This is a genomic window from Micromonospora sp. NPDC050695 (assembly GCF_040654415.1).
Lineage (GTDB): Bacteria > Actinomycetota > Actinomycetes > Mycobacteriales > Micromonosporaceae > Micromonospora.
On sequence record NZ_JBFAHZ010000033.1, the window covers coordinates 18,522 to 64,757 of the forward strand.

General features: G+C 72.7%; 47 protein-coding genes and 1 pseudogene. 16 read left to right on the forward strand and 32 right to left on the reverse strand.

Annotated features, from left to right (window positions below; genetic code table 11):
- Positions 1-227: hypothetical protein (locus AB0H52_RS22135; RefSeq protein ID WP_357949659.1), on the reverse strand; the 227-nt coding region annotated here is incomplete at its 3' end.
- Positions 228-383: 156 nt separating this feature from the next.
- Between AB0H52_RS22135 and AB0H52_RS22140 the strand changes: the two genes are divergently transcribed.
- The gene (locus tag AB0H52_RS22140) at positions 384-1,163 is read left to right on the forward strand and encodes a DUF72 domain-containing protein (RefSeq protein WP_151490366.1); all 780 of its coding nucleotides are present in this window, start codon (positions 384-386) and stop codon (positions 1,161-1,163) included.
- Positions 1,164-1,206: 43 nt separating this feature from the next.
- Here AB0H52_RS22140 and AB0H52_RS22145 read toward each other — a convergent pair whose 3' ends face one another.
- The 10 genes from AB0H52_RS22145 to AB0H52_RS22190 all read right to left on the reverse strand — a co-directional run bounded on the left by AB0H52_RS22145 (position 1,207) and on the right by AB0H52_RS22190 (position 7,038).
- Positions 1,207-1,635 carry a DUF2267 domain-containing protein gene (locus AB0H52_RS22145; protein WP_151490365.1) on the reverse strand — a complete coding sequence of 143 codons (429 nt, stop codon included), beginning with the start codon at positions 1,633-1,635 and terminating at the stop codon, positions 1,207-1,209.
- The gene (locus tag AB0H52_RS22150) at positions 1,628-1,813 is read right to left on the reverse strand and encodes a hypothetical protein (RefSeq protein WP_151490364.1); all 186 of its coding nucleotides are present in this window, start codon (positions 1,811-1,813) and stop codon (positions 1,628-1,630) included. Before AB0H52_RS22150 ends, AB0H52_RS22145 begins: the two co-directional genes overlap by 8 nt.
- A 124-nt stretch (positions 1,814-1,937) precedes the next feature.
- The gene (locus AB0H52_RS22155; RefSeq protein ID WP_151490363.1) at positions 1,938-2,807 is read right to left on the reverse strand and encodes a DUF72 domain-containing protein; all 870 of its coding nucleotides are present in this window, start codon (positions 2,805-2,807) and stop codon (positions 1,938-1,940) included.
- A 48-nt stretch (positions 2,808-2,855) separates the two neighbouring features.
- Entirely contained in the window at positions 2,856-3,254 is a 399-nt protein-coding gene (locus AB0H52_RS22160) for a TraR/DksA C4-type zinc finger protein (RefSeq protein ID WP_151490362.1), read from the reverse strand.
- 164 nt (positions 3,255-3,418) lie between these two features.
- The gene (locus AB0H52_RS22165; protein ID WP_357949663.1) at positions 3,419-4,066 is read right to left on the reverse strand and encodes a uridine kinase; all 648 of its coding nucleotides are present in this window, start codon (positions 4,064-4,066) and stop codon (positions 3,419-3,421) included.
- A gap of 41 nt (positions 4,067-4,107) precedes the next feature.
- Complete coding sequence (locus AB0H52_RS22170) at positions 4,108-4,713, reverse strand: winged helix-turn-helix domain-containing protein (protein ID WP_151490360.1); 606 nt, start codon at positions 4,711-4,713, stop codon at positions 4,108-4,110.
- A 260-nt stretch (positions 4,714-4,973) separates the two neighbouring features.
- The gene (locus tag AB0H52_RS22175; RefSeq protein ID WP_151490359.1) at positions 4,974-5,528 is read right to left on the reverse strand and encodes a winged helix-turn-helix domain-containing protein; all 555 of its coding nucleotides are present in this window, start codon (positions 5,526-5,528) and stop codon (positions 4,974-4,976) included.
- Between the two features lie 51 nt (positions 5,529-5,579).
- The gene (locus AB0H52_RS22180; protein WP_192580292.1) at positions 5,580-6,062 is read right to left on the reverse strand and encodes a rhodanese-like domain-containing protein; all 483 of its coding nucleotides are present in this window, start codon (positions 6,060-6,062) and stop codon (positions 5,580-5,582) included.
- Between the two features lie 52 nt (positions 6,063-6,114).
- Positions 6,115-6,570, reverse strand: coding sequence for a cysteine dioxygenase family protein (locus AB0H52_RS22185; RefSeq protein WP_151490357.1), 456 nt, complete (start codon positions 6,568-6,570; stop codon positions 6,115-6,117).
- A gap of 81 nt (positions 6,571-6,651) precedes the next feature.
- A complete protein-coding gene (locus tag AB0H52_RS22190) occupies positions 6,652-7,038 on the reverse strand; it encodes a signal peptidase I (protein ID WP_151490356.1) in 387 nt (128 codons plus the stop codon).
- Between the two features lie 64 nt (positions 7,039-7,102).
- On the opposite strand from AB0H52_RS22190, the gene AB0H52_RS22195 reads away from it, so the two are divergent.
- Both AB0H52_RS22195 and AB0H52_RS22200 read left to right on the forward strand, forming a co-directional pair.
- Positions 7,103-7,495 (forward strand): ankyrin repeat domain-containing protein, encoded by a 393-nt coding sequence (locus AB0H52_RS22195; RefSeq protein WP_151490355.1) that lies wholly within the window; start codon positions 7,103-7,105, stop codon positions 7,493-7,495.
- 32 nt (positions 7,496-7,527) lie between these two features.
- Positions 7,528-8,478, forward strand: coding sequence for a DUF3500 domain-containing protein (locus AB0H52_RS22200; protein WP_357949668.1), 951 nt, complete (start codon positions 7,528-7,530; stop codon positions 8,476-8,478).
- 437 nt (positions 8,479-8,915) lie between these two features.
- On the opposite strand, the gene AB0H52_RS22205 is transcribed toward AB0H52_RS22200, so the two are convergent.
- The 7 genes from AB0H52_RS22205 to AB0H52_RS22235 form a co-directional block, all read right to left on the reverse strand.
- Positions 8,916-9,680 (reverse strand): class I SAM-dependent methyltransferase, encoded by a 765-nt coding sequence (locus AB0H52_RS22205; protein ID WP_357949671.1) that lies wholly within the window; start codon positions 9,678-9,680, stop codon positions 8,916-8,918.
- Between the two features lie 156 nt (positions 9,681-9,836).
- Entirely contained in the window at positions 9,837-10,328 is a 492-nt protein-coding gene (locus AB0H52_RS22210; RefSeq protein ID WP_151489163.1) for a DUF2231 domain-containing protein, read from the reverse strand.
- A gap of 116 nt (positions 10,329-10,444) precedes the next feature.
- On the reverse strand, positions 10,445-11,185 hold the full coding sequence (locus AB0H52_RS22215; protein WP_151489162.1) for a GAF and ANTAR domain-containing protein: 741 nt from the start codon (positions 11,183-11,185) through the stop codon (positions 10,445-10,447).
- A gap of 177 nt (positions 11,186-11,362) precedes the next feature.
- Positions 11,363-13,654: an accessory Sec system translocase SecA2 gene (secA2, locus tag AB0H52_RS22220; RefSeq protein WP_151489161.1), complete on the reverse strand. Its 2,292-nt coding sequence runs from the start codon at positions 13,652-13,654 to the stop codon at positions 11,363-11,365.
- 73 nt (positions 13,655-13,727) lie between these two features.
- Positions 13,728-15,476, reverse strand: a complete 1,749-nt coding sequence (locus AB0H52_RS22225) for an ABC transporter ATP-binding protein (protein ID WP_357949675.1) — start codon at positions 15,474-15,476, stop codon at positions 13,728-13,730.
- A gap of 41 nt (positions 15,477-15,517) precedes the next feature.
- Positions 15,518-16,606 carry a zinc-binding dehydrogenase gene (locus AB0H52_RS22230; RefSeq protein WP_357949678.1) on the reverse strand — a complete coding sequence of 363 codons (1,089 nt, stop codon included), beginning with the start codon at positions 16,604-16,606 and terminating at the stop codon, positions 15,518-15,520.
- Complete coding sequence (locus AB0H52_RS22235; RefSeq protein WP_357949681.1) at positions 16,599-17,609, reverse strand: Gfo/Idh/MocA family oxidoreductase; 1,011 nt, start codon at positions 17,607-17,609, stop codon at positions 16,599-16,601. Before AB0H52_RS22235 ends, AB0H52_RS22230 begins: the two co-directional genes overlap by 8 nt.
- Positions 17,610-17,839: 230 nt before the next feature.
- On the opposite strand from AB0H52_RS22235, the gene AB0H52_RS22240 reads away from it, so the two are divergent.
- The 5 genes from AB0H52_RS22240 to ctaD all read left to right on the forward strand — a co-directional run bounded on the left by AB0H52_RS22240 (position 17,840) and on the right by ctaD (position 23,486).
- Positions 17,840-18,823 carry a glucosyl-3-phosphoglycerate synthase gene (locus AB0H52_RS22240; RefSeq protein ID WP_225854282.1) on the forward strand — a complete coding sequence of 328 codons (984 nt, stop codon included), beginning with the start codon at positions 17,840-17,842 and terminating at the stop codon, positions 18,821-18,823.
- Between the two features lie 22 nt (positions 18,824-18,845).
- Positions 18,846-20,003 carry a glycosyltransferase gene (locus AB0H52_RS22245; RefSeq protein ID WP_151489156.1) on the forward strand — a complete coding sequence of 386 codons (1,158 nt, stop codon included), beginning with the start codon at positions 18,846-18,848 and terminating at the stop codon, positions 20,001-20,003.
- A 98-nt stretch (positions 20,004-20,101) separates the two neighbouring features.
- Positions 20,102-20,548, forward strand: a complete 447-nt coding sequence (locus AB0H52_RS22250) for a DUF4383 domain-containing protein (RefSeq protein ID WP_225854280.1) — start codon at positions 20,102-20,104, stop codon at positions 20,546-20,548.
- A gap of 93 nt (positions 20,549-20,641) precedes the next feature.
- On the forward strand, positions 20,642-21,370 hold the full coding sequence (locus AB0H52_RS22255) for an STAS domain-containing protein (protein WP_151489154.1): 729 nt from the start codon (positions 20,642-20,644) through the stop codon (positions 21,368-21,370).
- Between the two features lie 124 nt (positions 21,371-21,494).
- On the forward strand, positions 21,495-23,486 hold the full coding sequence (ctaD, locus tag AB0H52_RS22260; RefSeq protein ID WP_151489153.1) for a cytochrome c oxidase subunit I: 1,992 nt from the start codon (positions 21,495-21,497) through the stop codon (positions 23,484-23,486).
- 66 nt (positions 23,487-23,552) lie between these two features.
- Here ctaD and AB0H52_RS22265 read toward each other — a convergent pair whose 3' ends face one another.
- Together AB0H52_RS22265 and AB0H52_RS22270 are read right to left on the reverse strand one after the other, a co-directional pair.
- Complete coding sequence (locus tag AB0H52_RS22265; protein WP_278122780.1) at positions 23,553-24,695, reverse strand: SigB/SigF/SigG family RNA polymerase sigma factor; 1,143 nt, start codon at positions 24,693-24,695, stop codon at positions 23,553-23,555.
- 223 nt (positions 24,696-24,918) lie between these two features.
- Positions 24,919-26,307: a hypothetical protein gene (locus AB0H52_RS22270; RefSeq protein WP_151489167.1), complete on the reverse strand. Its 1,389-nt coding sequence runs from the start codon at positions 26,305-26,307 to the stop codon at positions 24,919-24,921.
- A gap of 199 nt (positions 26,308-26,506) precedes the next feature.
- Here AB0H52_RS22270 and AB0H52_RS22275 point away from each other — a divergent pair, with 199 nt between their 5' ends.
- Positions 26,507-26,737, forward strand: a complete 231-nt coding sequence (locus tag AB0H52_RS22275) for a CDGSH iron-sulfur domain-containing protein (protein WP_151489166.1) — start codon at positions 26,507-26,509, stop codon at positions 26,735-26,737.
- A 52-nt stretch (positions 26,738-26,789) separates the two neighbouring features.
- Here AB0H52_RS22275 and AB0H52_RS22280 read toward each other — a convergent pair whose 3' ends face one another.
- The 3 genes from AB0H52_RS22280 to AB0H52_RS22290 are packed head-to-tail and all read right to left on the reverse strand — an operon-like array spanning position 26,790 to position 30,834.
- Positions 26,790-27,914 carry an iron-containing redox enzyme family protein gene (locus AB0H52_RS22280; RefSeq protein WP_151489151.1) on the reverse strand — a complete coding sequence of 375 codons (1,125 nt, stop codon included), beginning with the start codon at positions 27,912-27,914 and terminating at the stop codon, positions 26,790-26,792.
- A gap of 48 nt (positions 27,915-27,962) precedes the next feature.
- On the reverse strand, positions 27,963-29,717 hold the full coding sequence (locus AB0H52_RS22285; protein ID WP_151489150.1) for a thiamine pyrophosphate-binding protein: 1,755 nt from the start codon (positions 29,715-29,717) through the stop codon (positions 27,963-27,965).
- Positions 29,710-30,834: a Vms1/Ankzf1 family peptidyl-tRNA hydrolase gene (locus AB0H52_RS22290; RefSeq protein WP_357949686.1), complete on the reverse strand. Its 1,125-nt coding sequence runs from the start codon at positions 30,832-30,834 to the stop codon at positions 29,710-29,712. The genes AB0H52_RS22285 and AB0H52_RS22290 overlap by 8 nt, the downstream gene beginning before the upstream one ends.
- Before the next feature lie 142 nt (positions 30,835-30,976).
- Here AB0H52_RS22290 and AB0H52_RS22295 point away from each other — a divergent pair, with 142 nt between their 5' ends.
- Positions 30,977-31,525 (forward strand): hypothetical protein, encoded by a 549-nt coding sequence (locus AB0H52_RS22295; RefSeq protein WP_357949708.1) that lies wholly within the window; start codon positions 30,977-30,979, stop codon positions 31,523-31,525.
- A gap of 38 nt (positions 31,526-31,563) precedes the next feature.
- Here the strand turns inward: AB0H52_RS22295 and AB0H52_RS22300 are convergent, their stop codons facing one another.
- Complete coding sequence (locus tag AB0H52_RS22300; RefSeq protein WP_151489165.1) at positions 31,564-31,902, reverse strand: DUF3817 domain-containing protein; 339 nt, start codon at positions 31,900-31,902, stop codon at positions 31,564-31,566.
- Between the two features lie 132 nt (positions 31,903-32,034).
- On the opposite strand from AB0H52_RS22300, the gene AB0H52_RS22305 reads away from it, so the two are divergent.
- On the forward strand, positions 32,035-33,513 hold the full coding sequence (locus AB0H52_RS22305) for a glutamate--cysteine ligase (RefSeq protein WP_357949689.1): 1,479 nt from the start codon (positions 32,035-32,037) through the stop codon (positions 33,511-33,513).
- Between the two features lie 7 nt (positions 33,514-33,520).
- On the opposite strand, the gene AB0H52_RS22310 is transcribed toward AB0H52_RS22305, so the two are convergent.
- The 5 genes from AB0H52_RS22310 to AB0H52_RS22330 all read right to left on the reverse strand — a co-directional run bounded on the left by AB0H52_RS22310 (position 33,521) and on the right by AB0H52_RS22330 (position 37,724).
- Positions 33,521-34,090 (reverse strand): GNAT family protein, encoded by a 570-nt coding sequence (locus tag AB0H52_RS22310; RefSeq protein ID WP_151489147.1) that lies wholly within the window; start codon positions 34,088-34,090, stop codon positions 33,521-33,523.
- Between the two features lie 117 nt (positions 34,091-34,207).
- Complete coding sequence (locus AB0H52_RS22315; RefSeq protein WP_278122786.1) at positions 34,208-34,594, reverse strand: DUF2267 domain-containing protein; 387 nt, start codon at positions 34,592-34,594, stop codon at positions 34,208-34,210.
- 129 nt (positions 34,595-34,723) lie between these two features.
- Positions 34,724-35,368, reverse strand: coding sequence for a hypothetical protein (locus AB0H52_RS22320; protein ID WP_357949693.1), 645 nt, complete (start codon positions 35,366-35,368; stop codon positions 34,724-34,726).
- A gap of 206 nt (positions 35,369-35,574) precedes the next feature.
- A complete protein-coding gene (locus AB0H52_RS22325; protein WP_151489145.1) occupies positions 35,575-36,747 on the reverse strand; it encodes a zinc-dependent alcohol dehydrogenase in 1,173 nt (390 codons plus the stop codon).
- Positions 36,748-36,773: 26 nt separating this feature from the next.
- Positions 36,774-37,724: an SRPBCC family protein gene (locus tag AB0H52_RS22330; protein ID WP_151489144.1), complete on the reverse strand. Its 951-nt coding sequence runs from the start codon at positions 37,722-37,724 to the stop codon at positions 36,774-36,776.
- Positions 37,725-37,965: 241 nt separating this feature from the next.
- On the opposite strand from AB0H52_RS22330, the gene AB0H52_RS22335 reads away from it, so the two are divergent.
- From AB0H52_RS22335 to AB0H52_RS22355, 5 genes and pseudogenes are all read left to right on the forward strand, one after another.
- Positions 37,966-38,331, forward strand: coding sequence for an SCP2 sterol-binding domain-containing protein (locus AB0H52_RS22335; protein WP_151489143.1), 366 nt, complete (start codon positions 37,966-37,968; stop codon positions 38,329-38,331).
- A gap of 8 nt (positions 38,332-38,339) precedes the next feature.
- Positions 38,340-40,249: pseudogene (locus AB0H52_RS22340) on the forward strand (glycogen debranching N-terminal domain-containing protein); the annotation flags it as partial.
- 307 nt (positions 40,250-40,556) lie between these two features.
- Positions 40,557-42,041 (forward strand): DUF1996 domain-containing protein, encoded by a 1,485-nt coding sequence (locus tag AB0H52_RS22345; RefSeq protein ID WP_357949697.1) that lies wholly within the window; start codon positions 40,557-40,559, stop codon positions 42,039-42,041.
- A 208-nt stretch (positions 42,042-42,249) separates the two neighbouring features.
- Complete coding sequence (locus tag AB0H52_RS22350) at positions 42,250-42,807, forward strand: hypothetical protein (protein WP_151489141.1); 558 nt, start codon at positions 42,250-42,252, stop codon at positions 42,805-42,807.
- Positions 42,808-42,909: 102 nt separating this feature from the next.
- Positions 42,910-43,617 carry a carbonic anhydrase gene (locus AB0H52_RS22355; RefSeq protein ID WP_357949700.1) on the forward strand — a complete coding sequence of 236 codons (708 nt, stop codon included), beginning with the start codon at positions 42,910-42,912 and terminating at the stop codon, positions 43,615-43,617.
- Between the two features lie 42 nt (positions 43,618-43,659).
- Here AB0H52_RS22355 and AB0H52_RS22360 read toward each other — a convergent pair whose 3' ends face one another.
- Genes AB0H52_RS22360 through AB0H52_RS22370 form a run of 3 tightly spaced genes read right to left on the reverse strand, consistent with a single transcriptional unit; the run spans position 43,660 to position 45,924 of the window.
- Complete coding sequence (locus AB0H52_RS22360) at positions 43,660-44,103, reverse strand: DUF5990 family protein (protein WP_151489139.1); 444 nt, start codon at positions 44,101-44,103, stop codon at positions 43,660-43,662.
- A gap of 55 nt (positions 44,104-44,158) precedes the next feature.
- Positions 44,159-45,529 (reverse strand): hypothetical protein, encoded by a 1,371-nt coding sequence (locus AB0H52_RS22365; protein WP_357949703.1) that lies wholly within the window; start codon positions 45,527-45,529, stop codon positions 44,159-44,161.
- 14 nt (positions 45,530-45,543) lie between these two features.
- Entirely contained in the window at positions 45,544-45,924 is a 381-nt protein-coding gene (locus AB0H52_RS22370; protein ID WP_151489137.1) for a hypothetical protein, read from the reverse strand.
- Positions 45,925-46,236: the final 312 nt, after the last annotated feature.

Consider the following 46,236-nt stretch of genomic DNA (forward strand, 5'->3'; position numbering starts at 1 on the left):
TCGGCGCCACCATCCTGGTGACCCGGAGTCGCGCCACCGTCGGCCGGACCCTCCGCGCCACCGTCGGCGCCACCATCCTGGTGACCCGGAGTCGCGCCACCGTCGGCCGGACCCTCCGCGCCACCGTCGGCGCCACCATCCTGGTGACCCGGAGTCGCACCGCCGTCGGCCGGGCCCTCCAGGCCGCCGCCGCCCGTGGTCTGCATGTCATCGTCGTTGAGTGCCATCGGTACTCCCTCGGGTGTGCCGCCCCGCCGTACGCCGGGGTCCGTCGTGCTGCGGGTGGTACCCCACGCGCGATCTTCTCTAACCCTCACCGTAGACGTCGAACCGGGGCGACACGGGCGGTTCACCTGCGGCGGGGGTGCTGCCAGGATGGTGGGGTGATTCTGGTGGGCACGTCCGGCTGGCAGTACCGGGACTGGCGGGGCCGCTTCTACCCGGAGTCGACGCCGCAGCGGCTGTGGTTGGAACATTTCGCGGAACGGTTCGCCACCGTCGAGGTCAACAACGCGTTCTACCGGCTGCCGGAGCGGGACACCTTCGCCGACTGGCGGGCACGGACGCCGCCGGATTTCTGCGTGGCCGTGAAGATGAGCCGCTACCTGACGCACATCAAGCGACTGCGCGACCCGGCCGAACCGGTGGCCCGGTTCCTCGGCCGGGCCACCGCGCTCGGTGACCGGCTCGGCCCGGTGCTGCTGCAGCTCCCACCCAACCTGCGGGCGGACGTCGACGCGCTCGACGCGACGCTGCGGCTGTTTCCGGCCGAGGTGCGGGTCGCGGTGGAGCCCCGGCACCCGTCCTGGTGGACCGGCGCCACCCGGGCGGTGCTGGAACGCCGCCGAGCCGCGCTGGTCTGGGCGGACCGGCTGGGTCGTCCGGTCGCCCCGCGCTGGCGTACCACCGACTTCGGCTACCTGCGGCTGCACGAGGGGCGGGCCCGGCCCTGGCCGCACTACGGGCGTACCGCGCTCGGCTCCTGGGTGGGGCGGCTGGCCGACGCCTTCGGCGCGGACGAGCTGGCGTACGTCTATTTCAACAACGACCCCGGCGGCGCGGCCGTCACCGACGCCGTCACCTTCGCCGCGCTGGCTCGGCGGGCCGGCCGCCCGGTGTCACGGGTGCCGTCCCCCGCCGAGGCTGACACCTCGGACGGCTGAGCCCGCCCGAGGTGTTCCCGGGCGGGCCCACGACGTCACCGCGTCACGGCATGAACGTAGCGAGATCCTTGGGCATGGTGTCCTTCACGTCCTGCCACTCACCCTGGGTGACGTGCTGGCGCAGGGTGTCCAGCACCACCTGCGTCACCCGCTCCGGGCCGCCGTCGACGTCGTACGGGAAGCCCTGGCGGACCTCGTAGAGGAAGTCGTCGCGGTTGAGCTTGATCGGTACGTCCGACGGGTTCCAGCCGTCGAAGTAGATCCCCCGGACCAGCACCGGCAACTGCTGGGCGAACTCCACGCTCTCGTCCACCGGCAACCGGTCGCGCAGCAGGTGCAGCACCGTGCGCAGAGCCGCGTACGACTGGTTGCGCCGATCCTTCGGCCAGCCGTAGGCGGTCTCGATGTCCTTGAGGATCAGGTTGGTCTTGTCCAGCGAGGACTCAAATGCGGAGATCATCGCGTCAGCCATCGGTCGACCTCCGTTCCGTGGTCTCCCACCGTCGGTCGTCGTCGCGTCGCGGCGGCCCCACCGGGCCGCGTCGAGCCCGCACCGGGCTGCGCTGCGGCGCGCCGCGGGCGTCGTCGGCCGCGCCGACCACGTGCAGGACGGCGCCACGCCGTCGATCCGTCACCACTCGAACCGTCATCCCCGTCACCTCCGTGTCGTCTCCGGCGTGGGCCGCCCAGGGGCGACCGCACGCACCGTGTCCACCCTGCCGGCGCGGCGGGTGAGACGGCCCCACCCCGATCAGGTGAGCCGGCGACGGGAGGTCAGTCGACGAGGAGCCCCGCGAGTGTCGTCGCGTTCGTCTGCGCGTAGTCGCGGTAACAATTGTTCATGAGCACGTGGGTCTGCCCCGTGTCGTCGGCCAGTTCGCGCAGCTTCGGCGCCCAGTCGGCCAGCTCCCGCTTGGAGTAGTGGTAGCCGAACTTCTCGTGGATGTCCTTGCTGGTCCACTTGTCGCTGTGGCCGTGGAAGCGCACCACCGCGAGGTCCGCGGTCGCGGCCAGCACCGGCGGCACCGACGAGCGGTGGCCCTGCGGCATGTCCACGCAGACGTACGGCAGCTTGTGCTCGCGCAGGAAGGCCAGCGTCTCGGCGGCGTTGTCGCCGTCGAACCAGGACGCGTGCCGGAACTCGTACACCGGCCGCAGCGGTGCGCAGCGCTTCGCCACCTCCAGCAGGTACTGCTTGTTGGCCCGCTTGATCGTGAACCAGGGCGGGAACTGGAACAGCACCGCGCCCAGCTTGCCCGCCTCGACCAGCGGGTCCAGCGCGGACAGGAAGCGCGTCCACACCTCCTCGTACGACTGCGCGGGCAGGTCGTCGGGGTAGACGTTCTTCTTGTCGGTCTCCGGCCGCAGATCCTTGTAGAGCGCGCTGACCCGGGTGGGATGCCCGGTCAGCAGGCTGAACGCCTTGATGTTGAAGGTGAAGCCGGCCGGGGTGCGCTCGGCCCAGAGCTGCGCCGTCGCCTCGGCGGGCGGGGAGTAGTAGGTGGCGTCCACCTCGACCAGCGGGAACTGCCGGGCGTAGTAGGCCAACCGCTTCTCCGGGGTGTCCGCGGTCTGCGGATACCACCCCGAGTCCAGCAGTGTGCGGTCGGTCCAGGACGCGGTGCCCACCAGAATGTCACCCATGGGTGGAGTCCATCGCGTCGTCGACCGACCGGCAACCGCTGGCCTCGCTCAGGCGGCCCGCCGCTCGCGGGTCTGCTTGCACGTCACACAGGTGGTGGCGGCCGGGAAGATTTCCAACCGCTCCACCGGGATCGCCGCCGAGCAGCCCTCGCACCAGCCGTAGGTGCCCTCCGCGAGCCGGCCGAGTGCGTGCTCGTACTGGGCGCGACGGTCGAGGATGGTGCGTAGGAGAGACTGCGCGGTGTCCCGTTCGGCGGTCTTGGTGCCGCTGTCGGCCTGGTCGTCGCCGGCGGTGTCGCCGACCTCCACCAGCCGCAGCACCTGACTCTGCAGCACCGCCTGCTCGTACTCCGCGGTCAGCTCGTCGTAACGGGCCTGCAGGGAGAGCCGGATCTGGTCGATCTCCGTCTGGGGACGGCTCGTACCGACCGTGTCGTGGACGAGCATCGCTGCCTGCCTTTCCTGGGCCTGTGGCTCAAGGTGAACCGGGTGCCGGCGGCGCGTCGCCCCGGTCACGGTCGCATGCGGTACGCGGGCGGTCACCCACGCTCTGTGAGCCGGGCGAGTACCCGTCCGGTGAGCCGACCAAACCGGCCAGTTTCCGGCGGGTCTCAGGCGTCCTCGTCGGCCTGGACGAGCGCGGGGTGGCGGGGGTCGTCGGCCCGTACGACCACGTCGGCGAAGCTGGCCGGCACGACCTCGTCGGCGTACCGGTCGAAGGCGGGCAGGGTCCAGTCGTCGGCCGGTGCGGTGCGGCGGCGCAGCGCGGCCTGCGACAGCTCCAGGTGGACGGTGACGTCGACGGGCAGGCCACCGCCGAGCAGCAGCGCGCCACTGACGAGGACGACGCCGCCGGGTGGCAGGTCGACGTAGCGGGCGCGGCTGGCCCGGTCGGCGTCGGCGTCCCACAGCGACGGGAGCAGCCGGCCGGTGCCGCCGGGGCCGGCCGGGTCGAGCACCTCCCGGCGCAGCCCCGCCTCGTCCACCCAGCTCTCGTAGTAGGCGTCCGGGTTGGTCCGGCCGAGTTCGAAGCGCAGCGACGCGGGTCGCAGGAAGTCGGTGGCGCGGACGTGCAGCACCGGACGGCCCCGGGCGCGCAACGGGTCGACCAGCGCGGCGGCGAGGTCGTCCGGGCCGGCGGCGGGGGCGCCGTCCACGGCGACCCGCAGCCGGGCGGGCTCGGCGGCGGCCGCGGCGTCGGCGAGGCGGCCGGTCAGCTCGGTGACGAGCAACTCGGGCGTAATGGGGCGGATGCGCACCGGACCATCCTGCCCCGAGGCGGGTGCGGCGGTGGCGGCGGTCAGCCGGTGCGGTCGATGGTGACGCGCGCGTCGTCGGCCAGCCGGTAACCGACGCCGTAGACGGTGGTGACCAGGGGAACGTCCACACCGACCTTGCCGCGCAGCCGGCGTACGTGCACGTCCACGGTACGGACACCGGCGTGCTCGTAACCCCAGACGGCGTTGAGCAGTTGCAGCCGGGTGAACACCCGCCGGGGATGCGCGACCAGGTGCAGCAGCAGGTCGAACTCCAGGCGGGTCAGGGGCAGCGGCTCGTCGTCGCGCAGCACCGAACGGGACGAGGCGAGGATGTGCAGGGCGGGGATGGTCGGGCTGAGCGCTCGGCTCGGCGCCCGGTTGGCCGGCACCGCGTCAGCGCGGCGCTCGACCGGCGCCGAACTGGTGATGACGGCCTCGCCCCGCTCCAACATCTCGCGGGCCGCCTCGAGCAGCCGACGCGCCGGCGGCGTCAGCGTGTCCTCACAGGCCAGGGGGATGGACAGCGTCACGGTGAGCATGGGCGCGGCCGTGTTCGCCGGACGACGCTGGCCGCCCGGGGGTCGACCGGGCACCGAGGGTTGGGACGTATGCCATCCGGCGCGCGACGAGGCGGGGCTGACCGACATGGTCCTCCTTGGGCTTGTCCGGGTATCTCCCCACGGCCCGGGACGCCGCTTCATCGATGCTTCCCGGCGCCCGGGCGAGGGTCAAGAGGCGGCTGCGTTGCATGAATGTGACAATTGACGAACACATCGGAGCCGAGTGCTCGCTCTGCGTACGAAGCCAGATGATTACAGCAGAGCCTCCGAGATGCCCCGTTACGGGGGTCCCCGCCCGGTTCACCGGGGCCTGTCACGCCACCGTCGAGCCGCCGCCCGACCCGAGGTCAGCGGGAGTGGTCCACCCTGATCCGCGCCTCGTCGGCGAGCCGGTAACCGACCCCGTACACCGTGGTGACCACCTCGGCGCCGGCCAGTTTGGCGCGCAGCCGCCGGACGTGCACGTCCACCGTCCGGGCCACCGCGTGCTCGTAGCCCCAGACGCTGGCGAGCAGTTGCAGCCGGGTGAACACCCGCCGGGGTCGCTCCGCCAGGAACAGCAGCAGCTCGTACTCGATGCGGGTCAGCGCGATGACCTCGTCGCCCCGGCGGACCATCCGCGAGCCGGCCAGGATGTGCACGGCATCGGCGCCGGCGGTCGGCTCGGTGACGACGGTGGGGCTCGGGGCCGTGCGCGGCAGCGGAACGGCGTCCTCCACGGCGCGCAGCTGCCCCTCCCCCGACTCGGCCAGCTCGCCGAGGAGCTGCACGAGCCGGGCCAACCGGGGACTCAGCGGCCCGGCCGCGAGGTCGAGGGTGATGGTCAGCGTCGGGCCGGTGCGGGTGCGGGCGGCGCGGACCGCCGGGTGGTGGGGGCGCGTGGGGATGGCGACGACGGACATGGTGCCTCCTGAGATGGCGGTACGACCGCCACGCCCGGTGCGGCGTGGCGGTCAGCGGCGCGCCGACCCGGCGGTGACCGGGGACGCGAGGGGTGATGCGCGGTGCAGCGGGGTCGGGCCGAGGGCCGGCAGGCCGGCGATCCGCCAGGCGGCGAACCCGCCGACCACGTCGGTGGCCCGGTGCAGGCCGATGTCCTGCAACGCGGCGGCGGCCAGTGACGAGGTGTAGCCCTCCTGGCAGAGGATCACCACCGGCACGTCGTAGTCGACCGCCTCCGGCAGGCGGGCCGGGCAGCGCGGGTCGAAGCGCCACTCCAGCACGTTGCGCTCGATGGTGAGCGAGCCCGGCACCATGCCGTGCGCGGCCCGCTGGGCGGCCGGCCGGATGTCGACCAGCAGCGCGCCGGTCCGGTACGCCAGGTGCGCCCGCTCCGGGTCCAGCCGGTCGAGTCGGGCGCGCGCGGCGGCCAGGATCTCGTCGATGCCCCGGGAGCCCGGCGGCGGCACGGGGGCCGGACAGTGCTCGGCGGTCATCTGCATGATCGGTTCCTTCCGGTGCGGGGGATGGTTCGTGGCTGGGCGGCGCTCACCAGGAGCGTCCGGCCTCGGCGACCTCGGCGACGCGCAGCCGCCCGTCGAGGAGGTGGTAGCGGGTCATCCGGCGCAGCGCCGGCCGGTAGACGTGCACGCTGACCGCTGGCGTCGTACCCCGGTTGGTGACCTGGTGGACGTGGCGGGCGCCGAAGCGGCGACCGGCGCCGGCGGGCAGTAGGCGGGGGCGCAGCCGGCCGCCGGCGACCGTCTCCTCGGTGAGGGCACCGGCGACGACCCGGAACGCCCCGGCGGAGCCGCCGTGGTCGTGCAGGTCGGTGCCCTGACCGGGCAGCCAGCTCAGCGCCCACACCTCGTGGTCGTCGGTGGCGGCGAGTCGGGCGTACCAGCGCTCGGCGACGTCGAAGCGCAGCGGCACCGGCCAGGCCGTCGGGTCGGCCCACCGGGCGGCGACGGTGAGCAGGTCACGCTCCGGGCTGTGGTGGATCATGAGCAGTCCTCGCGAGGTCGTCCGGTGGGGTGCCTCCGTACTCTAGCCGCCAAACCCTATAGGTTTAGTAGGTAATTCCATTCAGTGGGACGGGCGCAGCACCGGCGGGTCCGCCCGGTAGCCGGGCACCGACGGCCACCGCACGGTCAGCACCACCGACGAGCACTCCGCGTACCACGAGTGGTCCACCCCACGAGCCCACACCACGTAGTCACCCGGCTCGGCCAACCGCACCGTCCGGTCCGGCAGCTCCACCCGGAAACACCCCTCGACGAGTACGAGCAGGGTGGTACGCCGCTCCCCCGTCGCCCACCGCGAGCGGGCCTGCCCCGGCGGGTGCACGCCCCACTTCACCTCCACGTCGGTGCTGTGCCGGACCTCCCCCGCCGGCGCGAAGTGCCCGAGCAGCCAGCCGGCGTTGGTGGCACCGTCGACACCCGCGTTGCCCACGTACACCGTCTCACCCATCGGACCCCTCTCCCCGCGCGTCGGCCGAGCAACGTATCAGGACCGCAGGGCCTAATCTGGAGCGGTGACCGAGGATCTCGACGCGGCGACGCTGGCGTTCGCACACCGGATGTTCGACCTGGCCCGCTCCGGCTCCACCGACGAACTCGCCGCGCAGCTCGACGCCGGCCTACCGGTCAACCTGACCAACGACAAGGGCGACACACTGCTGATCCTGGCCGCGTACCACGCCCACCCGGACACGGTGGCCGCCCTGCTCGACCGCGGGGCCGATCACACCCGGGTCAACGACCGCGGCCAGACGGCACTGGCCGCCGCCGTCTTCCGCAGCAGCACCGACGCGGTCCGCGCACTGCTCGCCGCCGGGGCCGACCCGGCGCACGGCACCCCCTCCGCGGTGGAGACCGCCCAGTTCTTCGACCTGCCGGAGATGGCGCAGCTGCTGCGCGCCGGCTGACGCCGGCCCCGACCGACCGGTATACAGAGTCGGTGGAAGATCCCCTGCCCGAGCAGATGCGCACCGCCGGCACCGCGCTGCTGGCCGCGCTCGACCCGGCGGCCCGCGACCAGGCCGTGCGCCCGTTCGACGACGAGCCCGCCCGACGCTGGCTGGAGTACCGGCCCCGGCCCCGACCCGGCGTCTGCCTCGCCGAGTTGGACGTCGCCGGACGCAAGGCCGCACACCGACTGCTCGCCACCGCGCTGAGCCCCTCCGCGTACGCGCAGGCGATGGCGATCATCGCGCTGGAGGAGATCCTGGACCGCGCCGAGGGCTGGCATCGCGGGCGGCACAGCGGCGACTACTGGATCGCCGTGTTCGGCGACCCGGCACGCGACGACCGCTGGTCGTGGCGACTGGAGGGACACCACCTGTCGGTGACCATGACCGTGGTCGACGACCAGGTCTCCCCCGCGCCGATCTTCTTCGGCGCCAACCCGGCGGCGGTCCGGTACGCGGGCCGCCCGGTCTCCCGGCCACTCGGCGTCGAGGAGGACCTCGCCCGCGCCCTGCTCGACGCGCTGGGCCCGGCCGGGCGAGCCGCCGCGATCATCGCCGACGAGGCGCCGGCGGACATCATCAGTGCCACCCGCGCACGCGTCGACGCTCCACTGGAACCGCTCGGCGTGCCGGCGGACCGGCTGGGGCCGACCGGACGGGCACTGCTCGACCAGGTCGTCGCGCTCTACCTGGACCGGCTACCGCCGGAGCTGGCCGCCCGCGAGGCACGCCGCCTCGACGGCGGCGAGCTGCACTTCGCCTGGGCCGGCCCGACCCGTCCCGGGCAGCGCCACTACTACCGGGTCCAGGGCGACAACCTGCTGATCGAGTACGACAACACCACCGACGACGGCAACCACGCCCACACCGTCCTACGCCGCCCCAGCAGCGACTTCGGCGCCGACGTCCTGGCCAACCACCACCAGTCCCACCCCCACTGACCCCCACCCCAGCCCCGCCCCACTGCCCCACTGCCCGGCTGCCCGGCTGCCGCCCGCCCTACGCGCCCCGCGCCCGCCTCGCCCGCCTCGCCCGCCCCCGCCCGCCCGCCCCCGCTCGCCCGCTCGCCCGCTCGCCCGCCCGCCCCGGACGATCATGGAGTTGTGGTGGGCGATTGATGGTGGTGTTCGGCTTATGTGAGGCACCACAACTCCGTGATCGACGCTCGCGGTGAGCGGCGGGGAGGCGGGGAGGCGGGGCGCGGGGAGGCGGGGCGCAGGGAGGCGGGGCGCAGGGAGGCGGGGCGCAGGGAGGCGGGGCGCAGGGAGGCGGGGCGCAGGGAGGCGGGGCGCAGGGAGATGGGTAGGCGGGGAGACAGGGGGCGGGGAGGGAGGGGTGCGGGGAGGGAGGGGTGCGGGGAGGGAAGGGTGCGGGGGCGTTAGGGGTTGTTGCGGGTGGCTTCGATGAGGAAGCGGGTGGATCGGGCCTGGAAGGGGCCTGTCGTGGTGATGCGCTCGTGCAGGGCGTGCAGTTGGGAGCGGTAGCGGTCCACGGTGAAGTCGGGCACCGTCCAGATCACCTTGCGCAGAAACCAGACCACGGCGCCGACGTCGGAGAAGACCGCCCGCAGCGTGGCGCGGCGTAGACCGACCACCCGCAGCCCGGCGGTCTCGGCGGCGGCCACCGCGTCCCCGGGATGCCGCTGCGTCGGCGGCGGCAGCGGGCCGAGGATGGCCTCGCTCAACTCCCGCATCGTGCCCGGCCCGATCTGCTGGGACAGGAACCGGCCGCCCGGGCGCAGCACCCGTGCGGTCTCGGCCCAGTCGGTGCGCACCGGATGCCGGCTGACGACCAGGTCGAAGGACGCGTCGCGGAACGGCAGGGGCGCGTCGGGCGCGACCGCCACCACGGTGGCGCCGACCCGCCGCAGGGTACGGCGCGCAACCTCCACGTTGGGCGGCCAGCCCTCGGTGGCCGTCAACAGTTTCGGCGGCCGGGGGACCTCGGCGAGCACCTCGCCACCGCCGGTGTCGACGTCCAGTGCCGTGTCGGCCAGCGCCATCCGGTCGGCGACCAGCCGGGCGTACCCCCAGGGTGGACGGTCCTCGGTGGCCCGGCCGGCCAGCCAGTCGAAGCCCCAGCCGTCGACCGGCGCGGCGGCCGCCTCCGCGATCAACTCGTCCGCGTCCCGCTCGGTGTTCATGGCGGTCAGCGTCACCGGTCGGCGGGGCTGCCGGCAAGCCATTTGCCGGCGTGCGCGCCCGGTCAGGGGCGGGGGCGGGCGACCTCGACGGTGGCGCCCGCGCGCCCGGTCAGGGGCGGGGGCGGGCGACCTCGACGGTGGCGCCCGCGCGCCCGGTCAGGGGCGGGGGCGGGCGACCTCGACGGTGGCGCCGGCCAGCGCGTCCAGGCTGCCGGCGTCGGTGCGGCCGTTGTCGAACTGGCGCATGAGCCGGGCGCCCAGGTGGACACCGACGCCGCCGGCGGCCAGCGCGACGATCTCGGTGAGCAGGATCGCGACGGTCGCGCCGCGCTGCGGTGAGTGGGCGCGCACCAGACAGGTGACCAGGAACAGACCGGCCATGGCCGCGTTCACCAGGTTGAAGGCGATGGCGGTGCGGCGGGTGCGGTCCACCGGCACGTCCCACAGGTCGACCATGCCGGCGACCGCGGTCATCGCGGCGGCGAACAGGGCGGCGACGCCGGTCCAGTAGCCGACCTCGCCGAGGAACGTCGGCCCGCCGATGACGTCGGTGAGGTCGAAGACGGTGGCGCTGACGAAGAGCCCGAGCGGGAACGTCACCAACATCGGTTGGATGGGGTGCCCCTGCACCCGCAGCCGGCTCTGCATCGTTCCTCCCCAGGGTCGGCGCAGCTCACCAATGCCAGAGTGCTACCCGAGCCCGGCTCCGGCGAAACGATGCCGCCCGACTCGCCGCCGAGTGGGAGAACGGGCACCCGGGCGGGTCAGCTCTCGCGTTGGCGGGAGACCGTCCGAACCAGACGCTCAGCCACTTCGCGCAGCGGGATGTCCAGCGAGGACGCGGCGGTGCGCAGCACGTCGAGGGCCTCGGCGGGTGGGCAGCCCCGCTGCGTCATGATCACGCCGACGGCCTGGCCGATCACACCGTCGATCAGTAGTTCGGCGTCCCGCTCGCCGGCCATGTCGGCCTGCCGGCCCCGGTCCCGGACGGCGGCCAGCAGCAGGCCGGCGTGTTCGGCGAGCAGCATCGCGGTGAGCTGGTGCTGTGGGGTGAGCAGGTTCGGTGCGGAGGCGTACAGGTTGATGGCCCCGATCACCTGGTCGTCGATGTCCACCGGCGCGGAGATCACCCCGCGGACGCCGAGGTCGCGGGCGCGCGCCGTCCAGGCCGGCCAGCGTGGCTCACCGGCCAGGTCCACGGCGAGGATCATCTCGCGGCGCCGGATCGCGCTCATCGCCGGCGAGTCCGGCCCGTGCCGCAGGTCGTCCAGGCCGGCCAGGCGCTCGTCGGAGGCGGCCACGCCGGCCGGCTCGCCGGCGCGCAGCGCCGTGAACCCGCACCAGCGCACGCCGGCCACCGCGTCCCGGGTGATCCGGACCAGCGCCAGCAGCGCCTCATCGAAATCGGTCAGCGTGATCAGCCCGGCGGTCAACTCCCGCAACAGGGCCGCGGTCTCCAGGACGCCGAGGTTGTGCACCACGGGTTCCCGCGTGTCCAGATTCACTGGTCCGCAGCTCCCGTACGCCCCCGTGCCTGCCCAGCCGGCATCGTCACCTGTGTCATCGTCTGCTCTCTCCCGACTTGACCGACCCGCCCTACTACCCTGCGAAACCCAGGTCGAAACGGCGTAAATCGGGGCTCCTGCCGCACCGAGGGCGCGATCAGGAGCCCCGCGGGAGCGTCAGCGCGGCGCGCCGCTGAGCCGCCGGCCGATCGAGGCGATCAGGCGGTCGAGCTCGGAGCCGAACGGGTTGTCGTGCACCAGGTAGGTCCAGGTGGCGGTCGGCCGTACCAGGGTGCCGTCCTCGGGCTCCCAGGTCTCGTCGAATTCGGTCTCGGTGAACGTGGCGATCGTGCGGGCCTCGATCTCCGGGACCAGGTTGTTGAACGCCGGCACGGCAGCCCGGTGGAACTCGTCGAGCGGGTCGAGGCGGCCCAACGCGCGCAGGTGCACGCCCTCGCGGACCTCGGACAGCTCGGACAGGTGCTCGGCCCAGAGCCGGTCCAGGTGGTAGAGGGCGATCGACCGGGCCACCCGGGCGAGCAGGTCCTCGTCCATCTCGCCGGCCTTGTCGGGCTCCTTGTCCAGCAGCATCAGCGCGGCCACGTCGCTGGTCAGCAGCCGCTCCCGGCGCTGGGCGAGGGCCTTGCGCTGCTGCTCGATCACCACGCTGTAGCGCCAGGTGTTGCGGTGGATCTCGTGGTTGACGCCCTCGGCGACCCGCTGGGCGTGCTCCACCGCGTAGTCGACCTGCTCGTCGGTGACCAGGCCGTCGGCGTTCATCCGCGGCGACGCGGGCACCGAGTCGGCGGCGTGCCGGACGACCAGGTCGTCCTCCAGACTGACGAAGAAGACCGACCCACCCGGGTCACCCTGCCGGCCGGCGCGGCCGCGCAGCTGGTCGTCGACGCGACGGCTGTCGTGCCGACCGCTGCCGATCACGTAGAGCCCGCCCAGCTCACTCACCCGGGCCTGGTCGGACTGGTCGCTGCCACCGAGGCGGATGTCCACACCGCGGCCGGCCATCTGGGTGGAGACGGTCACCGCGCCGTACGCGCCCGCCTCGGCGATGATCGCCGCTTCCTCGTCGTCGTTCTTGGCGTTGAGGACCACGCAGGGCACCCCGGCCGCGTTCAGCCCGGCGGCCAGCCCCTCGGACTCCTTGACGTCGAGCGTGCCGACCAGCACCGGCCGCCCCTTGGCGTGCCACCGCTGGATCTCCTCGATCAGCGCCTCGTCCTTCTCCGCCCGGGTGGCGTAGATCCGGTCCGGTTCGTCCTCCCGGACGCACGGCGTGTTCGGCGGGATGACCGCCACCTCGAGGCCGAAGAACTCCCGCAGCTGGTCGCCGACCAGCACCGCGGTGGCGGTCATCCCGCACACCTTCGGGTAGAGGGCGATGAACGCCTGCACGGCGATGGTGCCCAGCACCTCGCCCTCGGCGGTGGCGTCCAGGCCCTCCTTGGCCTCGACCGCCGCCTGGAGGCCGTCGGGCCAGCGGCGGCGCTGGGCCACCCGGCCGCGCATCTCGTCGATCAGCTCGACCGAGCCGTCCCGGACGATGTAGTCCACGTCACGGTGCAGCAGGGCCTGCGCGTGCAGCGCCACGTTGACGGCGGAGAGCTGCTCGACGTGCTCCTCGTCGTACAGGTCGATGCCCAGCTTGGCCTCGACGGCGGCCAGGCCGGCGGAGGTGAACGCCACGCTACGGCCGTCCTCGGCGACGGTGAAGTGCCGGTCCTTGCGCAGGCCGCGCACCAGCGCGGCGGCGGCGTGCACCGGGTCCTGCTCGCCCGGCACCGCGCCGGCGAGGACCATCGGCACCCGCGCCTCGTCGATCATGATCGAGTCGGCCTCGTCGACGATCGCGGTGGTCAACGGCGGCTGCACCCGGTCGGCCACGTCGGTGACCAGCTGGTCGCGCAGGTAGTCGAAGCCCGCCTCGCTGACCGAGACGTAGGTGACGTCGCAGGCGTACGCGTCGCGCCGCTCCTGCGGGCTGGACGCCTCGTTGACCCAGCCGACGGTCAGGCCGAGCAGGGTGTAGACCGGCTCCATCCACTGGGCGTCGCGGCGGGCCAGGTAGTCGTTGACGGTGAGCACGTGCACCGGCCCGTTGCCGAGCCGGACGTGCCCGTACGCGGCGATCGCGGCGGTCAGGGTCTTGCCCTCACCGGTGGCCATCTCGGCGACCTTGCCGGAGAGCAGGGCCATCGCGCCGAGCAGCTGCACGTCGTACGGCCGCTGGTCGAGGCCGCGGCGGGCGGCCTCGCGGCCGATCGCGCAGATCTCCTCGTAGCCGGCGGCGGCACCGGCGGCCTCGGTCAGCTCGGCGTCGTCGAGCGCGGCGAGGTCGTCCTCGCGCGCCGCGATCGCCGGCAGCAGCTTCTCCAGCGGAGCAAGATCCACGGTCGAGCCCGGACGCTGGAGGAACCGCCGGAACTTGCTCTTGAACCGTTGCGACACACCCATGAGCGGCAACGGTACGCGATCCGGGCCGGCCCGCGGGGCCCGGCCGCCGGCATGTCGGCCCCGGGCGAGGGGGTCAGGCGACCAGGAGCTGGTGGGCGGCCAGCTCACGGTACAGCGGGTCGGTGGCGCTCAGCTCGGCGTGCGTGCCCACGGCCACCACCCGGCCGCCGTCGAGGACGACGATCTGGTCGGCGTCGACCACGGTGGCGAGCCGGTGCGCCACGATCAACAACGTCCGGCGGACGGCCACCGCGTCGATGGCGCGGCGCAGCGCGGCCTCGTTGCGCGAGTCGAGGTTGCTGGTCGGTTCGTCGAGCAGCAGCACCGGCGGGCCGGCCAGCAACGCGCGGGCGATTGCCAGGCGCTGCCGTTCACCCCCGGAGAGCAGCACGCCGCCCTCCCCCACCTGGACGTCCAGGCCCTGCGGGGTGCGCTGCGCCAGGTGGCCGAGGTTGACCTCGTCGAGGACCTCGTGCAGCCGGTCGTCGGTGGCGCCCGGCGTGGTGATCAGCAGGTTCTCGCGCAGCGTGCCGGCGAGCACGGGCGCCTCCTGCTCGACGTAGCCGAGCCGGGCCCGCAGCACGTCGCGGGGCAGGTCCCGCACGTCGGTGCCGTCGAGGCGGACCGCGCCGTCGCTCACCTCGTAGAAGCGTTCGACCAGCGCGAGCAGTGTCGACTTGCCGGCGCCGGAGGGGCCGACCAGGGCGGTACGCGTGCCCGCCGGCACCGCGAAACTGACCTCGCGCAGCACCGGCTCACCACCGGGGTAGCCGAACCCCACCCCGTCGAACTCGATCATCGGCGCGGGTCGGTGCGGGGTCACCGCGGAGGCGGGGGCCGGTCGGTCCGTCGCGCCCTCCGCCGGCACGGTCAGGATCTCCTCGATGCGGTGCAGCGCGCCCAGGCCGGACTGCAACTGGGTGTACGCGTTCAGCACCTGGGCCAGCGGCAGGGCCAGGAAGAACAGGTACATGACGAAGGCGACCAGGTCGCCGACGCTGATCGCACCGGCGGCCACCCGGGCGCCGCCGATGCCGAGCACCAGCAGGAACGCGCCCTGCACGGTGACCGAGCCGACGGGTCCGACCACCGCCTGCACGCGGGCGACCCGCAGCCCCGCGTCGTACGCGTCGCGGGCGCTGCCGGTGACGGTCTCGGTCTCCCGGGCCTCGGCGCGGCTGGCCCGGATGGTCCGGGCGGCGGAGATGGCCCGCTCCACCGCCGAGGTCATCTCGCCGATGCGTTCCTGGGCGACACGGGACAGCGCCCGGACCCGCCGGGCGAACGTGAGGGCGAAGCCCAGGCCCAGGCCCACCCCGAGCAGGGTGACGCCGAACAGCAGCGGGTCGAGCAGCACCATGGCGGTGCCGGCGCCGAGCACCATGACCGCACCGGTGACCGTCTCGAACAGCCCGGAGGTGACCACCGCACGCAACAGGGTGGTGTCCGAGCCCACCCGGGAGAGCAGGTCACCGGTGCGCCGGCGGTCGTACTCGGCGATCGGCAGCCGCAGCAGGTGCCCGGCCAGCCGCCGCCGGGTGCCGAGCACCAACCCTTCGGCGGTGCGTTGCAGCAGATAGGTGCGCAACCCGCCGATCGCCGCGCCGAGCACCACGAGGGCCACCAGCGCCGTCACGAGGTCGGACACCCCGACACCGCTGCCGACCCGGTCGAGCACCGACCGGGTCAGCAGCGGTTGGGCCAGTGACGCCGCCGCGCCGGCCAGCGACAGCGCGCCCACCACGGCCAGGGTGCCGCGGTGCTCACGCAGGTACGGCAGCAGCGCGGCCAGGCCGGGCGGCCGGCTCACCGGAGCGGTCATGCCAGGAACGGTAGTCGGCCCGGTCACGCGCCGACGCCAGGTCAGCCGGCCAGCACCACCTGAAGCTCCTGGCGGCGCCGCTGCGCCAGGTCGGTGAGCAGGGTGGGGGCCTCGTCGAACGGCACCACCGCCGAGACCACATGCTTGCGGATCACGTCCCCGTACGTGCGCAGCAGCTCGACGGTCTCGGCGGAGAGCCGCTCCCGGTCCCAGGTCGGGGCGAGCCCGCGCGGCACCCGGCCGATCTGCGCGCAGCGCAGCGCCAGCCCGTTGTGGTGGAACTCCTCGCCGAGGCGCACCGCGTCCGCGCCGCCCTGATAGAAGGCGAGGTCGATGACCGTGCCCTGCGGTCGCAGCAGCCGCAGCGCGAGCTGCAACGCCCACGCCTGCCCCCGGCACTGGAACACCACGTCGGCGCCCCGGTCACCGGCGGTGTGCGCCCACCGGGTCTTCAGCACGGCCGCCGGGTCGTCCCCCTCGGGGTCGAGGGTCTCCAGGCCGAGCGCCTCGGCGACCTGGCGGCGCTGCCCGGTGGGGTCGAGCACCACCACCGAGGCGGCACCGTGCCGCCGGGCGAACAGGGCGGTCAGCAGCGCCACCACGCCGGCGCCAACCACGGCGACCCGCCGGCCGCGTACGCCGTCGCCGAGCGAGCGGACGTCGGTGCCGTGCAGGTCGGCGGCGGCGTGCAGCAGACCGTTGGCGCAGATCGGGCCCATGTGCGCGACGTAGACGCCGAGCAGCGGGTCGAGGTCGTCGGGCAGTGGCACGAACCGCTCGGCGACCGGGTCGGCCAGCCAGCCGGTGCGGTGCCCGTAGGTCATGGCGCCGACCGCGCCCACCGCGACCGCCGGGGTGGCGCTCTCCACCACCCGCCCGACCTGCATGTACCCCAGCCGGGTCACCGGGTACGGGGTGCTCGCCGCGCCCGGCTGGAACAACCCGAGGTCGGCGTTCCAGGTGACGTTCAGGTAGGGATTCGTGCCCTTGACGTAGCTCAGCTCGGTGCCGGCGGAGACGCCGCTGAACAGCGTCTCCACCCGGAAGGTGCCGGGGCGCAGCGGCGCGGCGTCCTGGTCGACCAACTCGACGCGGCCCGGCCCGGTGACCACCACCACCTTGTCACGCATCGACGGTCACCCCGGTGCTGAGCAGCGCCGGGTCGGTCGCCGTGGCGAGCCGCACGGTCTCGCCGGTGCGGGCCGAGTCGGCCACCGCGAGGGCCAGCCGGTGGGTACCCAGCGCCTCGGCATACGGCACACGCACGTCGTCACCGACGCCACGCACCGCGTCGACGAAGGCGCGGTCCACGGCCACCCGGGCGGCCTCCGGGTCGGCCGGGACGTGCCGTTCACCGTCGGCGTCGCGGACGGTCAGGCCCTCCTCGGTGAGCGACAGCGCCAGCCCGTCGGCGAGGATCTCCAGCCCGGCGCGGTGCTTCCAGCCGAGCACACAGGCCGCGCCGAGGGTGCCCACCGCGCCGTCGGCGAAGCGCAGCACGGCGGTGGTCACCGAGTCGATGTCCGCCCCGTCCACCGGGGGCGGCGTGCCGTTGCCGTACGCGGTGACCTCGGCCACCTCCCCGACCAACGCCCGGATCAGGTCCAGCACGTGGGCGGCCTGCTCGACGACCGGGCCACCGGAGCGGTCCCGCCGCGCCCACCACGCCACCGGCGGCACCTTGTCCAGCCAGGCGCCGCTGACCATCCGCACCGGACGGTCGGCCAGCAGCTCGCGGGCCTCGTCGAGCACGCTGAGGTAACGCCAGTGGTGGCCCACGGCGGTCCGCAGCCCACGGCGGGTCACCTCGTCGGCGATCCGTTCGGCGGTGGCCAGGTCGACGGCGACGGGCTTCTCCACGAACATCGGCAGCCCGGCGTCGATCACCGCCTGCTCGGCCGGACCGTGCGCGAACGGCGGCACGCACACGTACACCGCGTCCGGCCCGGCGGCCAGCAGTTCGGCCACGTCGACGTACGCGCGCGCCCCGTGCTGCCCGGCCAGCGCGGCGGCCGCGTCGGGCACCACGTCGGTCACCCCGATCAGTTCGACGTCATCGAACCCGGCCAGCACCCGGGCATGGCGCTGTGCCACTCCCCCGGCACCGACCAGACCCACCCGGCATCTACGCATCCGACAACCCCTTCGAGGACGTTTCATGACCGATGGGAGCAGTCCCCTGAGCTGTGCGCAATCAAACGTTCATCCCCCGGGAACGCAGTGTCGTCACCTCCGTGATCAAGCTGTTGCCCTGGAGGCGGTTAGCGCGCGGTGAAGAGTGGGAACAACAGAACTCGGTTTTCTCCGCCCACGATTCTTAAGGGGTGCCAGTGCGGGATACGACATCGAGCGTGTCACCGGTGGTGGAGGCGTGGGCCACGTACCGGACCACTTCGGCGGCGGACTGGCCGGCACGCCGGCTGCTGCGCGCCAAGGGAGACAGCCGGGTCAGCGTGGTGCTGCCGGCGCGTAACGAGGAGGCCACCGTCGGCGCGATCGTGTCGACCATCCGGGAGCACCTGATGGACCGGATCGCCCTGGTCGATGAGCTGATCGTGGTGGATTCACGGTCGACCGACCGCACCGCGCAGGTGGCCCGGGCGGCCGGCGCGGAGGTGGTCAGCCAGGACGCGATGACCCGGGGCCTGCCCCGGCTCACCGGCAAGGGCGACGCGCTCTGGGCCGGCCTGGCCGCGGCCGAGGGCGACGTGGTGGCGTTCATCGACGCCGACCTGCGGGAGTTTCGGCCGCACTTCGTCAGCGGGCTGCTCGGCCCGCTGCTGACCGACCCGTCGGTCGACTTCGTGAAGGGCTTCTACCATCGGCCGTTGGTGGGTACCGCCAGCGTCGAACAGGACGGTGGCGGGCGGGTGACCGAGCTGATGGCCCGGCCGCTGCTCAACCTGTTCTGGCCGGAGCTGGCCGGCTTCGTGCAGCCGCTCGCCGGTGAGTACGCCGCCCGGCGCGACGTGCTCGCCCAGGTGCCGTTCGTCTCCGGGTACGGGGTCGAGACGGCGATGCTGATCGACCTGCTGGACCTGGTCGGTCTGGATGCCCTGGCGCAGGTCGACCTCGGTGAGCGCAAGCACCGCCACCAGGACACGGCGGCGTTGGGCCGGATGTCCGCGCAGATCATGTTGACCGCGTGGTCCCGGTTGCAGCGGCGTGGCTGGGCGAGCGCGGGGCTGTCGCCGGAGGCGCTGCTGACCCAGTTCCGGCGGGGTGGCTCGGACACGCTGCCGAACCTCGACCGCGAGATCGTGGTCAGCGATGTATCCATCGAGGAGCGTCCGCCGCTGGCTGAGCTGCGCCACCGGGTGCCCCGCCGACGGGTGGCCGCGGCGTGAGTGTCCGGGAGGGTGGCGTCCGATGAGCCTCACCGTGTTGATGAACGCCGGTCCGTGGCTGTCCGTGCCACCGCCCGGCTACGGCGGGATCGAGAACGTGATCGCCACGCTGGTGCCGGAGCTGCGGCGACTCGGCGTACGGGTGGTGCTCGCCTCGGTGGGCAGCAGCACCCTGCCGGTGGACGACCGGATGTCGGTCTTCGCCGACGGGCAGTTCGCCGCGTTGCAGCGTCCGTACAACCAGGTCTGCGGGATCGCCCAGGCGCACCTGGCCGGGGTGGTCCGCGAGCTGCACTCCCGCGACGACATCGACCTGGTGCACGACCACGTGGAGGCGGTCGGGTTGGCCACCCTCGCCGCGATGGGGCCGGCCGGGCCGCCGACCCTGCACACCCTGCACTGGGACCTGGCCAAGCACCCGGCGCTCTACGGCGGCCTGGACGGCGGCGACCGGGTCCGGGTCAACGGCGTCTCCGCGGCGCAGCTGGCCCGGGCGCCGCTGGCGCTGCGGGAGCACTCGGTGGGCCACGTGCACCTGTCCACCCCGCTGGCCGTGGACGCCGATCGTCGGCCTGGGCCGGAGAAGGGCGAGCACCTGCTGATCCTCGGCCGGATCAACCCGGGCAAGGGGCAGGACGTGGGCGCCAGACTCGCGCACCGGGTCGGGATCCCGCTGGTGCTGGCCGGTCCCGTCGGTCCGTACCATTCACCGGCCGCCCTGGCCTCGGCGGGCGACGAGGCCCGGCAGAACCCGGACGTCCGGTTCTTCCTCGACGAGGTGGCCCCGCACGTCGACGGCGACCTGGTCCGCTGGATCGGGACGGTGGCCGGTCAGGAGCGCGACGACCTGCTGGCCAGCGCCCGCGCCTCGCTGTTCCCGCTGCGCTGGGAGGAGCCCGGGGGTACGGCGGTGGTCGAGTCGCTGGCCCTGGGCACGCCGGTGGTGGCCACCGCCCGGGGTTGCCTTCCGGAGCTGATCGAGCACGGCCGCACCGGGCTGCTCACCACCGACGAGGAGGAGCTGGGTGACCTCGTGCTGGCCGCCGAGCTGCTCGACCCCGACGAGTGCCGGCGGGTGGCCGCGCGGCGGTTCACCCCGGCGGTGATGGCGCAGCGCTACGTCGAGCTGTACCAGCGCGTCCGCGAACTGGCCGGCGCACCGCGCCTGCAACCTGTCTGACCTGCCCTGGTGCCGCCGGCGGTTTGCCGTCGGCGGCAACGGGTAGCCGGCAGCGCGCACACCCGCCGCGCAGCGAGGAGCCGGTGATGGTCGGACCGATGGCGCACTCAAGGGCCCGGGCCAACCCGGCCGACGGCAGACCGCCGGTACGGCGCGCGGCCGCGACGGTGGCCGTGCTGTTCCTGCTGATCGGCGCGCTCGGTTTCGTGCCAGGCATCACCAGCGGTACGGGCAACCTGCGGTTCGCCGGCCACGGCTCGGGTGCCTTCCTGTTCGGCACCTTCCAGGTGTCGGTGCTGCACAACCTCGTCCACCTGCTCTTCGGGGTGGCCGGCCTGCTGCTGGCGCGGACGATCAGCGGTGCCCGCACGTTCCTGATCGGCGGCGGCGCCGTCTACCTGGTGCTCTGGCTCTACGGGCTGGCCGTGGACCACGACACCGGCGCGAACGTCCTGCCGGTCAACGACGCCGACGGCTGGCTGCACCTCGGCCTCGGCGTCGGCATGATCGCGCTGGGCCTGCTGACCGGTCGGCCACGGCGGTGACCTGCGTCCCGCCCACCGGTCGGTCCGGTTTGGCGCTGCGAGGCCTCGGGTAGTTGGCAGGTCCCGACCCACCAGCGAATCGAGGGACCTCCGATGCCCAGCCGGATCACCTGCGAGGTGCGCGACACGGCACCGGTGGCGGTCGTCCGGCTCACCGGCGCCCTGGACCTGGCCACCATGCGCTCGGTGCACCAGTCCCTGCAGGGGGCGCTGGCCACCCAGCCGGACGCCCTGGTGGTCGACCTCGCCGACGTCACCGTGCGGGACCGGCTGGCGCTGTCGGTCTTCGCCGCCACGGCCCGGCGGGCCGAGGAGTGGCCGGCCGTGCCGGTGGTGCTGTGCGCTCCCCCGCCCGACGCCGCGCGCTGGCTGGCCGAGTCGACGACATGCCGGGTGGTCCCCGTCTCGCGGGACTGCGCGGAGGCGACCCGGATCGCCGGTGCCTCCAGCGCACCTCGGCTGCGGGCCCGCCTCGATCCGGTCGCCGGAGCCTGCCGGCGGGCCCGGGAGTTGGTCGGTGACGCGTGTGCCCGGTGGAACCTGCCGGACGCCGCCGGCCCGGCCGCGCTGGTGCTCAGCGAACTGGTCGGCAACGTGGTCCGGCACGCGGGGACGCCGATGCAGGTGACGGTGACCCTGCGCCGGCCGTACCTGCACCTGGCCGTGGTGGACGGCAGCCGGGCGGCGGCCGAGCCGGCCGGGATGGACCTGCGTGCCGAGGGTGGGCGCGGGCTGCTGCTGGTCCGCGAGCTGGCCCAGCGGTGGGGCAGCGTGCCGGCCGGTCACGGCAAGGCCGTCTGGGCCATGCTGCCGGCGACCTGAGCGTTCGAGGCGGTTGCGCCGGTACCGGCGATCTGACCGAAATTACCGCTCTGGCCTGGTTACATGGTCAGAGGGCCGGGTAGGCACGCCCGTCCTTTCTGTCGTCACGACGGGGTGAGCAGCCATGCCCAAGCGGGTAACCACGGAACCCAGTCGCGATCGGGGCCCGGCGATCCTGGCACCGGCACGCTTCGGGGGCTTCCCCGGAGCGGTACGGGCGCCGATTCCCGGCAACTCGTTGATCAAGCTCCTCGCCACCACCGACCACAAGCAGATCGGCCTGCTGTACCTGCTGACCTCCTTCGGGTTCTTCCTGCTGGCCGGGCTACAGGCGATGCTCATGCGCGCCGAGCTGGCCCGTCCGGGGATGCAGTTCCTCTCCTCCGAGCAGTACAACCAGCTCTTCACCTCGCACGGCGCGGTGATGCTGCTGCTGTTCGCGACGCCCGCGGCCTTCGGCTTCGGCAACTTCATCGTGCCGATCCAGATCGGCGCGCCGGACGTGTCGTTCCCCCGCCTCAACGCGCTGGCCTACTGGCTGTACCTGTTCGGCGGGCTCATGGTGGTCGGCGGATTCCTCGCACCGGGCGGTTCGGCGGACTTCGGCTGGACGGCGTACACCCCGCTGAGCAGCGTGGAGAACAGCCCCGGCGTGGGCGCGAACATGTGGGTGGTCGGCCTGGTCGTCTCCGGGTTGGGCACGATCCTCGGCGCGGTCAACCTGATCACCACGATCCTGACCCTGCGCGCACCCGGGATGACCATGTTCCGGATGCCGATCTTCACCTGGAACATGCTGTTCACCAGCGTCCTGGTGATCCTGGTGTTCCCGCTGCTGGCCGCCGCGCTGCTGGCGCTGTCGGCCGACCGGCTGCTCAACGCGCACGTGTTCGACGCGGCGACCGGTGGCCCGATGCTCTGGCAGCACCTGTTCTGGTTCTTCGGCCACCCCGAGGTGTACATCATCGCGTTGCCGTTCTTCGGCATCATCACCGAGATCATCCCGGTGTTCTCCCGCAAGCCGCTGTTCGGATACACCGGCATCGTGCTGGCCACCATCGCGATCACCGTGCTGTCCATGACGGTCTGGGCGCACCACATGTTCGCCACCGGTCAGGTGCTGCTGCCGTTCTTCAGCATCCTCAGCTACCTGATCGCGGTGCCCACCGGTGTGAAGTTCTTCAACTGGATCGGCACCATGTGGAAGGGGCAGATCACCTTCGAGACGCCGATGCTGTTCGCCATCGGCTTCCTGGTGACGTTCCTGCTCGGCGGCCTCACCGGGGTGCTGCTGGCCAGCCCGCCGGTCGACTGGCACACCCACGACAGCTACTTCGTGGTGGCGCACTTCCACTACGTGGTGTTCGGCACCGTCGTCTTCGCGCTGTTCGGCGGCTACTACTTCTGGTGGCCGAAGATGACCGGGCGGCTGCTCGACGAACGCCTCGGCAAGGCGCACTTCTGGACCATGTTCATCGGCTTCCACGGGACCTTCCTGGTGCACCACTGGCTGGGCAACGAGGGCATGCCCCGCCGGTACGCCGACTACCTGCCCAGCGACGGTTTCACCACGTTGAACACTGTCTCCAGCGTGTTCGCCTTCATCCTGGGCCTGTCCACCCTGTTCTTCATCTACAACGCCTGGAAGTCCTGGCGGTACGGGGCGATGGTGACGGTCGACGACCCGTGGGGCTTCGGCAACTCCCTCGAGTGGGCCACCAGCTGCCCACCGCCGCTGCGCAACTTCGACCGGATGCCCCGGATCCGCTCGGAACGGCCGGCGTTCGACCTCAAGTACGGCCCGCTCGTCGCCGACCTCGGCCGGGACCTGCCGCAACGCACCACCAAGCCACCACAGCACTTCGCCGAGGAGCTGCGCATGGAGCACCACGCTCCCGAGTCGCCCGCCGCCGAGGGCGCGCACGGCGCCCGCGACGCCGTCGACTACCAGCCGGCGCCGCGCTCCGGCGCCCGGCCGGTGGACGTGCCGGAGCCCGAGGGCGTACGCCGGCCGAGCTTCGAGCAGAGCGACGCGCCCAAGGACAGCGAGGACGCGCCCAAGCCGCACGAGCGGTGGCGGCACCCGCACAGCGACGGCAACCCCGAGGACCGCTGATCGGCGTAGGCCGGAAGAGGGCCGACACCTCGCGGGTGTCGGCCCTCGTCGCGTGCGATGGGCGGGTCAGTCCCGCGCGGGCGCCAGTCCGGCGGCGGTGAGCGAGCGGCGTACCGCGGGCTGCACCCGGGTCAGCCGCAGCGGCACCCCGGTCCGGGCGGCCGCGTCCCGGCCGGCCATCAACGCGGCGATTCCGCCCGCGTCGAAACCGCCCGCGCCGACCAGGTCGACGACGACCTCGCTGGGTTGACCGGTGACCGCCTCCAGCATGGCCCGGCGCAGCTGGTCCGCGCCGTCGCGGTCGACCTCGCCGCCGACCTCCACCACCACCCGGTCGCCGTTCTGCTTCACCGAGATCCGGGTCTTGCCCGGGTCCGGTTCGGCGGCGCCGTTCTGCCAGGGCGGCGGCGCGTCGGCGAGCATCGCCTGACGCAACCAGGTCAACGCCCGCGACAGCAGCCGGGACACGTGCATCTGCGAGATGCCGAACCGGGCGGCGATCTCCGCCTGGGTCTGGTTGCCGTAGAACCGCATGGCCAGGATGCGCCGCTCCCGCCAGGGCAGTCGGTGCAGCAGACCGCTGACCGTGACCCGGTCGTCGACCGATTCCAGCGCGTTGTCCGACTCGCCGACCAGGTCACCGAACTCGGCGGAGCTCTCGCCGCCGACCGGCGCGTTGAGCGAGGCCGGGCTGTAGCCGGCCGCCGACTCCAGCGCGGCGAGGATCTCCTCCTCCGGCGTCTCCAGCCGGGCCGACAGCTCGGCCACCGACGGCGCCCGGGACAGCTCGCTGGTCAGCGCGGCGGTGGCCTGCCCCACCTCGAGGATCAGGTCGCGCAGCCGGCGGGGCACGTGCACGCCCCAGGTGCGGTCTCGGAAGTGCCGTTTGATCTCGCCGACGATGGTGATCGCGGCGTACGCGGTGAAGGAGCCCCGTTCCGGGTCATAGCGGTCGACGGCGTTGACCAGCCCCAGGCGGGCCACCTGCTCAAGATCCTCCAGTGGCTCTCCGCGCCCCCGGTAGCGGCGGGCGAGCCGGCCGGCGAACGGCAGTGCGAAGCGGACCAGGTCGTCGCGTGCCTCTCCACGCCGCTCGGGCGGCAGCCCGGCGATCCGGGCCGCGTACGCCAGCGCCGCCGCGTCGAGGTCCTCCAGACCTCGCTCGGTGGGTGGTGGTGTGGTCGTGGTCGTGCTCGTCTGTCCGAACATCCGCGCCTCCCTCAGGAAGGTCCCCCGCCCGGATCGGGAAACCGGTCGTGCGCGTGGTCGAGCCACGCACCGGGCCGGAAAAGGTGGGTCAGTGACTGGGATGCCAGCGGGTGACAACGCCTGCACGCGACGCGATCAGGGCGTCGCAGCCAGCGATGTTCCCGCTCCGTAGGTACTCAATCACGGGACCCCGGGTTCGCGAGGATGTTTCGGCGTCCTCGCCTCAGGAGACCAACAACCCCTGGTGGCGGCCACTCTCGCCGAGGATGGAGAGGGCCTCTGCGGCCCCCAGGGAGGGCGGTGTGGGCAGGTCGTACGGCTGGGCGCGCAGCACCTCCGTGGCCCGGCGGGTCGGTACCGAGGTCACCGGGTAGCCGCGGGCCGCGGTGCGGTCCAATGCCCGACGACGCCGACCGAACCCGGCGACGGCCAGCCACTGCGGCAGGCCCGCCAGCGCGGGCGAGCGCATCCCGGGCGGTTCGGGCAGCACGTCCACGGAGGTGAACGCCTCGCTGCCGGCCAGCCACCACTCGGCCTCGTCGACGCTGCGCCGGGTGGCGTTCTCACACCAGTACGGCACCAGCCCCGCCCGCACCACCTGCCACGGATCGAGCAGCCGGCCGCACTCCACCACCAACCGGTCACCGGTCTTGCCGGCGGCGCGCAGCCAGCGCCGGTACAGGTCGGCGACCCCCGCGCTGAGCGCCGCCGGGCGAGGCACGAGCACCCGGTGCAGCGGGTGTTCGCGGCGGGCCGCCCAGTCCCGCGCGGACAACTCGAAGCCCGAGTCGACGCCGTGCTCGGCGTAACCGGACGGCGCGGACATCTGCGGTGGTTCCCACCGGGTGGCGTCACCGCCGACGGAACGCAGCACCTGCCGCAGCGCGTGGCTGTCCGGGTGGAAGTCCACCGGGTCCAGCCCGCTGGCCGGGCAGCCGACCTGGAAGCTGTGCCCCGCGCTGTGCTCCAGCACGGGCCAGGTCCGCGCGTCACGGACCAGCACGACCGGGGCGCCCGGGGCCAGCCGGTCGGCCAGGAACTGCCCGTACGCGGCCGGCAGGGCCTGCCAGGCGGCGGCCAGCGACACGGTCACCCCGGTCAGCGGTCCCCGGCTGGCCGGGCAGTGCACCTGGCGCAGGTGCAGGTCGGCGTTGCCGGCGAGCAGCCGGGTGGCCAGTGCCGCGCCGTGTTGCAGCGCGTCCGCCGGGCGGTCCACCGCGCCGTCGGTCCAGTGCACGGTCATCTCGAACCCGGCCGGGAGCCACGGAACGCCGAGGGCCACCGCGAGGTGCGCCGCCGCGCCGTGCGGCGACCCGATCAGCACCCCGGGGTAGCGCTGGCGCGGGTACTGGTCGACGAACCAGCGGGCCACGCGGGCGGCGTCCACCTCGTCGACCTGGGCGGCGGTGAGCGCGACCCGACCGGCGGCCCGGCTGACGGCGGCGCGGCGCACCGGCTCGGGCGCGCCGGGGAACCGGGACATCGGCCCGGCGTGCCCCAGGTCGGCGCAGTCCGTGCCGCGCAGCGCGCGGGCGGTGGCGGCGACCAGCACCCGGGCGGCGCTGCCCACGGCCACGACCCGGTCGCCGGCCAGACCGGCACCGTCGGCCATGAGCCCCTTGCGCACCTTGTGCACCGGCCCCACCTTGCCTCGTTCGCTCACCACGCGGCCCGGCTTCCCGTCCCGATGGGGTTCAAACGGGGCATCACCCTCCCGGCGGCACAATCCGCTGGTCGGCGGGGTGCGCCGGTCATCATCGGCGTTCGGTCGCTCGGGTTTCGGCGGAGCCAGGGTGGGCACTTCCGGGGCCATGCGCACCGACGACGCCAGCGAGCCCGCTGCCGCCACGATCACCCCGTACGAGGACGGACCGCTCCTGGTCCGCGGCGACTTCGCGCTGGTCACCCCCGACGGGGAGCGGATCGACGCCCGCCGGGGCACGGTGGCGTTGTGCCGCTGCGGCAAGTCGGCGCTCAAGCCGTTCTGCGACGGCACCCACAAGCTGGTCAACTTCCGCGCGGGCACGGCCCGCGAGGGCTGAGCCGCCGCTCCCCGCCCGTCGCCGTCCCGCGAACGCGCCGCCGCTGCGCCGGTCAGGCGACGGTGGGCTGCGCCGGCGGCACCATGGCGGTGGACGCCGTCGCGGTGAGCGAGACGGTGGGCGGCAGGGGCGGCGGTGCGACGGGTGAGACGGTGGGGACGGCGGAGCGCAACGAGCTGCGGCCGGCGGCCCAGCTGTCCAGCAGGTGCGCGGCGAACAGCCGGTCCACCGCGAGCCCGGCCGCCGCGCCGAAGAGCACGTCGGGGGCGAGGGCCGGCTCGGCGCGGACCAGGCCACCGCACAGGTCGTGCGCGGCGATCTGCTCGTGCACCGCGTCGGCCTCGACGTGCTCGTCGTAGAAGCGGGTGGCGACCTCGTCGAAGCCGAGCCGGCGCAGCCCGTTGCCGTAGCGGCGGTTGGGCAGCGAGGACGTCATCTCGAACGCGGCCAGGTGCCCGAGCAGCGCTCCCCGCAGGCGTCGGTGCAGCCCGAACAGCGACATCAGGTTGTTGGTCGCCAACGTCACGGCGGGCGCCGCGTCCAGGTGGGCGCCGTAGCCGGTGTCCAGGCCCAGACGGTCGAGGGTGCGCCGGAACAGCTCCGCGTGCATCCGGTCCAGCCGGCCATTGCCGTACTCGTCGGTCTGGATCTCCACGAGGGCGGCCTTGGCCTCCCCGTCGATGCGGGGCAGCGCCCAGCTGTGCGGGTCCGCCTCGCGCAGGTGGTAGACGGAACGGTGCACGACGAACTCGCGGAACTGGGCGAGGTCGGCCCGCCGCTGCAGGGTCGCGGCCAGCGCCGGCCCGTCGTCGGCCGCGACCAGCTCGGCCAGCCCGGCCGCCACCCCGGCGGCGGGCACCCGTGGGGCGCCGACCAGCCGGCGCAGCGCCGCCTCGAAGGGCCGCTCGGCGCGGGCGCGCAGGCCCAACAGCGTCGGCTGCCACTCCCAGTCCTCGTCGACGCCCCGCCAGCCGCGGTAGTGCAGCTCGTAGCAGAGGAACAGGGTCAGTTGCAGGTCCTCGTCGGTGAGCGGGTCCGCCGGGTCGAGGTCGGCGCCGAGGCTCGCCGGCAGGTCGTGCGGAGCACGCCGCAGGGCGTCGGTCACCGCCGCGGACAGCGCACCGCGCGGCTGCGGCAGGGGCGCGGGACCGTAGCGGCGGTCGGTGGGCTCCGGCATGTGTCCTCCAGCGTCGTCGGCCGGTACTGATGCCCCTGAGCAGGACGCCTAAACGAGATCCTGCGCGGCCACCGTACGTTCGGTCTGCTCCCGCACCTTCCGGGCGGCCGCCCCGTCGGCGTACAGGCCGCGCAGGTCGGCGAACGCCGGCTCCGGCGGCGCCAGCGGCACCGCCGGGTCGACGACGGCCTCCAGTACGCAGGGACGGTCCGCGGCGAGGGCCTCGTCCCAGGCCGCGCCGATCAGTTCCGGGCGGTCCACCCGGACGCCGTGCAGCCCGAGCAGCCGGGCCCAGCCGGCGTACGGCACGTCGGGTCGGCGCTGGGTGGGGTCGCCGGACGGCTGCCGCCCGCCGCCCATGCCGTTCTGGTCCCGGTTGTTGAGCACCAGCACCACCAGTCGCGGGTCGCGCCACGACTGCCAGTGGTGCGACACGGTGATCAGCTCGGCGAGTCCGTTGAGCTGCATGGCGCCGTCGCCGACCAGGGCGACCACGGGTTGGTCGGGTACGGCCAGCTTGGCGGCCACCGCGTACGGCAGGGCACAGCCCATCGAGCCGAGGGTGCCGCAGAGCTGCGCGTTCACCCCGGGCGGCAGGGCGAGGTGCCGGGCGTACCAGTAGAGGACCGAGCCGACGTCGACCGCGACCGAGCCGACGCCCGGCAGCCGGCTGGACAGCTCCTGGAGTACGAGCTGCGGGTTGATCGGTTCGGCCGGCGCTGCGGCCCGGTCGGCGGCCTCGGCCCGCCAGCGGTCCACCGAGTTCTCCACGGTGGCCCGCCACTGCGGGTTGGGTCGGTCGGGCACCCGGGCCAGCAGTGCCCGCAGCGTCTCGGCGGCGTCGCCGACCAGCGGCACGTCGGCCGGGTAACGGGTGCCGATGCGCCGGCCGTCGATGTCGATCTGCACCGTGCGGGTCTGCCCCGGCATCGGGAAGTAGTCCGTCCACGGGTCGTTGGTGCCGACCAGCAGCAGCGTGTCGCAGCCGCCCATCAGCTCCGCCGCGGCCGGGGTGCCGACCTCGCCCAGCACCCCGGCGTGGAACGGCAGCCGCTCGTCGAGGACCGGCTTGCCCAGCAGCGAGGTGGCCACCCCGGCACCGAGCCGGTCGGCCAGCTCGACGATCTCCGCGGCGGCGCCCCGCCCGCCCTGGCCCACCAGGATCGCGGTGCGCTGACCGCTGCCGAGCAGCTGCGCCGCGGCTTCCAGGTCCACCTCGTGCGGCAGGACGCGGGCCAGCGGCTCACCGGGCGTCGCCGAGATCACCCCGACCGCGTTGGTCTGCAGGTCGGGCACCAGGGCCTCCTGCAGATGCCGGGGCAGCACCACGCAGGTCGGGCTGCGGGTCGCCGCCGCCGTACGGAACGCCTGGTCCAGCAGCCCCGGTACGTCCTGCGGACTGCGGCCGTAGCGGACGAACTGGTTGCACACGTCGGCGAAGAGCCGGCTCAACCCGATCTCCTGGTGTGCGCCGCCGAGCGGCCCGGAGATGTCCTCGCCGACGATCGCCACGACCGGTTTGCTGTCCAGTTTGGCGTCGTACAGGCCGTTGAGCAGTTGGACCGCGCTGGGTCCCTGGGTGGCCAGGCACACGCCGATGCCGCCGGTGAACTTGGCGTGCCCGGTGGCCATGAACGAGGCCGTCTCCTCGTGTCGGGCCGGGATGAACGCCGGGTCGCCGCCGGTACGCTCCAACGCCTCGATGATCGGCGCGATCGCCTCGCCCGGGTATCCGAACACGCGGGGTACCCGCCAGGCCAGCAGCCGCTGCACGACGAGGTCGGCCACGTACCGCTCAGCCATTGCCGCGCCCCGGAGTGCTGGGGTCGACGTAGCGCAGCACCGCGCCGACGCCGTCGGCGAGTTCGGGTGCCTCGTCCGGGCCCAGCACGGTCAGCGCCGCGTCGGTGCCGACGAGGGCCCGGATCAGCGCCGCGTCGGCGCGGACCCGCTGCGGGTCGGCCACCGACATGGCGGCCAGTTGCCCCGCGTCGACGGCGATCTCGGTGGGTTCCGGGCCGATCCACAGCTCACCGTTGGCCGACGGGTCGTCGACGATGATCATGGTGTCCACCTGGTTGCGTTGCAGCGCGGAGACGACCGCGTCGAGACCGGCGCCGACGTCCTCCTGCACACCGAACTTGTCCAGCGCGGCGGCGATCCGCTGGTCGGCGACCTCCGCGATGGTCTGCACGGTGAGGTCGTCGAGCAGGCTCTGGTCCGCGCCGCCAGCCCGGGAGCCGGCGTCGGTGCGGACCACCAGGTCCTGCCAGCGCTCGGGCATCTGGGCGGCGATCATGCCGGTGGCCCGTACGTCGCCAGCGACCACCACCACGTCCGCGCCGACCTTGTCGGCCAGTTCCACGGTCGCCGCGGTGACGTCGCCGGCGTTCTGGTGCCACGCCTCCATGGCGGCGCGCTGGTACCGCGACTGGGACCAGCCGCCGGGCTGCACGCGACGCAGCGGGAAGCTCGCCCGGCCGGCGACGTGCGCCCGTCGGGGCACCCCGCCGGCGCTGACGGCCATCGCGTCGGCGCCGACGCGGTCGGCCACCACCCGCACCCAGGCCACCTGTTCGCCGCGCTGGGCGAGCAGCGGCATCACGTGCGGGAGCGGCCCGCACGTGGCCAGGTCGCGCAGTGGCGGCGCGGACAGGTACTCGGAGAGCACCACCCGGCCGTGACTGGCGAAGACCGCGAGGCCGTAGTCCCCGACCATCGGGTCGTGTCCACGGATCACGCGGTCCAGCGCGGCGATGCTCGCCTCGTCCGCCCCCTGCTCACTGAGGCGACTCTGCAGGGCACGCCAGCGCAGGTCCAGCGCGGGATGGGCGTCCTCCGTGTCGGCGGAGGCATCCAGGTACACCGAGCACCACGGCCCGGGATGGTCGTAGAGCGGGCGCAGGAAGGACAGCTGCATGCTCGACCCCTTTCCAGCTCGGCCCCCCGCTTACCCTGCTCGCCCGGGATGTCACCTCACGGCCGTGAGCCCGTGACCAGGTTTCATTCACGTCGTTCAACCGGCGAGATCGATACGATCAGTGAACGGAAGCGGACTCTCGGTGGTGGAAATGGACAGCGGACTCGATACCCGACGCATCGTGCACCCGACGGAGCGGATCGTCACCGGACGGTTGATCCGCCTGCTCGACGGCTACACCCGCGAGGTACGCATCGGTCAACCGGTGCTGGTGGCCGTGCTCTCCGCAGCGGCTGTCGCCCGGCTCCCCGCGCTGCTGCTGCGCTCGCTGTTCTCGTTCGGCGGTGGAGGCACCCGGCGGCGCTGGAAGCAGTTGAAGCAGGGTCCGGAATACCTGGTGACGCCGGTCCGGCTGCGCAACACCGCCGGTCAGCTCTGCGAGGTGGAGTTGCACGGCCACCTGCCGCAGAGCGCGCTGCACCCGGCGGACCATCTCCAGCTCACCCTGCGCCCGCAACGTGACCCGGAGCTGCCGCCCCGCATCGAGCGGATCGTCAACCTCACCACCGGGCAGTTGCTCACCCCGCGTACCGCGACGCTCTGGTCGCATCTCGGCCCGCCGCTGCTGTTGCAGGCGATGCTGGGGGCGATGCTGCTCATCGGCGTCGTGGCCTGTTCGGCGCTGACCTGACCGCTGGGGCCGGGAACCCGGCCCGAGTGCGGGAAGGGTCAGCCGACCGGGGCGGGCTCGCGGGCCGGTTCGCGGTCGACGCCGAGCATCCCCCGGCGGCGGGCCCAGCGCTCGTAGGCCAGGGTGGCGAACGGCGGCACCGCGCTGGCCAGCGCCACGACCGTCGCGAGCAGGCTCCACCGGTGCAGCCGGGCGACCGCCAGCACCAGCAGGACGTACGCGACGAACAGGCCGCCGTGGATCGGGCCGAAGATCTTGACGCCCAGCTCGTTGCCGGGCGGACCGTACTTGACGGCCATCCCGATGAGCAGGGCCAGCCAGGAGCACGCCTCGGCGATCGCCGCCGCGACGAACAGTCGGGTCACCTTCTCGCGCATCCCCACGCCACCACCTTCCGGGGCGCAATGCTAGCTGGGCGCCTCAGCTGGGTAGGAAAGAACCATCGGGTCTTCCCCCGCCCGCCGATCACGTGCGAGGTTAGGGGGACCAGCGGTGACAGGGTGGTGACCATGGGCGAGGACGTCGGCGTGCGAACCTTCAGTCGGGAGGATCGGGCCCGCTATCGCGAGAAGGTCCGCCGCTGCCTGGATGTCTTCGCCGAGATGTTGCGCGAGTCGCGGTTCGACGTCGACCGGCCGATGACCGGCCTGGAGATCGAGCTGAACCTGGTCGACGAGGCGTCCAATCCGGCGATGCGCAACGCCGACGTGCTGGCGGCCATCTCCGACCCGAGCTTCCAGACGGAGCTGGGCCAGTTCAACGTCGAGATCAACGTGCCTCCGCGTCGACTGACCGGCACCGGCACCGCGGACTTCGAGGAGACCGTGCGGGCCAGCCTCAACGCCGCCGAGGTGAAGGCCCGGACGATCGGCGCGCACATGGTCATGATCGGGATCCTGCCGACGTTGCGCCCCGAGCACCTGACCGCCGAGACGCTCTCGGCCAATCCCCGCTACAAGCTGCTCAACGAGCAGATCTTCGCGGCCCGCGGTGAGGATCTGCCGATCGCCATCAGCGGCGTGGAACGGTTGGCGGTCACCGCCGACACGATCACCCCGGAGGCCGCCTGCACCAGCACGCAGTTCCACCTGCAGGTCAGCCCCGCCCAGTTCGCCGACTACTGGAACGCCGCCCAGGCGGTGGCCGGCATCCAGGTGGCGGTGGGCGCGAACTCACCGCTGTTCTTCGGCCGGGAGTTGTGGCGCGAGACCCGGATCCCGCTGTTCCAGCAGGCCACCGACACCCGGTCGGAAGAGATCAAAGCCCAGGGGGTACGCCCCAGAGTCTGGTTCGGCGAGCGGTGGATCACCAGCGTGTTCGACCTGTTCGAGGAGAACGTGCGCTATTTCCCGGCACTGCTGCCGGTGTGCGACCCGGAGGACCCGACGCAGGCCCTCGCGGCCGGTGAGGTGCCCAATCTCGCCGAGTTGCGCCTGCACAACGGCACCATCTACCGGTGGAACCGCCCGGTGTACGACGTGTCGCGCGGCCGACCGCACCTGCGGGTGGAGAACCGGGTGCTACCGGCCGGCCCCACCGTGCTGGACACCATCGCCAACGGGGCCTTCTACTTCGGACTGGTCCGCGCCCTCGCCGAATCGGACCGGCCACTGTGGTCGCAGATGTCGTTCAGCGCCGCCGAGGAGAACTTCACCAGCTGCGCCCGGCACGGCATCGACGCGCAGGTGTTCTGGCCCGGTCTCGGCTACCTGCCCGTCACCGAGCTGGTGCTGCGCCGGTTGCTGCCGATGGCGCATCACGGCCTGGACCGGTGGGGGCTCGACCCGGCCGAACGCGACCGACTGCTCGGCATCATCGAGCAGCGCTGCCTGACCGGCCGCAACGGGGCGAGCTGGCAGGTGGAGACGCTGCACCGGTTGGAGTCGGCCGACCACCTGGACCGGCCGGCGGCGCTGCGCGAGGTGGTCCGCCACTACGTGGATCTCATGCACAGCAACCGCCCGGTGCACGAGTGGCCGATCCCCTGAGGAGGGCCTACTCCCGCGGGCGGACCCACGGGGACGGGTCGTCGCGCAGCCGGCTGTAGAGGTAGCCGTCCTGCCACCGGCCCGCCCGAAACTCGCAGGCACGCACCACACCGTCGAGCTGGAAGCCGGCCTTCTGCAGTGACCGCTGCTCGGCGACGTTCTCCGGGTGGGTGCCGGCCTGGATGCGGTGCGCCGGGGTGTGCGCGAACAGGTAGTCGCAGAGCAGCGCCTGCGCCCGCCAGCCGACGCCCCTGCCCCGCCACTCGGGGAGCAGCACGATCCCGACCTCCCAGTACGAGGCCCTGCCGCCGTAGCGGCCGGACAGGTAGCTGACGAAACCGGCGGCGTGGCCCTGCTCGACCTCGACGATGAGGCGCCCGTCGTCGACACCCAGCCAGCCGTCGACGGCGAAGCGCCGCACGGGCGCGCCCGGGTCGCGGAAGCCGGCCCAGTCGAGCCCGATCAGGCCGGGCTCGACGCAGAACCGCCGGAACATCGCCAGGTCGGCCTCGCCCACCGGCCGCAGCCGAACGGCGAGCCCGTCCCTCGTGGATGCTGCCGGGTCCGCACTCTCCATTCACGACACGCTAGCCGCCCCGACGCGCGGGCGTGGGCCCCGCAGGGCCATCGATCCGGCCGACCAGGACCCTCGACGCCGGCCCGGTGGTGCTGACCTGCTCCGCGTCGGCGGCGATCAACCGCGCGGCGTGGGCACCCCGAAGAGATCGATGATGCCGCCGGGCAGCTGGGCGAGCAGGTCGTGCCGATCGTCGTCGTCGAGCGCCTCGGCGACGGTGCGCAACACCGCCTGAGCGTGTTGACGCACCTGGTCCGCGTCCGCGACCTGCTCCCGGTCGCCGACGTGCTTGAGGAACTCGCCGATGTCCCACTTCCGGCCCTGCGGATTACGGGTGACGGACGTGTCCAGCCGATCCGGTAGCTGCGCCGCCAGGTTGTCGGCCTCCCGTCCGGCGAGCCGTTCACCGAGCACCGACAAGACGGCCTGCACCGACCGCACGGCCTCGTTCTCCCCGAGGCCCGCGCGCTGCCGTACCGTGGCGATCATCTGCTCGTAGTCCATGACCCGCTCCTTCGGTTTCCCTCGGTGTTGAGGCCTGCCGTTGGACGAACGGGGCGAGTTCCCCGGCTCGCTGACCACAAACGGGTGCGCACGCCGAGCCGGACGTCGCGGCAGCCGGCGGGCAGGGCCTCAGATCTCGCCGCGAACCAGGCGCAGCAGGCGGTCGAGGACATGGCGTCCGCTCACCCGCAGGCCGTCGTGCTCGTACTCGTTGGTGACCCAGGGGCGCAGGCCGCGCACCGCTCGCGCCGTGACCAGCGAATCGTCCGTGTCGACGTACATGTCGTCGTGGTAGATCGCGGCGGCGACCGGCACCTCGTTGCGGGCCAGCTGCTCCGGGTCGTACAGGTCCGGCCAGTCCGTCCGCTGCGCCAGCAGCTCCGCCACCGCGCCGAGCGGGGCCAGCGCGGGATCGGTGTCGACCATCCACGGGTAGATCATCTCGCCGGTCAGCAGCACCGGCCGGTCCCCCGCCAACGCCCGGTCGACGTCGAACCGCGGGAACTCGGCCCGTACCCGCTGGGCCGCCCACCCGGTGGCGTGCGGCGTCACCGCACGCTGGCCGTAGGTCGCCTCCTGCAACAGCGCGTAGAGCGGGCGGCCCGCGTACGACAGTTGGCGCTGCACCTCGGCAAGGAACGTGTCGGAAAGCTGCTGGTCGGGCATCCCGGGCAGGAAGGCGTCTTCGAGCAGATAGTGCAGGGCGTGCGAGCCGTCGCCGGCGCGCCTCGGCCAGGACCATTTCCAGCAGGGCCGCGCCGATCCCGCTGTCACGCAGTTCCGGCACCACGTACACCGCCTGCACGTCCCCGGTCCGGCGGTGCCGGTGCGTGGGTGCCGGTGCGTGGGTGCCGGTGCGTGGGTGCCGGTGCGTGGGTGCCGGTGCGTGGGTGCCGGCACCCGGTCAGCGACCATCAGCCAGGCTCCACAGGCACCGCACCCCCGGGGGGTCGGGCATCGCCACAGCGACCCACGCCCGCTCAGACCGTGAGGAGCACCTTCGTACAGTCGTCCTGCTTCTTCTGGAAGATCTTGTAGCCCTTGGGTGCGTCGCGCAGCGGCATCCGGTGGCTGACGATGAAGCTCGGATCGATGTCGCCGCGCCGGATGCGGTCCAACAGCGGTCGGGTGTAACGCTGCACGTGGCACTGACCGGTCCGCATGATCAGTGACCGGTTCATGAACGCGCCCATCGGGAACTTGTCGACGAAACCCCCGTACGCGCCGACGACCGCGACCACCCCGCCGGAGCGGCAGGCCAGGATCGCCTCCCGCAGCGCGAACGGCCGTTCCGTCTCGGTGCGGGTGGCCTGCTTGGCCCGGTCGTACGCGTACATGGCGGCGTTGCCGTGGTGGCCCTCCAGGCCGACGGCGTCGATGCAGGCGTCCGGCCCCCGCCCGGCGGTCATCTCGTTGAGCGTGTCGAGCACGTCGGCCTCGTCGTAGTTGATCGTCTCGGCGCCGGCGTGCTCCTCGGCCAGCCGCAGCCGGTACGGGAACCGGTCGATGACGATCACCCGTTCCGCGCCGAGCATCCGGGCGCTGGCGGCGGCGAGCAGCCCGACCGGCCCGGCACCCCACACGGCGATCACCTGCCCGGGCTTGATGTCGCACATCTCGGCGCCCATGTAGGCGGTGGGGAACACGTCGGCGAGCAGGACCGCCTGGTCGTCGGGGACGTCCTCGGGCACCTTGAGCGGGCCGACGTCGGCGAACGGCACCCGCGCGTACTCGGCCTGGCCGCCGGCGTACCCACCGAGCAGGTGCGAGTAGCCGAAGATGCCGGCCGGCGAGTGGCCCATGACCTTCTCGGCGATACCGGCGTTGGGGTTGGAGTTCTCGCACACCGAGTAGAGGCCACGCTGGCAGGAGGAGCAGTGCCCGCAGGCGATCGGGAAGGGCACGACCACGCGGTCGCCGGGCTTGAGATTGCGGACCTGCGGACCCACCTCGACCACCTCGCCCATGAACTCGTGGCCGAGGATGTCGCCCTTGCGCATGGCGGGGATGTAGCCGTGGTAGAGGTGCAGGTCCGAGCCGCAGATCGCGGTGGTGCTGATCCGGACGATCGCGTCCCGCGCGTTCATGATCGTCGGGTCGGGTACGTCGATCACCCGGACGCTGTCGGTGCCCATCCAGACGTTGGCCTTCATTCTCGGTCCCTTCGACGTTCGGGCGGTCAGCGGCGGGACGCCGGCAGCGGCTGCGCGGGACGCTGCATGGCCTGCTGGCGTACGGAGATGCCGTTGGGGCTGCCCTCGGAGCGGACCACCTCGCCGGTCTCCAGCACCTGCTTGAACCGGCGCAGGTCATCGCGGACCTGCTGCTCGGGCTCCTCGCCGAACAGCTTCGCCACCACCCGACCGAGCGCGCCGGCGGGCGGGGCGTAGCGCAGTCGCACCCGCACCTCCGTGCCCCGGTCGCCGGGGGCGGGCACGAAGGCGACCCGCCCGGCATTCGGCACACGGGTGCCCGGTAGCGACCGCCAGGTGATCGACCTGTTCGGTTGGTCGTCGACGATCTCGGCGCGCCACTCGACGCGGTGACCGGCCGGGCCACGGGCGATCCAGTGCGAGCGGCGCAGGTCGTCGACGTGCACCGACTCCAGGTGTGCCATGAACCGGGGCAGGTTCTCCATGTCCCGCCAGAACCGGTACGCCTCGGCGGGCGACCGGTTCACCGTCACCGCGACCTCCATCCGGATCACGCGGGCGCGGGCGCGACGGGCACGGCCGGCGCCGATCGCGGCGGCCACGTCCAGGGCGGCGATGCCGGCGATCGCGGCGGTGGTCAACGCCAGCCTGCGGCGTCGTTCGCCGCGTCGGTCGGCCATCGCCCGGCCGAGCAGGGTCAGGTCCAGCGCGTCGCCGGCCACCCTCGTCCACGCCCAGGCGGCGGGTCGACGACCGCTGAGCAGGCCGACGGCGTGCACCACCTCGCGCGCGCCGACGGCCGGGATCGCGGCCTGCGCGGCTGGCGAGTCGTCCACGCCGGTCAGCCGGGCGAGGGGGCGGGGCGCGACCAGGGCACCCACGCCCAGGGCCAGGCTCAGCAGGCCCAGCGTCCTCGGCAGTGCCGTCGGCACGGGCCCGTCCAGCTCCGGCAGGAGCATGGTGTCGACACGGTCCATCTCCGATTCCTTCCCGGTCGGCGTGACCGCCGGCGGACGGCGGATCGGCGGTGAGGTCCGCCCCCGTGACGCTATGCGGTACGTCCGCCCCATGAGCCCGGTTCGAGGTAGAACGTCCGATGTCACGACGGGAGCGTCCGGCTACCAGCGGCGCGACCGACGAGGGTGACCGCAACGCCGCGTTAGCAACGACCGACATCGGGTAGGCGATGTGCGCTTCCAACGGTGGCCGGGAGGTCGGATGACCGCGACCAGTGCCTTTTTCGAGCGGCTGGCCGTGGCCTGCCAGGATCCGCGCTTCAGCAAGGTGTGTGGGAGCGTCCGCTTCGACATCGGGGGCGGGGACCACCTGGAGCAGTGGCTGCTGATCATCGATCACGGCCACATGCGGGTGACGAGGAGCCCCGACCCCGCCACGACTGTCATCAGGGTGTCCGCGCAGGTCGCGGATGCGATGGCGCGCGGTGAGGTGAACGGTCTGGCGGCGATCACCCGGGGCGAGATCATGGTCGACGGTGACCTCGGTCTGGCGTTGCGGATCGGGCGGCTGTTTCCCCGGACACCCGATCCGCCCGCGCCGAACGGTTCGGAGACGGGACGGAGCTGATGAGGGACATCCCGGGCACGGTGGCGTGTATCGACGGGAACACGTTCATGGTGTCCGACGCCAGTGGCGACGTGGAGTCGTCGCCCGCCACCCCGGTCGGACTGTTCGCCGCCGACACACGCTTTCTGTCCCGCTGGGTGCTCACCGTCAACGGTGAGCGCCTGACCGCGCTGTCGGTGGACGACAGCCAGTACTACGAGGCGAGCAGGACGTCGAACTCGACGTACGGCTGGAGGTGGCGGGCGACTTCGCCGACATCTTCGAGATCAAGTTCGACATCGGCGACAAGGCCGGCAGTCACTACACCGAGGTTCGTCCGCACGAGTTGTGCCTGGGTTACCGGCGCGACACCTACCGGCGTGAGGTTGTCGTGTCGGCGAGTGAGCCGGTCGAGGTCGACCCGCACGGCCTTCGATTCGCCGTCCGGATACGCCCCGGCGAGCAGTGGTCGACGCGGCTGCAGGCCGCCCTGCGGGCGCTGCGGCCGGACGGCGTCGACCTGCGCTCCGCACTCCGGGTGCAACGGCCGGACGACTCCACCCTGCCGGCGAGCGTGCAGGCGTGGGTCGCGGCGGCACCGACACTGGACACCGAGAGCGTCGCCCTCCAGCAGGTGTACAACCGCAGCCTGGTGGACCTGGCGGCGCTGCGCTTCGCCCCGCTCTCGCTCGGCGGGGCGACCGTGCCGGCGGCCGGGCTGCCCTGGTTCATGACCCTGTTCGGCCGGGACAGTCTGCTGACCTGCCTGCAGACCCTGCCCGTCACACCGTCGTTGCCGACGCTGCGGATCCTCGGCTCGCTGCAGGGCGCCCGGACCGACGACGTGCTGGAGGAGGACCCCGGCCGCATCCTGCACGAGTTGCGCTACGGGGAGTCGGCCGCGTTCGAGGAGCAGCCACACTCCCCCTACTACGGCACGATGGACGCCTCGCCACTGTTCGTGGTGCTGCTCGACGAGTACGAGCGGTGGAGCGGCGACACGGCCCTGGTGATAGAGCTGGAGCAGGAAGCTCGCGCGGCTCTGGCGTGGATCGACCAGTACGCGGACCTGACCTCCACCGGCTACATCTGGTACGAGCGACGCAACCGCGCCACCGGCCTGGACAATCAGTGCTGGAAGGACTCGTGGGACAGCATCTCCTACGCCGACGGACGACTGCCCGGTTTCCCGAGGGCCACGTGCGAGACCCAGGGGTACGCCTACGACGCGAAGCTCCGCGGGGCGCGGCTGGGGCGTACGGTCTGGGATGACCCCGACTTCGCCGACCGGCTGGAGCGTGAGGCGGCGGCGCTGTACGACCGCTTCAACCGGGATTTCTGGCTGGAGGACCGCGGCTACTACGCGCTCGCGCTCGATCACGACGGCACTCCGGTGGACAGCCTGTCCTCCAACATCGGGCATCTGCTGTGGAGCGGGATCGTGCCACCGGATCGGGCCGCGCGGGTCGTGGAGCACCTGATGGGTCCGGCGCTGTTCTCCGGCTGGGGGGTGCGCACGTTCGCCGAGGGGCAACGGCGGTACAACCCTCTCGGCTACCACAACGGCACGGTCTGGCCGTTCGACAACTCCTTCATCGCGTGGGGTCTGCGCCGTTACGGGTTCTACGGTGAGGCGGCCCGCATCGCGGAGGGCATCCTCTCCGCCGCCACCTACTTCCAGGGTCGGCTGCCTGAGGCGTTCGGCGGCTTCGACCGTGAGACCACCCGCTACCCGGTCCGGTACCCGACCGCCGGCAGCCCGCAGGCGTGGTCCAGCGGGGCGTGCATGCTGCTCATCCGCACCATGCTCGGCATCAATCCTCACGAGGACCACCTGGTCGTGGCCCCGGCGCTCCCGTCCACCTTCGGGCGGGTGGCGCTCCTGGACATCCCCGGCCGCTGGGGCAAGGCGGACGCGTTCGCCCGTTACCGTACCGATCAGTCAGAGGAGCAGCTCGCCGCGAACTCCGGAAAATCGGAGCAGAATTCATTCTTGGAAGGTGTAATAATCGAGACGGGTTTCGTCGGTGAGCCGCTGACCAGGCAAGGAAGCTCCTCCGCACACTTAGGACAAAGTTAAGGCTGGACGGGCAATAAAGTGTTATCCGGGGCCGGCAACGCGGCGACCAGGAGACATTCGGACCACCCTCCTTAATTCTTTTTCCGCAGATTGATGCACGCTCCGGAACTGCTCATACTTCCTGTCGACAAGAGCTTTATCGTCGACTCGAAGGAAACCACTGGTAATGCGGACTCCCCCCGCGCATGTCGCACCGCCGGACCGGGCGCGCAAGCGTCGTCGCCTCACCCGCATCACGCTCGCCTCCGCGGTCGTTGCCGCGCTGGGCGGCAGCGGCATCTACATTGCCGGCGCCCAGGCCGAGGAGGTCGCCGTTCCCGGCCGGGTCCAGGCGGAGGCCTTCGCGGCGCAGTCCGGGGCGCAGACCGAGGGCACCGGCGACGCCGACGGTGGCCGCAACGTCGGCTGGCTGGCCAGCGGCGACTGGCTGCGCTACGACGGCGTCGCGATCACCGGCACCGACCTGACGGCCCGGGTCGCCTCGCACAACGCCACCGGCGGCACGGTCGAGCTGCACCTCGGCTCGCAGACCGGCCAGCTGCTGGCCAGCTTCCCGATCACGCAGACCGGCGGCTGGCAGAAGTGGACGACCGTCACCGCGAAGGCGTCCGGTGTGCCGGCCGGACCGCAGACCGTCTTCGCCGTCATGACGAGCACCTCGACATCGGACTTCGTGAACCTGAACTGGTTCACGTTCGGCCCCGCGACGGGCACGTCGCCGAGCACGTCGGCCGTCCCGAGCGCCTCACCCACGCCGAGTTCCACCCCCTCGACGTCCCCGTCGACGTCCGCGCCGGCCGGCGGCTGGGTGCCGGTCGACCAGGCCAAGTGGAGTAAGGAACTGGCCGCCTTCAACGCCATCAGGCCGAAGGCCGTGCCGCCGGGCACCACCCGGGTTCCCGAGTTCCACACCGACTGCGGCGTCGCGAACTCGGCCCCCGACGACCCGATCGTCCTGCCCGGCCTGTCGGGCGCCTCGCACATGCACACCTTCTTCGGCCCGAAGATCGACGCCTTCACCACGACGGACAAGCTGTTCTCGGCGGCGAACACCTGCAACGCCCCGGGAGACAAGAGCGCCTACTGGACCCCGGAGCTGCGCAAGGACGGCAAGCCCGTCCCGATCAAGAGCATGCGCATCTACTACGGCTCGCGGGTCAAGGACCCGTCGACCGTCAAGCCGTTCCCGCCGGGCCTGGTGGTGGTCGAGGGCGACGCCAAACGGCAGGTGGACACCCCGAAGAACGCCGGCAGCAACCAGTTCTGGTGCGCGGGCAGCGCCGAGATCGGCCGCAGCGCCGACGGCAACTGGCCGCGGTGCGCCCCGGGCGGCAACCTGATCTTCCAGCTCGTGTTCAAGGACTGCTGGGACGGCAAGAACATCGACTCGCCCGATCACAAGCCGCACATGGGCGACCCGGTGAACGGTGTCTGCACCGGCAAGTACCCGGTGGCGGTGCCGGACCTGTCCTTCATGGTGAACTACCAGTCGCTGGGCGGTGACGGCCTCAGCCTCTCCTCCGGCAAGCCGTCGTCCATGCACGGTGACTTCATGAACGCCTGGGAACCGGATCGCCTCGGTGACCTGGTGAAGTCCTGCCTCAACCAGAACGCCAAGTGCGGCATCGACACGACGTTCGCCGGCGGCTGACCACCGCCCCCGCAGCACCATCGTCGGACGGCCCCCACGCCTCAGCGTGGGGGCCGTCCGACGCGAGTCGCGCTGTCCCCGCACCGCACCGTCGAGCCCGTCACGGGTCTCGCGGGACAACCGGATACGAACGGCGACCTGACCGGTTCCTGACATGCCTGCGCCAGGGTGTACCGCGTCAACTACGCAACCCAGGAACGAGGCAATCATGGTGAGGTACCGCAGGCTGTCACTGGGAGTCGCCGCGGCCGTCGTGGTGCTGACCACCGGATGCTCCTCCGACGGCGCGACGCCCGGTGCCCCCGACGTCGCCACGCTGGAGACATCGTCCGCCGCCGCGCCGGCTCCGAGTGCGTCGCCGACCGGGGAGGCCCCGAGGTTTCGACTCGACGACACCGAGTCGGACAGGGCCGCCAAGATGAAGCCGTACACCACCTGCATGAAGAGCCACGGCGTCGATGTGATGGCCATCCGGCAGAAGAAGGTCCCGGCCCCCGGCGACACCGTCACGCAGGCCGCCAACAAGGCGTGCGATCCCCTGTACCCTCGCCAGCCGTGGGAGAAGGACCCCACCAACCCGAAGGCGCGGGATTTCGTGTACGCCGTCGTAAAATGTCTGAAGGCCAAAAACGTCGACGTTGAGCCGTCGGCCGACGGGTTGAGCTACGGCTTCGCCGGATCCGCCGATGACCCGGGTGCGGCCGGCGCCGGTCTTGATCTTGCCATCGCCTGCGAGCGGGACGTGGCGCAACACGCCACCTACTAGGGGGCTCGTGTGCCGCCACGCCCTCCAAACCGGGGCGGGCACCATTGTGGAGGGTGAGCTGATAGGAAGAAGGTTCTCATCCCCACCCTCTGGGAGATCATCGTGGCGCCTTCCCCCCTGTCTCGCCGTTCACTGCTGGTCGCCGGTGGCGCCGTCGTCGCGCTCGGCGCGGCGGGGGCGAGCCCGTCCGCTGCCGCGCCCACCACGGCCGACGACCCGATCGGTACGCCGGCCGAGGCGCTGCGCAACCTGCTCGCCGGCAACCGGCGGTTCACCTCCGGGCACGGCCGGCACCCGCACCAGGGCCTGGCGGACCTGCACCGGCTCGCCGCCGGCCAGCACCCGTTCGCCATCACCGTCGGCTGCGCGGACTCCCGGGTGGCGCCGGAGGTGCTCTTCGACCAGGGGCTGGGTGACCTGTTCGACAACCGGGTCGCCGGCAACATCGTCGACGACCTGCTGCTGGGCAGCGTCGAGTTCGCCGTGGAGGAGTTCGGCAGCCTGCTGATCGTCGTCCTCGGGCATGAGCGCTGCGGCGCGATCACCGCCACCATCGACGCCATCCGCACCGGCGGCGAGGCACCCGGACACATCGGCACCATCGTGGACAGCCTGCGCCCGGTGGTCCAATCGGTGCTGGACCAGCCCGGTGACCCGGTGGAGAACGCGGTCCGGGCCAACATCGCGGCCCAGGTGCGGGCCCTCTCGGCGCGCAGCTCCATCATCGCCGAGAAGGTGCACCAGGGCGCTCTGCGGGTGGTGGGCGCCCGCTACGACCTGGACAACGGGCGCGTGTCGCTGGTCGCCTGACGAGTCTCTACGGACCGGGTCGGTCGGGTTGGGGCGGTCGGGTCACTCCACCGTCCAGGCGATGGCGGGAGGGTGCACCCGGGCGCACAGCGGTCCGCCGCTGGCGTCGGTCAACCCGACCCGGCCGACCAGAGTCCCTGCGCCCTCGTGAGCGGCGCGCAGCAGTTCGGTCGGGACGTCGGTGAACATCAGCTTCGCCCTTCTGAACATCGCGAAGTCGCCGTCGGTCACGGCGCCCCAGCTCAGGTAGAGAAACCGTGCGCCGGGGCGGCCGTGCACCCACGGGCCGCCGACGTCCAGTGCCCCGTCGATCTCCCGGCTGGACACCTCGATGTGCCAGGTCGCCGTCGCCGCGTCGGCGGGCACCCGATCGACGACCTCGGCCCTGCGTTGGACGCCGACGTGCACGTTGCCGAGCCGCAGCGCGTCGGCCTCGGCGCCGGCGCGTCGCCCGGGCAGGTCGCTGGCGTCGATCCGGATGCGCATACCGCCGACTCTAGTTACCTGACCACGGGCCCTTCGCGGTGCCGGTCGACACCGGTCACGAGGGCAGCTTGCCGGCGGCTGCCCGGTACGTGCGCTCCTGTTCCCGGTGCCGCTCCTGCCACGGACCGATGGCCGTACCGGCGACGTACGTACCGACCGCCCAGCAGCCGAGGGCTATCAGCACCAGCACCACGAACGCCACCGTCTGCTCGAAGGAGGGCAGGGCTCCGGCCATGCCGAGGGACCGCTCCAGCAGCCGGTCGTGGCGGGCGTCGAGGTAGTCGGCCGCGCACGCCCCGCCGACGCCGATGAGGGCCAGCGCGGCACCGCCGCAGAGCACCATGACCCGGGGCGACCCGAACCAGGCGGCGGGCGACCGGGGCGCCGGTGCGTACGCCGCACCGAGCCGGTACGCGGCCGGCGCGAGCCCGAACGTGGCACCCGACGCGCCCACCAGGATCTGGGCGCTCAGGATGCCCGCCACCGACGGGTCGTACCAGGCCCACGCCAGCCAGGCGAACAGCACGAGGAGCCCCGTCCAACCGGCGACGAACACCAGCACCCGCAGCACCGCCCCCGCTCGGGCCGCCGGGGTGGTCCGCGCCGCCTCGGCGGCACGCCACTGGTCGACCCGCAGCTGCGCGGCGCGGCGTCCGTCGGCGGCGCGTTGCCGCTCGACCTTCCGCCGGGCGTCCGCCGCCTCCAACTGGGCCCGCTCCGCCTCGTCGATGATTCGCGGCAGGCGGTCGGGACGGCGTGCCTCCCGTAGCGGGTGACGCGGTGGCAGGTCGGCGGGGACCCGCAGACCGCTGCCGGTGTCGAGCACCACCCGCATCCCGCCGACCAGATGGTCCGGCAACAGCGGCGCGATACCGGACGCGTTCCGCCGGTCGTCCAGCCCGTCGACGACCAGCACCAGCCGCTCACCACGCCGTGCGCACGCCTCGGCCGCCTCCGTGTAGCGGCCCAACAGGTGCGCCTTCCGGGTCGACCTGGTCAGATGGCCCGGCATCGACCCGTCGGTCAGCTCGGCCAACTGCTCCAGCACCACGTCGAGGAACGCGTCGTGGTTCTCCTGCTCGGTGCGGCCCTCGGGGACGAAGTACGACACCACCCGCACCCCCGGCGGTGGGTGCAGCACGAACCAGGCAAGTAGGGCCGTCATTCCGGCCTTGGGAAAGGCTTGCCACCGCAGGTAGGAGTCCGGTCCGTCGCCGGTGCAGAAGGCCACGAGGCGCGCCAGTTCGGCCTCCCGGTGCAGCAGTTGGGCCGGGGCGATCCGGCGGACCTCCGCCAGGTACGCCGACCGCACCACCGGACCGAAGATGTTGTACTGACGGTTGTTGTCGCCGACCTGCACGCCCTGGGCGTTCCGGGCGTCGACACCCCGCGAACGGTCGTCTCTCGGCTGGCCGCTGCGGCCCATCTGCCCGACCCGCCTCAGCGGAACGTGTTGTGCTGGGTGTTGGAGCTGCCGAGCTGGACGCCCTGCGCGCCGCGCAGGTCGGCATGCCCGATCTCGGTCCGCCCGCCGGCCGCCTCGGCCCGCGCCACCAGGTCCCGTGCGAGGCGGAGGATCTGCTCGTCCCGGTCGACGCCGGCGCGGACAAGATCCTCGATGAGGCGTACCTGCCCGACGCCCGAGATCGTCCCGTCCACCTCCAGCACCTGCAGCGCCTCCTGACCGCGGCCGGTCAACCTGCTTCGCACCAGACTCCGAAAACTGGCGGCGGTGTCCCGGATCACGGCGCTGGTCGCGTCGGTGACCACCGCCGTGGCGCCCGCCGTCAAGGCGGCGAGAACCAGTTCGACACCGTCCACGCGTTCCTCCGTCAGCGATTCGTCACCACGATGGCCCTATTGCACCATCCGCGTAACCCCTTGGGATGCCCGCGCCGGACGACGCGTCGGGTGGCCGGCCGGCGACGGCGGCCCGGCCGCTGCCGTTCGGGCAGGTGCAAGGGGGTGCGGGTGGCCGAGCACCCGTCGCCGGTGTCCGGATTGCGACATGACGAGAATCGCCGGGTGCACCTCGTCGCTAGTGCAGCAGGTCGCAAGTCCTGTTCGGGTTGAGTGTCCTGTGTTTGGTTACGCTTCGTAGTCGGCGAGGTGGACGAGGGCGGCCGTGTCGAA

Bases quoted from the DNA above. Each gene is read 5' to 3' on its own strand.
- AB0H52_RS22280 (WP_151489151.1), bottom strand. From the start codon at position 27,914: ATGCCGGAGCCCACCGACCGCCGCTACGGTCCCGCGCCCCTGCCGCAG.
- AB0H52_RS22155 (WP_151490363.1), bottom strand. From the start codon at position 2,807: ATGGGTGACATTCTGGTGGGCACCGCGTCCTGGACCGACCGCACACTG.
- AB0H52_RS22350 (WP_151489141.1), top strand. From the start codon at position 42,250: ATGGTGAGGTACCGCAGGCTGTCACTGGGAGTCGCCGCGGCCGTCGTG.
- AB0H52_RS22310 (WP_151489147.1), bottom strand. From the start codon at position 34,090: ATGGAGAGTGCGGACCCGGCAGCATCCACGAGGGACGGGCTCGCCGTT.
- AB0H52_RS22345 (WP_357949697.1), top strand. From the start codon at position 40,557: ATGCGGACTCCCCCCGCGCATGTCGCACCGCCGGACCGGGCGCGCAAG.
- AB0H52_RS22225 (WP_357949675.1), bottom strand. From the start codon at position 15,476: ATGACCGCTCCGGTGAGCCGGCCGCCCGGCCTGGCCGCGCTGCTGCCG.
- AB0H52_RS22145 (WP_151490365.1), bottom strand. From the start codon at position 1,635: ATGGCTGACGCGATGATCTCCGCATTTGAGTCCTCGCTGGACAAGACC.
- AB0H52_RS22170 (WP_151490360.1), bottom strand. From the start codon at position 4,713: ATGTCGGTCAGCCCCGCCTCGTCGCGCGCCGGATGGCATACGTCCCAA.
- AB0H52_RS22335 (WP_151489143.1), top strand. From the start codon at position 37,966: ATGACCGCGACCAGTGCCTTTTTCGAGCGGCTGGCCGTGGCCTGCCAG.
- AB0H52_RS22325 (WP_151489145.1), bottom strand. From the start codon at position 36,747: ATGAAGGCCAACGTCTGGATGGGCACCGACAGCGTCCGGGTGATCGAC.
- AB0H52_RS22160 (WP_151490362.1), bottom strand. From the start codon at position 3,254: ATGCTCGTCCACGACACGGTCGGTACGAGCCGTCCCCAGACGGAGATC.
- AB0H52_RS22190 (WP_151490356.1), bottom strand. From the start codon at position 7,038: ATGGGTGAGACGGTGTACGTGGGCAACGCGGGTGTCGACGGTGCCACC.
- AB0H52_RS22285 (WP_151489150.1), bottom strand. From the start codon at position 29,717: ATGGCTGAGCGGTACGTGGCCGACCTCGTCGTGCAGCGGCTGCTGGCC.
- AB0H52_RS22235 (WP_357949681.1), bottom strand. From the start codon at position 17,609: ATGCGTAGATGCCGGGTGGGTCTGGTCGGTGCCGGGGGAGTGGCACAG.
- AB0H52_RS22365 (WP_357949703.1), bottom strand. From the start codon at position 45,529: ATGGGCCGCAGCGGCCAGCCGAGAGACGACCGTTCGCGGGGTGTCGAC.
- AB0H52_RS22270 (WP_151489167.1), bottom strand. From the start codon at position 26,307: ATGGCCGACGGTGCCGGTCTGGCCGGCGACCGGGTCGTGGCCGTGGGC.
- AB0H52_RS22150 (WP_151490364.1), bottom strand. From the start codon at position 1,813: ATGACGGTTCGAGTGGTGACGGATCGACGGCGTGGCGCCGTCCTGCAC.
- AB0H52_RS22360 (WP_151489139.1), bottom strand. From the start codon at position 44,103: ATGCGCATCCGGATCGACGCCAGCGACCTGCCCGGGCGACGCGCCGGC.
- AB0H52_RS22305 (WP_357949689.1), top strand. From the start codon at position 32,035: ATGGGCGAGGACGTCGGCGTGCGAACCTTCAGTCGGGAGGATCGGGCC.
- AB0H52_RS22205 (WP_357949671.1), bottom strand. From the start codon at position 9,680: ATGAACACCGAGCGGGACGCGGACGAGTTGATCGCGGAGGCGGCCGCC.
- AB0H52_RS22175 (WP_151490359.1), bottom strand. From the start codon at position 5,528: ATGTCCGTCGTCGCCATCCCCACGCGCCCCCACCACCCGGCGGTCCGC.
- AB0H52_RS22265 (WP_278122780.1), bottom strand. From the start codon at position 24,695: ATGTTCGGACAGACGAGCACGACCACGACCACACCACCACCCACCGAG.
- AB0H52_RS22330 (WP_151489144.1), bottom strand. From the start codon at position 37,724: ATGGACCGTGTCGACACCATGCTCCTGCCGGAGCTGGACGGGCCCGTG.
- AB0H52_RS22275 (WP_151489166.1), top strand. From the start codon at position 26,507: ATGCGCACCGACGACGCCAGCGAGCCCGCTGCCGCCACGATCACCCCG.
- AB0H52_RS22210 (WP_151489163.1), bottom strand. From the start codon at position 10,328: ATGCAGAGCCGGCTGCGGGTGCAGGGGCACCCCATCCAACCGATGTTG.
- AB0H52_RS22230 (WP_357949678.1), bottom strand. From the start codon at position 16,606: ATGCGTGACAAGGTGGTGGTGGTCACCGGGCCGGGCCGCGTCGAGTTG.
- AB0H52_RS22300 (WP_151489165.1), bottom strand. From the start codon at position 31,902: ATGCGCGAGAAGGTGACCCGACTGTTCGTCGCGGCGGCGATCGCCGAG.
- AB0H52_RS22315 (WP_278122786.1), bottom strand. From the start codon at position 34,594: ATGGACTACGAGCAGATGATCGCCACGGTACGGCAGCGCGCGGGCCTC.
- ctaD (WP_151489153.1), top strand. From the start codon at position 21,495: ATGCCCAAGCGGGTAACCACGGAACCCAGTCGCGATCGGGGCCCGGCG.
- AB0H52_RS22250 (WP_225854280.1), top strand. From the start codon at position 20,102: ATGGCGCACTCAAGGGCCCGGGCCAACCCGGCCGACGGCAGACCGCCG.
- AB0H52_RS22180 (WP_192580292.1), bottom strand. From the start codon at position 6,062: ATGACCGCCGAGCACTGTCCGGCCCCCGTGCCGCCGCCGGGCTCCCGG.
- secA2 (WP_151489161.1), bottom strand. From the start codon at position 13,654: ATGGGTGTGTCGCAACGGTTCAAGAGCAAGTTCCGGCGGTTCCTCCAG.
- AB0H52_RS22290 (WP_357949686.1), bottom strand. From the start codon at position 30,834: ATGCAGCTGTCCTTCCTGCGCCCGCTCTACGACCATCCCGGGCCGTGG.
- AB0H52_RS22185 (WP_151490357.1), bottom strand. From the start codon at position 6,570: ATGATCCACCACAGCCCGGAGCGTGACCTGCTCACCGTCGCCGCCCGG.
- AB0H52_RS22245 (WP_151489156.1), top strand. From the start codon at position 18,846: ATGAGCCTCACCGTGTTGATGAACGCCGGTCCGTGGCTGTCCGTGCCA.
- AB0H52_RS22255 (WP_151489154.1), top strand. From the start codon at position 20,642: ATGCCCAGCCGGATCACCTGCGAGGTGCGCGACACGGCACCGGTGGCG.